The 57,671-nt window shown below is 50.0% G+C and carries 48 protein-coding genes (2 of these 48 only partly in view); 35 read left to right on the top strand and 13 right to left on the bottom strand.

All coding sequences use genetic code 11. The annotated features are described in order from the left end of the window. The 5 genes from L0Y31_RS19315 to L0Y31_RS19295 form a co-directional block, all read left to right on the top strand. Window positions 1-1,618 carry the 3' portion of a SusC/RagA family TonB-linked outer membrane protein gene (locus tag L0Y31_RS19315; RefSeq protein WP_234734727.1) on the top strand. The gene continues 1,562 nt to the left of window position 1, outside the view, so 1,618 of the gene's 3,180 nt are visible here — the last part of the coding sequence; its start codon lies off the left edge, out of view; it ends in the stop codon at window positions 1,616-1,618. A 23-nt stretch (window positions 1,619-1,641) separates the two neighbouring features. Then, window positions 1,642-3,552 (top strand): RagB/SusD family nutrient uptake outer membrane protein, encoded by a 1,911-nt coding sequence (locus tag L0Y31_RS19310; protein WP_234734726.1) that lies wholly within the window; start codon window positions 1,642-1,644, stop codon window positions 3,550-3,552. 199 nt (window positions 3,553-3,751) lie between these two features. After that, a complete protein-coding gene (locus tag L0Y31_RS19305) occupies window positions 3,752-4,189 on the top strand; it encodes a nuclear transport factor 2 family protein (RefSeq protein ID WP_310587117.1) in 438 nt (145 codons plus the stop codon). A gap of 117 nt (window positions 4,190-4,306) precedes the next feature. Next, a complete protein-coding gene (locus L0Y31_RS19300) occupies window positions 4,307-5,707 on the top strand; it encodes a glycoside hydrolase family 28 protein (protein ID WP_234734724.1) in 1,401 nt (466 codons plus the stop codon). Window positions 5,708-5,739: 32 nt separating this feature from the next. Continuing rightward, window positions 5,740-7,590, top strand: coding sequence for a rhamnogalacturonan lyase (locus L0Y31_RS19295; RefSeq protein ID WP_234734723.1), 1,851 nt, complete (start codon window positions 5,740-5,742; stop codon window positions 7,588-7,590). A 7-nt stretch (window positions 7,591-7,597) separates the two neighbouring features. On the opposite strand, the gene L0Y31_RS19290 is transcribed toward L0Y31_RS19295, so the two are convergent. After that, the gene (locus L0Y31_RS19290; protein ID WP_234734722.1) at window positions 7,598-8,878 is read right to left on the bottom strand and encodes a hypothetical protein; all 1,281 of its coding nucleotides are present in this window, start codon (window positions 8,876-8,878) and stop codon (window positions 7,598-7,600) included. A 123-nt stretch (window positions 8,879-9,001) separates the two neighbouring features. On the opposite strand from L0Y31_RS19290, the gene L0Y31_RS19285 reads away from it, so the two are divergent. Both L0Y31_RS19285 and L0Y31_RS19280 read left to right on the top strand, forming a co-directional pair. Continuing rightward, complete coding sequence (locus L0Y31_RS19285; protein ID WP_234734721.1) at window positions 9,002-9,688, top strand: DUF1080 domain-containing protein; 687 nt, start codon at window positions 9,002-9,004, stop codon at window positions 9,686-9,688. 84 nt (window positions 9,689-9,772) lie between these two features. Then, a complete protein-coding gene (locus tag L0Y31_RS19280) occupies window positions 9,773-10,306 on the top strand; it encodes a DUF2911 domain-containing protein (protein ID WP_234734720.1) in 534 nt (177 codons plus the stop codon). 103 nt (window positions 10,307-10,409) lie between these two features. Here the strand turns inward: L0Y31_RS19280 and L0Y31_RS19275 are convergent, their stop codons facing one another. Then, window positions 10,410-11,594: a redoxin family protein gene (locus L0Y31_RS19275; RefSeq protein ID WP_234734719.1), complete on the bottom strand. Its 1,185-nt coding sequence runs from the start codon at window positions 11,592-11,594 to the stop codon at window positions 10,410-10,412. A gap of 122 nt (window positions 11,595-11,716) precedes the next feature. Here L0Y31_RS19275 and L0Y31_RS19270 point away from each other — a divergent pair, with 122 nt between their 5' ends. Together L0Y31_RS19270 and L0Y31_RS19265 are read left to right on the top strand one after the other, a co-directional pair. After that, window positions 11,717-13,183, top strand: a complete 1,467-nt coding sequence (locus L0Y31_RS19270) for a sensor histidine kinase (protein WP_234734718.1) — start codon at window positions 11,717-11,719, stop codon at window positions 13,181-13,183. Beyond that, window positions 13,180-13,869, top strand: a complete 690-nt coding sequence (locus L0Y31_RS19265) for a response regulator transcription factor (RefSeq protein WP_234734717.1) — start codon at window positions 13,180-13,182, stop codon at window positions 13,867-13,869. The genes L0Y31_RS19270 and L0Y31_RS19265 overlap by 4 nt, the downstream gene beginning before the upstream one ends. A gap of 20 nt (window positions 13,870-13,889) precedes the next feature. Here L0Y31_RS19265 and rhaT read toward each other — a convergent pair whose 3' ends face one another. Further along, entirely contained in the window at window positions 13,890-14,927 is a 1,038-nt protein-coding gene (gene rhaT / locus L0Y31_RS19260; protein ID WP_234734716.1) for an L-rhamnose/proton symporter RhaT, read from the bottom strand. A gap of 553 nt (window positions 14,928-15,480) precedes the next feature. Between rhaT and L0Y31_RS19255 the strand changes: the two genes are divergently transcribed. From L0Y31_RS19255 to L0Y31_RS19220, 8 genes are all read left to right on the top strand, one after another. Then, a complete protein-coding gene (locus L0Y31_RS19255; RefSeq protein ID WP_234734715.1) occupies window positions 15,481-16,569 on the top strand; it encodes a GntR family transcriptional regulator in 1,089 nt (362 codons plus the stop codon). A 199-nt stretch (window positions 16,570-16,768) separates the two neighbouring features. Continuing rightward, entirely contained in the window at window positions 16,769-18,049 is a 1,281-nt protein-coding gene (locus tag L0Y31_RS19250; RefSeq protein ID WP_234734714.1) for a sugar isomerase, read from the top strand. Beyond that, entirely contained in the window at window positions 18,046-19,386 is a 1,341-nt protein-coding gene (locus L0Y31_RS19245; protein WP_234734713.1) for an FGGY-family carbohydrate kinase, read from the top strand. The genes L0Y31_RS19250 and L0Y31_RS19245 overlap by 4 nt, the downstream gene beginning before the upstream one ends. Before the next feature lie 21 nt (window positions 19,387-19,407). Continuing rightward, a complete protein-coding gene (locus L0Y31_RS19240; protein ID WP_234734712.1) occupies window positions 19,408-20,148 on the top strand; it encodes a (Fe-S)-binding protein in 741 nt (246 codons plus the stop codon). Continuing rightward, window positions 20,145-21,581 carry a lactate utilization protein B gene (locus L0Y31_RS19235; RefSeq protein ID WP_234734711.1) on the top strand — a complete coding sequence of 479 codons (1,437 nt, stop codon included), beginning with the start codon at window positions 20,145-20,147 and terminating at the stop codon, window positions 21,579-21,581. The genes L0Y31_RS19240 and L0Y31_RS19235 overlap by 4 nt, the downstream gene beginning before the upstream one ends. Further along, window positions 21,574-22,137, top strand: a complete 564-nt coding sequence (locus L0Y31_RS19230) for a LutC/YkgG family protein (protein ID WP_234734710.1) — start codon at window positions 21,574-21,576, stop codon at window positions 22,135-22,137. The genes L0Y31_RS19235 and L0Y31_RS19230 overlap by 8 nt, the downstream gene beginning before the upstream one ends. 37 nt (window positions 22,138-22,174) lie before the next feature. Next, on the top strand, window positions 22,175-24,328 hold the full coding sequence (locus L0Y31_RS19225; protein WP_234734709.1) for a hypothetical protein: 2,154 nt from the start codon (window positions 22,175-22,177) through the stop codon (window positions 24,326-24,328). 65 nt (window positions 24,329-24,393) lie between these two features. After that, a complete protein-coding gene (locus tag L0Y31_RS19220) occupies window positions 24,394-26,088 on the top strand; it encodes a carboxylesterase family protein (RefSeq protein WP_234734708.1) in 1,695 nt (564 codons plus the stop codon). 47 nt (window positions 26,089-26,135) lie between these two features. On the opposite strand, the gene L0Y31_RS19215 is transcribed toward L0Y31_RS19220, so the two are convergent. From L0Y31_RS19215 to L0Y31_RS19200, 4 genes are all read right to left on the bottom strand, one after another. Next, entirely contained in the window at window positions 26,136-27,227 is a 1,092-nt protein-coding gene (locus L0Y31_RS19215; protein WP_234734707.1) for a PKD domain-containing protein, read from the bottom strand. A 15-nt stretch (window positions 27,228-27,242) separates the two neighbouring features. Beyond that, entirely contained in the window at window positions 27,243-28,031 is a 789-nt protein-coding gene (locus L0Y31_RS19210) for a rhamnogalacturonan acetylesterase (RefSeq protein ID WP_234734706.1), read from the bottom strand. 36 nt (window positions 28,032-28,067) lie between these two features. Next, on the bottom strand, window positions 28,068-29,402 hold the full coding sequence (locus L0Y31_RS19205; protein ID WP_234734705.1) for a rhamnogalacturonan acetylesterase: 1,335 nt from the start codon (window positions 29,400-29,402) through the stop codon (window positions 28,068-28,070). A 182-nt stretch (window positions 29,403-29,584) separates the two neighbouring features. Further along, window positions 29,585-30,973 (bottom strand): glycoside hydrolase family 88/105 protein, encoded by a 1,389-nt coding sequence (locus L0Y31_RS19200; RefSeq protein WP_234734704.1) that lies wholly within the window; start codon window positions 30,971-30,973, stop codon window positions 29,585-29,587. A 231-nt stretch (window positions 30,974-31,204) separates the two neighbouring features. Here L0Y31_RS19200 and L0Y31_RS19195 point away from each other — a divergent pair, with 231 nt between their 5' ends. From L0Y31_RS19195 to L0Y31_RS19185, 3 genes are all read left to right on the top strand, one after another. Beyond that, window positions 31,205-31,783 (top strand): RNA polymerase sigma factor, encoded by a 579-nt coding sequence (locus L0Y31_RS19195; RefSeq protein WP_234734703.1) that lies wholly within the window; start codon window positions 31,205-31,207, stop codon window positions 31,781-31,783. A 3-nt stretch (window positions 31,784-31,786) separates the two neighbouring features. Continuing rightward, a complete protein-coding gene (locus L0Y31_RS19190) occupies window positions 31,787-32,119 on the top strand; it encodes a hypothetical protein (RefSeq protein WP_234734702.1) in 333 nt (110 codons plus the stop codon). Window positions 32,120-32,195: 76 nt separating this feature from the next. Then, a complete protein-coding gene (locus tag L0Y31_RS19185) occupies window positions 32,196-32,585 on the top strand; it encodes a Spy/CpxP family protein refolding chaperone (RefSeq protein WP_234734701.1) in 390 nt (129 codons plus the stop codon). Window positions 32,586-32,649: 64 nt separating this feature from the next. Here the strand turns inward: L0Y31_RS19185 and L0Y31_RS19180 are convergent, their stop codons facing one another. Then, on the bottom strand, window positions 32,650-33,126 hold the full coding sequence (locus tag L0Y31_RS19180) for a hypothetical protein (protein WP_234734700.1): 477 nt from the start codon (window positions 33,124-33,126) through the stop codon (window positions 32,650-32,652). A 27-nt stretch (window positions 33,127-33,153) separates the two neighbouring features. Beyond that, window positions 33,154-33,561: a Rieske (2Fe-2S) protein gene (locus L0Y31_RS19175; RefSeq protein WP_234734699.1), complete on the bottom strand. Its 408-nt coding sequence runs from the start codon at window positions 33,559-33,561 to the stop codon at window positions 33,154-33,156. A gap of 184 nt (window positions 33,562-33,745) precedes the next feature. On the opposite strand from L0Y31_RS19175, the gene L0Y31_RS19170 reads away from it, so the two are divergent. From L0Y31_RS19170 to L0Y31_RS19140, 7 genes are all read left to right on the top strand, one after another. Beyond that, the gene (locus tag L0Y31_RS19170) at window positions 33,746-34,354 is read left to right on the top strand and encodes an RNA polymerase sigma factor (RefSeq protein ID WP_234734698.1); all 609 of its coding nucleotides are present in this window, start codon (window positions 33,746-33,748) and stop codon (window positions 34,352-34,354) included. Further along, entirely contained in the window at window positions 34,344-35,834 is a 1,491-nt protein-coding gene (locus L0Y31_RS19165; protein WP_234734697.1) for a hypothetical protein, read from the top strand. Before L0Y31_RS19170 ends, L0Y31_RS19165 begins: the two co-directional genes overlap by 11 nt. Before the next feature lie 390 nt (window positions 35,835-36,224). Beyond that, entirely contained in the window at window positions 36,225-39,368 is a 3,144-nt protein-coding gene (locus tag L0Y31_RS19160) for a SusC/RagA family TonB-linked outer membrane protein (RefSeq protein ID WP_234737207.1), read from the top strand. Window positions 39,369-39,381: 13 nt separating this feature from the next. Next, window positions 39,382-41,244 (top strand): RagB/SusD family nutrient uptake outer membrane protein, encoded by a 1,863-nt coding sequence (locus L0Y31_RS19155; RefSeq protein ID WP_234734696.1) that lies wholly within the window; start codon window positions 39,382-39,384, stop codon window positions 41,242-41,244. Between the two features lie 72 nt (window positions 41,245-41,316). Continuing rightward, window positions 41,317-42,018: a hypothetical protein gene (locus tag L0Y31_RS19150; protein WP_234734695.1), complete on the top strand. Its 702-nt coding sequence runs from the start codon at window positions 41,317-41,319 to the stop codon at window positions 42,016-42,018. Window positions 42,019-42,056: 38 nt separating this feature from the next. Then, complete coding sequence (locus tag L0Y31_RS19145) at window positions 42,057-45,458, top strand: VCBS repeat-containing protein (protein WP_234734694.1); 3,402 nt, start codon at window positions 42,057-42,059, stop codon at window positions 45,456-45,458. Then, window positions 45,458-46,756 (top strand): vanadium-dependent haloperoxidase, encoded by a 1,299-nt coding sequence (locus L0Y31_RS19140; protein ID WP_234734693.1) that lies wholly within the window; start codon window positions 45,458-45,460, stop codon window positions 46,754-46,756. Before L0Y31_RS19145 ends, L0Y31_RS19140 begins: the two co-directional genes overlap by 1 nt. A gap of 157 nt (window positions 46,757-46,913) precedes the next feature. Here the strand turns inward: L0Y31_RS19140 and L0Y31_RS19135 are convergent, their stop codons facing one another. Continuing rightward, a complete protein-coding gene (locus L0Y31_RS19135) occupies window positions 46,914-48,074 on the bottom strand; it encodes a methionine aminotransferase (RefSeq protein WP_234734692.1) in 1,161 nt (386 codons plus the stop codon). Window positions 48,075-48,307: 233 nt separating this feature from the next. Between L0Y31_RS19135 and L0Y31_RS19130 the strand changes: the two genes are divergently transcribed. Further along, entirely contained in the window at window positions 48,308-49,195 is an 888-nt protein-coding gene (locus L0Y31_RS19130; RefSeq protein ID WP_234734691.1) for a DNA/RNA non-specific endonuclease, read from the top strand. A gap of 10 nt (window positions 49,196-49,205) precedes the next feature. Here the strand turns inward: L0Y31_RS19130 and L0Y31_RS19125 are convergent, their stop codons facing one another. After that, entirely contained in the window at window positions 49,206-50,015 is an 810-nt protein-coding gene (locus L0Y31_RS19125) for a hypothetical protein (RefSeq protein ID WP_234734690.1), read from the bottom strand. Between the two features lie 73 nt (window positions 50,016-50,088). Then, entirely contained in the window at window positions 50,089-51,348 is a 1,260-nt protein-coding gene (locus L0Y31_RS19120) for an NAD(P)/FAD-dependent oxidoreductase (protein ID WP_234734689.1), read from the bottom strand. A 46-nt stretch (window positions 51,349-51,394) separates the two neighbouring features. Between L0Y31_RS19120 and L0Y31_RS19115 the strand changes: the two genes are divergently transcribed. The 7 genes from L0Y31_RS19115 to L0Y31_RS19085 all read left to right on the top strand — a co-directional run bounded on the left by L0Y31_RS19115 (window position 51,395) and on the right by L0Y31_RS19085 (window position 57,447). Beyond that, a complete protein-coding gene (locus tag L0Y31_RS19115) occupies window positions 51,395-52,009 on the top strand; it encodes an anthranilate synthase component II (RefSeq protein WP_255772891.1) in 615 nt (204 codons plus the stop codon). Between the two features lie 52 nt (window positions 52,010-52,061). Continuing rightward, complete coding sequence (locus tag L0Y31_RS19110; protein ID WP_234734687.1) at window positions 52,062-52,859, top strand: alpha/beta fold hydrolase; 798 nt, start codon at window positions 52,062-52,064, stop codon at window positions 52,857-52,859. A gap of 139 nt (window positions 52,860-52,998) precedes the next feature. Continuing rightward, entirely contained in the window at window positions 52,999-53,667 is a 669-nt protein-coding gene (locus tag L0Y31_RS19105; protein ID WP_234734686.1) for a CBS domain-containing protein, read from the top strand. Between the two features lie 101 nt (window positions 53,668-53,768). Next, complete coding sequence (locus tag L0Y31_RS19100; protein WP_234734685.1) at window positions 53,769-54,644, top strand: NAD kinase; 876 nt, start codon at window positions 53,769-53,771, stop codon at window positions 54,642-54,644. Between the two features lie 201 nt (window positions 54,645-54,845). Next, the gene (locus tag L0Y31_RS19095) at window positions 54,846-55,844 is read left to right on the top strand and encodes a DUF6089 family protein (protein ID WP_234734684.1); all 999 of its coding nucleotides are present in this window, start codon (window positions 54,846-54,848) and stop codon (window positions 55,842-55,844) included. Window positions 55,845-55,877: 33 nt separating this feature from the next. After that, window positions 55,878-56,582, top strand: coding sequence for a type IX secretion system protein PorG (gene porG, locus L0Y31_RS19090; RefSeq protein ID WP_310587115.1), 705 nt, complete (start codon window positions 55,878-55,880; stop codon window positions 56,580-56,582). Window positions 56,583-56,655: 73 nt separating this feature from the next. Next, a complete protein-coding gene (locus L0Y31_RS19085) occupies window positions 56,656-57,447 on the top strand; it encodes a M23 family metallopeptidase (protein WP_234737206.1) in 792 nt (263 codons plus the stop codon). 57 nt (window positions 57,448-57,504) lie between these two features. Here the strand turns inward: L0Y31_RS19085 and L0Y31_RS19080 are convergent, their stop codons facing one another. Continuing rightward, on the bottom strand, window positions 57,505-57,671 hold the 3' portion of the coding sequence (locus L0Y31_RS19080) for an LEA type 2 family protein (protein WP_234734682.1). The gene runs 454 nt beyond the window's last position; only the last 167 of its 621 coding nucleotides appear in the window; its start codon lies off the right edge, out of view; it ends in the stop codon at window positions 57,505-57,507.

The raw sequence follows: 57,671 nt of genomic DNA, 5'->3' as shown, positions 1-57,671 counted from the left end.
CTTGCGTAGCAACCGAACTGGAAATTTCCAGGCAGGTCGCTCATCCTTCCGCCAGGGTGGTACGTCGTATGCGCGGTACCAGCAGGAACAACGCCTTGCTTACACGCTTGAAAACCTGCTTTATTACGACAAAAGTTTTGGGGCTAAGCACAGCATTGGCTTGACCTTGCTGCACAGCATTTCCAGCAACCGCTACGAAGGATCGGATATTACGGTTTCCAACTTACCGTACGACAGCCAGAAATTCTACAACGTTGGATCAACGTATAATGCCAACCCGGACGGATACAGCACGGGTTATTCGCTCACCAAACTGATGTCGTGGATGGGACGGGTTAATTATACCCTCCTGAACAAATACCTGTTCACGGCAACAGCTCGCTACGATGGAGCTTCCGTACTGGCTGAAGGCAACAAATGGGATTTGTTTCCCTCGTTTGCTTTTGCCTGGAAATTGCAGGAGGAAAGCTTCCTGAAAAACATCAGTGCCATCAATGAATTGAAAGTGCGGGTAGGCTACGGATCGACTGGTAACTCGGCGATTAACGCCTACCAAACGGGTGGCTTCCTGAACCGGACCGCTTACATCTGGGGCGACACACCGGCCTATGGATATGCCCCCGCTACGGACGGCCTTCCAAATCCTAATCTGAAATGGGAACGCACCAACAGCATTAACGCCGGGATTGATTTTGGAATACTCAATAATCGCATTTCCGGTAGCATCGATGCGTACCAGGCCAATACCCGCGACCTGATCATGTCGCGCCAAATCCCGACGGCTTCTGGTTTTAGCTCAATCCTGACCAACATTGGAGCGACGCGAAACAGCGGTATCGAGCTAACGCTTTCGACCGTGAATATTGAGCGGCCCGGTGGCTTCCAGTGGAAAACAGACTGGGTATTCATGACCAACAAAGAACAAATCGTGGAATTGTCGAGCGGCAAGAATGACCTGGTGGGGAACCGCTGGTTTATCGGTCAGCCTATCAATGTGTTCTACGATTACCAGTTTGATGGCATCTTCCAGAATAACGAAGCGGATCAGGCGTTGATCGCCCTGTACAAGGCGAAAGCCCCTAACTCCACGTTTGCACCCGGCAAAATCAAGGTTCGGGACATGAATGGAGACTCGCTGATTAACCTGAACGACATGACAATTCTGGGCTCTACGGTGCCTAAATGGTCAGGGAGCTTAACGAACACTTTCTCTTACAAAGGCTTCGAATTTTCATTCCTGGTATTTGCCCGGATCGGCCAGCTTATGCAAAGCAATGCCTATCGCCCCGGACTTTCTGGTCGTTATCCATTCATGAAGGTCAATTACTGGACCCCGACGAACCCGAGCAACGAATTCCCACGTCCCAACAAAAACTTTGACATCCAGGAATTTGCCACGTCGATGACGTATCCAAGTACTTCGTTTGTCCGGGTACGTAGCATTTCACTGAGCTACAGCGTTCCACGCGACATCCTGGGCCGGTACCGAATCAACAACATGAATGTATACGTTAACGCGGTCAATCCATTCCTGTTCACCAACTTCAAGGCGCTTGATCCTGAAGGCGGTGACCTCAGTACACGGAGTATTGTTTTGGGCTTACGCTTTGGCTTCTAATTATTGAGATTGAGACAATTATTATGAAAAAGATAATCACAACACTGGCGATTCTGACAGGTCTGTGCACTACCTCCTGCAAAGATTACCTGGAAGAAGAATTGGTATCGACGCTTACCTATCAATACTACGACACGGAACAGGGTGTGGAGGATTTGTTGAAAGCCTGTTACGAAACAAGTCGTCATAAGTTTGGCTACGAGCACGGCTACGCCCTGTTTAATTTCGGCGTGGATGAATTTGTGCAGGGCGATCAGTTGAATTTCAACTATTTCAACGTTTATGACAACCGCCTGAATGCTTCGGAAGGGTATTTCCACGATGTCTGGTCGGCTAATTACGAAGGAATCAACCGTTGTAATATTGCTATTCAGCGCGTTCCTGTCGTAACTCCTGTTCGAACACTGGTGACCGCCGCCGCCCGCAACCAGCGGCTCGGCGAAGCGCATTTTCTCAGAGCGTATTATTATTTTATGTTGGTGCAGCAATTTGGCGCTATTCCGCTGGTAACCGCTCCTTCTGAAGGGGTGCAGCTGGAATTTACCCGGGCTTCAGTACCAGACGTATACAACCAGATTATCGCAGACCTGCGCTTTGCCGTGGCTAATTTGCCCGCTACGCAGGGAGAATTTGGCCGGGCTACCCGGGGCGCTGCGCAGCATATTCTGGCAGACGTATACCTGACTCGCGGTAGTGCGGTTACGGACGTGCGTGGGCAGAAATCGACCGACATTGACAGTGCGGCATTCTACGCCGATGCAGTCATTAATTCAAACGTTTATGCCTTGGAAAACGATTTCGGTACGCTATGGGACTACCGAAACATCGCTGCCGGGAACGTAACCAACGCCATCGCTGCGGCAGAACGGAGCAAGGAAATCATCTTCTCAACTCAGTTCAACACCAACCTGACGTTGGCGGGCCGTTTTGGTAATCAGATGCACATGTACTTCCTCATGTCGTATGATTTGAACGAGCCGGGCCTCACGCGGGATATTGTCAATGGCCGTCCGTTCCGTCGTTTGCGTCCGTCGGATTATGCCATGGATATTTATGACCGTAAAAATGATTCCCGTTTTTACAAGAGCATGAAAGTGTCTTATCTGGCGAATAACGCGGCCAGCATTCCGAAATGGACCGCCACTGATGCACCAAGCCCGAACTTAGTAGGTCAAGCCAAATTTGCGTTGGGCGATACGGCACTACACGTCATTGTAAATTCGCGAGAAACGACACTGACCGAGAGAGATCTGACTAGAAACCGGTACAAAACCTACGCTCGCTACTACCGCAGAGCTAATGGTACATTGGTTGATGGTTTCGTCGCAGCGGGCGGTGGAAAATTCCCAAGTTTGCTGAAGTACATCGATCCGAACCGGACGACAGTGGCGCAGCAGCAGGGAACCCGCGATGGCATCATTGCTCGGTTGGGAGAAACTTACCTGATCGCTGCCGAAGCGTATGGCCGGAAAGGGGATTACGGCAAGGCTTTGACATACATCAATAAACTCCGCGAAAGAGCTGCTTATAAAGCGGGTGAAACGAAAGCCCCCCAGTTCTGGCAAACAGAAGGAGGCAGTAGAAATGATGTAAGCAGCACCTACGAAGCTGTTCGGGTGACGGAAGCAAAATTCAACACGAACGATCCGGCGGAGATGTATCCGGCATCGGCTACCAGCGCGGCCCAACGCTTCATCCATTTTATTCTCAACGAGCGCACGCGTGAATTGATGGGTGAACTTCACCGCTGGGAAGACCTGGCACGGACTGAAACACTTGTAGAACGTACTAAGCTTTTCAACAAGGAGGCCGTCAACATTCAGCCTTTCCACAAGCTGCGTCCGATCCCGCAAGCGCACCTGGAGCGTATCTTTACCCAGGGACGCCCGCTGACTTCTACAGAACGGCAGGCCCAGCAGAATCCGGGTTATTAATCCGTAGCAGGAACCATACACAGAGAGCACTTTTCACAAGTTGCTCTCTGTTTTTTTGTTGGGGACTATCGGCGTGAAAAGGGAGCAGGAAAAGATCAATTTTCTAAAATTTAGGCTGAAAAAGCATTATTTCTCCCCTCGTTGTTCATCTTTGCAAAAACCAGAAATTCAGTAACCTCAAACCTACTTTGCTATGAAAATGCTAAAGTGCCTAGTTTTTACACTGCTTGCTACGGTAACCCTTATGTCGGCTGTCGGGCCTAAAAAAGACGAGACAGATGCGGTGGCGCAGGCCGTGGAAAAACTCCGTAAAGCCATGATTGATCCCGACAAAAAAGCACTGGACGCCATCGCTTCCGATAAGCTGAGCTACGGTCACTCGAGCGGGAAAATTGAGGAGAAAGCCGCCTTTATGGAGGCCTTCCTGAGCGGAAATTCTGATTTTAAAGCCATAACCCTCACGGATCAAACCATCACGGTTGTGGACAATACGGCCACGGTGCGCCATACACTATCGGCCGAAACCAACGATAAAGGTGTCGCCGGGAAAGTAAAGCTGGCCGTATTGCTCGTTTGGGTAAAACAAAAAGGAGACTGGAAGCTGCTGGCGCGTCAGGCGGTGAAACTGGCCCAGTAGGGCGTAGAAAATTCCGGGAAGTCAGGAGAGTGCATGATAGAGCGGCAAAGACAAACCAGCATCTTGCGGTTACTAACCGTTGTTGTGGTTTTGATAACTTTTTGACCTTTTCGAAGCATGCTTCTCTTCCTTTCGATTATATCTTTCTGGCTAAACCTCGTCAACGCTCCTGATCCAGCTTGGGTAAAACAGGTAGGCGCGCGAACCATACCAACGAAAAAAACAGTTTACTTAACCGCTACTTATGGGGCGGTAGGGGATGGCAAAGCCCTGAATACCAAAGCCATTCAGAAAGCCATCGATGCCGCAGCTGCTAAAGGAGGCGGCCTTATTACATTTAAGCCGGGGCGTTACCTGACTGGCTCCCTGTTTCTGAAAAAAGGCGTTACGCTGCACCTGGACAAAGGCGTTGTGTTGCTGGGAAGCCAGACCCTGGCCGATTACCCCGAAATTGATACGCGGGTGGCCGGTATCGAAATGAAATGGCCTGCCGCGCTCATCAACATTCTGGATCAGGAGAACGTGGCGATAACCGGTGAGGGCACCGTCAATGCGCAGGGCAAACCGTTCTGGGATAGCTACTGGTCACTGCGGAAAGACTACGAGAAAAAAGGGCTGCGCTGGATTGTCGATTACGACGCCAAACGCCCGCGCACGCTGCTGGTTGCCAATTCAGTCAATATCACACTCAAAGGCATTACGTTGCAGGAAGCCGGTTTCTGGACGGTGCATATCCTGTATTCAAAGCACGTTACCGCCGACGGACTGGTGATCAGAAACAACATTGGTGGTCACGGCCCCAGTACCGATGGCATTGACATTGATTCTTCTTCCTACATTCTGGTTCAAAACTGCGACATTGATTGCAACGACGATAATTTCTGCCTGAAATCCGGTCGTGATTGGGATGGCCTGCGGGTCAATCGTCCGGCGGAATACATTGTAATTCGGGATTGCGTTTCGGGAGCGGGCGGCGGCTTGATCACGTTTGGCAGCGAAACGTCGGGCGGCATTCGGCATGTGCTGGCCCGTAATTTGAAAGCCAAAGGAACCAAGGTTGGCATTCGCCTGAAGTCGGCAACAACGCGGGGCGGCACCGTAGAAGACATTCACCTGGAAGATATTCAGATGGATGGCGTCGGAACCGCCGTTGAAGTGACCATGAACTGGAATCCGAGCTACAGCTATTCGACCCTGCCCGAAGGTTACACGGAAGCTACCTTGCCTGCGCACTGGAAAACCATGCTGGCAAAAGTAGAACCGGCCGAACGCGGAATCCCGCACTTCCGAAACGTATCCATCAAACGATTGACCGTGACGGATGCCAAACGGGCTATTCTGGCCGAAGGGCTGAAAGAGTCGTTGCTGGAAAATTTCCGCTTCGAAGACGTAACCATCACTACTGATAAAGCAGGACAAATCGATTTTGGCCAGAACTGGACGCTTCAGAATATGGCTATCAAAGCCAGAGATAATCAGCCGCTGACCGTAAAAAACAGCAGCGGAATAAGCCTGTAATTCCATCCCTATCCTAAGCTCAAATGAATGCAATGAAACGACTGTTCCTAGCGGCGGGGCTGCTGGTCTTTTCCGGTGAATTGATGGCCCAACGCCTGATGGAAGCCCTGAACCGGGGTATGGTAGCCATACAGCAGGAGGGGCACGTATACGTCGGCTGGCGGCTGCTGGGTACCGATCCCGATAACATCGCCTTCAATGTGTACCGTACCACAGGAAGTAAAAAAGCGGTTAAGCTCAATAAAATTCCCCTTACTGGGAGTACCAATTACGTGGACCAGGCGGTAGATACGAGCCAAACAAATGCGTATTTCGTTCGTCCGATCCTAAACGGGAAAGAGCAGGGGGCAAGTGAATCATTTGCGGCCATCCGTCAGCCTTATCTGAATATCCCACTCCAAACGCCAACTGGTTACACGCCTAATGACGCTTCGGTAGGAGATTTAGACGGCGATGGCGAATACGAAATTGTTCTGCATCAGACCGGCCGAAGCCGCGATACGGGCGCTAAAGGCTTGACCGATCCACCCGTTCTAGAAGCCTACAAACTGGACGGTACGTTACTTTGGCGTATCAATCTGGGCAAAAACATCCGGGAGGGAGCGCACTATACGCAGTTTATGGTGTACGATCTGGATGGCGACGGGCGGGCCGAAATAGCCTGTAAAACCGCCGACGGAACCGTAGATGGTCGCGGGAAAGTGATTGGTGATTCGACCAAAGACTGGCGCAGTACGCAGGATCAAACGCTCGGTAAAATTCTCGATGGCCCGGAATTCTTCACCATTTTCGACGGCAAAACCGGGGCTGAACTGGCCACGACCGATTACATGCCATCGCGCTATCCAACCGACGGTTGGGGCGGCATTGGCGGCAACGGTGGAACAGACAACAACGGCAACCGAGTGGATCGATTTCTGGCTTGCGTGGCTTACCTGGACGGAAAGCTGCCGAGTGTGGTGATGTGCCGGGGTTACTACGGACGCACGGTGCTGGCTGCCTGGGACTGGCGCGGCGGCAAGCTAACTTCCCGTTGGGTTTTTGATTCGGCGAAAGAAGCCGAAGGCTATTCGGGTATGGGCAATCACAACCTGACCGTGACGGACGTGGATGGCGACGGAAAAGACGAAATCGTTTACGGCTCCATGACGGTAGATGATAACGGAAAAGGCTTGTACACCACGCGTTTGCGGCACGGAGACGCCTTGCACGTTAGCGATCTGGACCCCACTCGGCCCGGTCTGGAAGCCTGGGGCATTCACGAAAATGAAGAACCTGTTCCGGGCTATGAGAAAGGCTACGGAGCGGCTTTGTTTGATGCGCGCACCGGCGAAGTTTTATGGGGTTCTTTTCCCGGTCAGGATGTGGGTCGGGGCGTAGCCGAAGATATTGATCCGTCTAATCCGGGGGCGGAACTCTGGTGGTCGGGTTCGGAAGGCATTTACAGTACCAAAGGAAAACGAATTGGAAATAGTCCTAAATCGTGCAATTTCGTGATCTGGTGGGATGGCGACCTGACCCGCGAATTACTGGACGGAAACCACATCGACAAATACGTCAACGGTGGAACGGAAACACGGTTGTTGACCGCCGAAGGGTGTTCTTCCAACAACGGCACCAAAGCGACGCCGACGCTCAGTGCTGATCTGTTCGGCGACTGGCGCGAGGAAGTCATTTTTCGGACCAACGATAATAAAAACCTCAGGATTTACACAACTACTCTTCCAACCACGCATCGCCTGCCTACACTCATGCACGACCCGCAGTACCGGCTGAGCATTGCCTGGCAGAACGTGGGGTATAACCAACCACCGCACCCGAGCTTTTTTCTGGGTACGGGCATGCAGAAAGCCCCGAAGCCGAAGATTGTTGTGAAAAAATAGAACTCGCTTAGAAAGCTTGGTAAACAACCCTATCAGCTGATTTTAGCCGGATTTTGCGCACTGAACCGGTGCCTTGGAAGTGGTAAACAAGACCAACAAGATCCGATGCTTTTGAGTCAGAAGACAGTTGGTAGGCCAGTTTATCGTTCACAAAAAAGCGAAGGTATTGTCCGTCACCCTCGCAACGAACTTTTACCCAATCCGAAAAGTCCACGCCGAACGCGGATAAGTCCGTGGTTTTACCAGACACCATTTTGTCCAGCGCCATCAAACCCAGTTCCGAAACGCAGCCCTTGGCCGAGAGCGGAATGACGATGGCGTTGCCTTCGGTCAACAACGTAATCCGGGTCTGTTGGCAGGCGGCTGATCCTTCGGCGTATTCATTTTTTACGTCCGATTCAAACTCAAACTGATCGCTACGGACGCCTTTAAACTGTTGCACGTTGAAAAAAGACACCCAGGGGGTTTTAGGCTGTAAATCAACGTGATAAGCCGCGAGCTTTTCCAGCGGAAGCCCCATTTTGTCCGGCTGGATAACGTCGGAAGGCTTGAGATAAACCGGAACGGGTTGCACATCAATTAAAGGAAGCCAACCAGCCGAGGTGATTAGCAAATTATGTTCTTTAACAACCTGATTACCAACAACAAGTTTGGCCTGAAAGAAGCCTGGCTTGTAGTACATGGACGTATGTTTGTGACCTTCTTTAGCAACCTGGGTGCGGCGGCTGGGGTCCCAGGACTGTTGGATAAAAACCGAGTCGGTTGGGGCGGCAGTGGCCTCATAATCAAAAATAACCGAGTTAGGTACCCCCTCCGATATGACCTTCTGACTGCTAAACTGGTAGGGTTTGATGGGAGCAGAAGGAAGCGGACGGTTATGATTGCTCCAGAAATATCCCATGAGTAGCAAGGGCGTAATTACTAAAGCGGCCAGACCATATCTCCGAAAGGGTTGAGGCTTTTTCGGAGCCGGGCGGTTTTCGGGCGTAGGCTGAGGAAGTTGCGTGGCAGCAAAATGGTGTTGACGAAAAGCCCGCCAGTTGTCATAACCGCTAAAGCGCGCTAGTGTGTCGAGCGTTGTTTGGGTCGGTGCCGATTCGTACTTGACCTTACCCCAGACCCGTTTGAGCGTGGTGACGCTTAAGGTGACATTGGTTTGCTCAGCAATGTGTTCACTCAAAAGCTCAAAATCGCGACTTGACCAGCCAGAGCTATTGCCCCAACCTAGTTTTTCTTCGATCAAAGCCAGACAATGTGCTAAAGCCACGTCTTTACTTTCTGTAATCATTGGGCTGGGGATCAATTAGTTATTTGTTTGAATTAATTTGCACAAACTTGAACGCGGCTTGGTTTGGCTAATTATCTATTGCCGATCAACTTTGCGTCATTCTTTTTTAATTCTGTTTACGTAATGCAAATCTACAGCAAAAATCGAATGGCGGGAATTTGCTTATTGGCGGCTTTCCTCGCATTAACAACGACAGCAAAGGGCCAGCCAGAAAAAATTATTCAGCCCAGACTGGCCGATATGGTCGAAGGAAAAGGATTGCGCGTCGTGAATCGAGCGGTGAGTCCTTTGCGGGAAAAAAACCGGCAGGGCCTGCGCTTCGACGAACGAAAAGAGCACGGAATTGCCTGGCTCGAAGGCGTTCGGTTCGGAAACGGCACCATCGAACTGGATATTCGGGGACGTGATGAGTTGCAGAAAAGTTTTGTTGGAATAGCCTTTCATGGCGTTGATGACCAAACGTTTGAAACCATCTATTTTCGGCCCTTTAACTTTCAGGCGTTAGATTCCATCCGGCGGATTCATGCCGTGCAATACACCTTTGAGCCGGGTGCATCCTGGGAGAAGCTGCGTAAAGAGCACCCCGGACAGTATGAAAAAAGCGTTAATCCCGCCCCCGGGCCAACCGACTGGTTTCATGCGCGCATCGAAATCAACATGCCTACCATTCGCGTTTTCGTGAATAATGCACCCCAGCCCAGTCTGGTCGTTGAGAGCCTTAGTAGTCACCGGGAAGGCGCTTTGGGGTTGATGGTAGGCAACCAGTCCAACGGCGATTTTGCTAATTTAAAGATCATGCCCGCTCGGTAACCGAAGCGTAATTGTGTAGGTAACTTCCCTGCCAAATCATACCTTTGAGTGTTTACTATTTCTTCCTTTCAATTTAATTGGTTTATGAAAAATTACAGTAAAAATCTAATGACCTTAACGCTTACGCTGTTGATGGGTCTTTTCTGCATTCAATCCATGGCCCAGGAGAAAGCGCCACCGGCCAGCCCTCCGGCAACGGCGAAGCAAACCGTTGGTAGCAAGACCATTACGATTGATTACAGCCAGCCATCCGTCAAAGGACGCGACATCTGGAACGCTGAAGGCAAACTGGCCCCTTACGGACAGGTATGGCGTACAGGTGCGAACGCCACGACAACCATCGACTTTTCGGACGATGTGAAGGTTGAAGGCAAAAGCGTGCCTAAAGGCAAATACGGTTTGTTTACCATTCCAGGCCAGAAAGAATGGGTAATCATCATTAACAAAGGAATCAAGTGGGGCGCGTATACATACAAGCAGGAAGAAGACGTAGTACGTGTAACGGTTCCGGCTAAAAAGGCGAAAAGCTTCCAGGAAAAATTCACCATCGATATTTCCAAAAAAGGAGTTGTTTCGTTGATGTGGGCTGACGCTCAGGCGGATTTTACGGTGAAGTAAGGTCGCGCCACGGTGGCCGCTTCACGCAGCAATGCCAGACTAGTATGGATTTACCAGATAACTCCTTACTAGTCTGGCATTTTTATAAGGCTTCCGGGCTACTTTACTCCTTGTAAAGCACCAGCATAGCTACCTCTCGTTGCTCGTTGACCAGCGCTAAACCCATCCCCGCTAAAATATCCACCAGGCTCTGCGGATTTTCGGGCTGGAACGAGAATTTAACATCCAGTTTCTCGCTGTTTTGAGTTCCGTTGATAACCAGTCGCTTTCCAGTCCCGAAGCTTTCCAAAAACTCAGCGAACTCGTTCATCGTAATTCCCTGCTGATCGATTTCGCCGTGCCGGGCGTAATAGGTGCGTTGGCCCGACTTGTTCCGGGGAATCCGCTTGAATTTTTCAGGGTCCATTATTTTTAAGACGCTCACATCCTTCAACTGCGGTTCCACTTTCGTCTGCATATCAAACCGCTTGGCTAGCTCGGTTTGCAATGTTGGCAGTAATTCGTCTTTACCCCTCACAATCAAATCCAGGCAATACACGGGCGCGTTGTTCCCCTCGCCGGTTTTGTCAATCGTCCGGCTGTACGGAAAATCGCCGTGGGCCAATCTATACAGCGACGTTAATGGTAGATTCAGGCACGTGATCCGACGTTGTTTAAACGTTGAATCATTCAGATAGGTCGTACTCAGGCCCGGACTTCCTTTTATCTCACCCTGCATCCTGAACCGGCTTTGTACTGTATCCGCCGCGTAGAAGTAAGTTTTAAGCACTTCAGCAGGAGGGAGTGGATTGTCTATTTTTTGGGGCAAATGCACTTCTTTTCGATTCCAGATGGCTTCGATCACCTGATCCGTAACGGCTTCGGGGTTCGTGCTGGCAATCAGTTTTCCTTCCGTATCGATCAATACCGTATGCGGAATCAGTTGATGCGGAAACAGTTTGGCAATAGCACCCGCCGTATCGACGGCAAACCACAGATTGGAAGGGCGGGCTGCCAGATACTGATTAGTTCGCTTGACGGTTTCGTTGGTTACCGCGATGACCTGCAACTGTGACCCGTATTTCTGCTGCAACTGCTTGAGGTGCGGCATGGCTTCGAGGCAAGAGCCACACCAAGTGGCCCAAAACTCAATCAGCACAATTTTGCCCTTTAACTGGCTTAATGCAGTCGCTTTGACGGGCGCGTTGAGGATTGTCTCGAATTGGAGGTCGGGTACTGCCTGCCCTTTTTTTTGCTGGGCTAAGCCTGCGTGAGCTAAAAATAGGAGAACGAAAGTTAACTGTTTCATGGTTTCTTGATTTGCCTCAAAAGACGGAGAAAAAGCCACGTGCACCGGTTAACCATCGTTAAGCTTCCTTAATTAGTGTTAACGCCGATTCGAATAAGGCTTGCTCAGCCTATTTTAGGGGTATGAAAAAGCACATCAATCTGATCCTGGTTCTGATGGCGCTGTGCGTAGCCGGCATTATTGGTTTGCAGTTGTTTTGGAACTACCAGAACTACAAAAGCACAGTCGATACGTTTCAGCGTGACAGCAACGAGGCCCTGAATACGGCGGTCGATCAGGAAATGGCCCAGCGTCACCAGCAATTGGTCAATCGGTTCAAAGGGTGGCTAGCGGATACGTCATTCATCACCATCACCTGCGACACCAACAACCGGGAGGGAAACACGGTTTTTCACATCAAGGACCGTTATCCCAAATACGCCGACAGTAAAGGATTCTCGTTTGGAATAAGTGACTTTAAGGAGAAGTTGCCCCAGATTACGCCACGAGCGAAAACAATTTTGATTAAGCACTTCGGCCAAAAAATGCTCTGGGGCGATTTGAAAAAAGGCTTCGTTTATTACTACACGCCGCGTCTGGGGGATAGCTTAGATACAGCCTATAAAAATAGCTCGGTGAATCGGGCCGCCCTGACCAAACTCTATCAAAAACTGCTGGCTGAAAAGGGCATCCGAACCTCGTTTGTGCTTAATCAAGACACAATCCAAGCCAACCATTATAGCACTAAGCCGGTTAACACCTCGTTGCGGCGGCCCTACAAAAAAGACCTGGTCTGGGCCGGTTTCGAAAGCCCGGATACGTATTTTTTAAAAAGCATGAAGTGGGTGATTATCAGCACGCTACTGCTCATTACCATTGCCCTGGTTTGCTTTGGTTATACGGCCAAAACGCTGCTCTCACAACACAAATTAGCGGAGCTGAAAGACAACTTCATTAACAATATGACGCATGAACTGAACACCCCATTGGCATCGATTAAGATCACGGCGGAAGCTTTGAGAACGTTCGCGTACCCGCCCGAAACCCAGAATGAGTATTTAAATATTATTAGCCACCAGACGGACAAACTAACGGCCCTGACCACCCAAATTTTAAATACCAATCGCCTCGTCCGAAGCTCCGAAGAAACATGGCAAGGGCTGGATCTCAATGCGTTGATGACTAAAGCAATCCACGACCTTGCCGTTCGGCTCGATCAGCAACAGGCCGAGGTTAACTACGAACCACTCTCCGAAGCTGCTCTGGTGCGCGGCGAAGCGGCCAGCCTGACTAACGTATTTACTAATATCATCGACAACGCGCTGAAGTACGCCCCCCGACACGCAAAGCTCGACATTCGTTTATCGGCCCGGGACAAGCAGGTCGAAATTGCGTTTGCCGACAACGGCATCGGTATTCCCGTTGAATACCACGACAAGGTGTTTGAGCGATTCTTTCGGGTTCCTCAAGGAAATGTACACGACGTAAAGGGCTACGGGCTGGGGTTAAGCTACGTCCGTCAGGTGATTCAACAGCATCGGGGGGCGGTGCATGTGCGGGCTAACCAGCCGTGCGGAAGTGTTTTCATCGTTCAACTGCCCTTGTTATGAGCGCCCAACCGCACATTTTGCTGGTGGAGGATGAGCCTTTCCTGGCTAAAGTGATCAAAGACAGCCTGGAACAGCGAAATTATGCCGTAACTCATACCGACGATGGCCGAAGAGCGTACAGCCTGTTTCAGCACCACCCATTTTCGCTTTGCATCGTGGATGTCATGCTGCCTCAAACGGATGGGTTTACGCTGGTTCGGCAGATTCGGGCTACCAACGTGCACGTTCCCATCTTATTTCTGACGGCCCGAACCGCGACAAAAGACGTCATTGAAGGCTACGAAAGTGGGGGCAATGATTACCTGAAGAAACCATTTAGCCTGGAAGAACTCTTTCTGCGGGTTCACGAACTCTTGAAACGGAACACGGCTCCGGTCCAGGCTCAGGAAACAGAGGTTTTGCTTGGCCAGTTTACCTTCAATCCCCACAAGCAGACGTTACAATTCCCAAACCAGCCCGAAACCCGGCTATCCCACCGGGAAACCCAGTTGTTGAATATGCTGTATCAGCACCGAAATACCCTACTGGATCGTAAGCAGGTGCTGATCACGTTGTGGGGAGACGACAGCTTTTTTCATACTAGGACAATGGATGTCTTCATCACCAAGCTCCGCAAACAGTTGAAACCCGACCCGTCCGTCGAAATTCTCAACATCCGGGGAATGGGTTACAAGCTGATTTGCTGATCGCGCCGGTGCGGGCTGGCTTATTCGGCCAGATAGTTGCCGTACCCGACCACCATAGTCGAGAAAATAACGGTAGCGATTCCCAGGATAATGGTCCGCATGGTTTGGGGATTAGAACCGCGCCACTCGCGCAGATACAGACCCCAGAAGCTACTGAAGGCGATGATAAAGGCCATGTGCAGCGTCCAGCCTGAGAAGCGGTATTCGCCCATTTTGCTGTCGCCCATGCCGTAGAAGAAAAATTGCAGGTACCACGTAACACCAGCCAGCGCGCAGAAAATGATGTTCCGCACAATTGGCGTCGAAATGTTGGTGTAATCGGTGTAAGTTTTGTTTTTAATGTTCAGATAAATGGTCCAAATCGCATTGGTTGTCAGGCCACCTAGGAGAATAAACACCAGGGGCGCGTTATTCATGTACAACGGATCAGCCCCGTTCTGAACAGCTAATTCGGCAATGGGTTGCCCCGCCGTCAGCCCGAAGGACATACAGGCACTCATGACGCCGGAAAATACGGCTACCATTAACCCTTTGTTCAGGTCAAATTCGGCGATGGCTTCTTTTTTCTGCGCGGGAGTAAGGGTTCTTTCTTTCATCATGCCGGCGATCCCGCAAATGGAAATTCCCAGTACACAAACCCCTAAGCCGAGGAGAATCACTTGCCCCGACGTGGTGGCGAGCAGTTTATCAAAGGTGCCTTCGTAGAGGGGCGGAACAATCGTGCCAAAAACGGCGCATAAGCCGAGCGTTACGGCCATGCCCAGCGACAAGCCCAGATAACGCATCGCCAGACCGAACGTCAGGCCACCGAAGCCCCAGAGTACGCCCCAGAAATAAGTCCACCATTTCGTTTCGGTTGGCGTTTGAGCCAGAATGTCAAACAGGTTAGGCACTGTTAACGCCCCAAAGATCAGGGGAGCGGCTACCCAGGAGAACAAACCGCCCACTAGCCAGTAACTTTCCCACGACCATTCTTTAACTTTTTTGTACGGTAGATAAAAACTGCCGGAAGCAAATCCTCCCAGCGCATGCAAGACAACTCCCCAGATAACAGCCATTTCTTCTTTTTTTATACAAATCTGATTTTAGGCAGACCACTAACTCTCCTGCTCTCTCCTGAAAAGTGAGACATAACCAAGTTTTAATTGTCTTTAGACGAAAAATTTTGTCTGAAAGCCAACATACAGCCTATTTGGCCTGGGCATAGAGGGGCCGTTCTGGGCCTAAGTTGCCTAATTTATTACTTAATCAGTGCATGAGGCTCCGACAGGCCATACGAAATTCTTTTTACGAAACGTACCGGACCAAGTGACCCCAAGCAGAGAGTAAAGCGTTGAAAAAGCTATTTTGTAAAGTACAATTTTTGTGCTTATCCCGGATTAGCAGGTTTGTTTCAGCAACCAGATAGTGAAAATAGGCTGACTTCGTTTTGGAGAACTCCATCTTGAAAGAATACTTTTCGGGAACGTTCCCGGCAACGATTGCATTAATATTCTGCTCACATCCTTTTTAGTTGACCTAAATCAGTAGTAAACTTAAGATCAAGGGGCAATCTATCGATAAGCCCTTAAGGAGTGTTTCTTCTTTAAATAGTACTATTTTTGCTGACCTATGATAGCTAGACAAACTCCCGTTCACCGTAGCCGCTCTGCTTCCAGCTTTGTCGATATTTACCGTACTCCGTCGGTTTGTCCTTACCAGCTTCAGTTCAATGCAAACGACAAAACACCTAAGTACAAGCAGATTGTGCAGTCGATCATCACAGACATTGAGCGCGGAGTGCTGAAGAAGAATGACCAGCTGCCATCCATCAGTGAATTGAGTGTCGAGTACTACCTGGCGCGGGATACCGTCGAAAAAGCCTATCGTGAACTGCGGGAGCGCGGTTACATCACATCCGTGCAGGGGAAAGGATATTATGTGCAGTCAAACAACACAACGAAGCTGAAAATACTGCTCATTTTCAATAAGTTGAGTTCTTATAAAAAAATCATCTATTACTCTTTTTTACAGGCGCTGGGCGACCGGGCAACGGTCGATTTGCAGATTCATCATTATAGCGCCCGTAATTTTGAAGAAATTATCGATAAAAATCTGGGCAAATACAATTATTACGTAGTAATGCCCCACTTTGCTACGGATCTGGACAAAGCGGATTACCGCAAGGTGCTGGATCGGATTCCGTCAGATGAACTGGTTCTGCTGGATAAAGACATTCCGGAAATGGTGAACCAGCTCAGCGTTTACCAGAATTTTGATAAAGACATTTTTGGCGCTTTAGAGGAGGCTAATGACCTCTTAGCCAAGTATAACCGGTTGGTGCTTATTTTCCCGAGCGAAGGCAACTATCCGGTAGAAATCGCCCGGGGATTTCGTTCGTTCTGCGCCGTGTATGACAAAGAGTTTGCCGTGAAAGAAAACGCGGTGGATGAACGCCTGGAATCAGGCACGGCCTACGTAGTTGTTGAAGAGACTAATTTGGCCGAAATTGTTAAAAAAGTTCGTCAATCGAGTTTTCTGCTGGGGCGCGAAATAGGAATCATTTCCTTTAATGAAACAACCCTCAAAGAATTGCTGGGCATTACGGTTGTCACGACTGATTTTGAAACCATGGGTCGGACCACGGCTGCTTTGCTGCTCGACAAGAAACAGATCAAGGTCAAAAATCCATTTTATATGATTCGGCGGGCCTCGCTGTAGCCGTTTTTTCTTAAAATACTTGCCTGTTAGAAAGACCTGATAAGCTGGTCCCAAAGCAGGAGAGTTCAGAAGAGTTAAGCCGTGAAAAAAGGCTTAATTTGTGGTTAGAAGCATTGTTTACATCATAGGTAAGGGGTTAAGCCCATTAGGTTCCTAATGGGCTTATTTGTACCTTAATTGCCTGGCTGAACCCAACAAAATGACTACTGACCAACAAATTCATGATTTGAACCAACCGCTTCTGAACGAACACCAGAGCCGGTTTGCCTACGTCGCTGAACTTTTGTCGCGCCGGGGCGTAGATGTAGAAAAGCTCCTGAAACAAATCGCTGATTTTCAGATTGCCATACCAAGCTGGGCGTTGGGAACGGGAGGAACGCGTTTTGGTCGTTTTCCGCTGGGGGGTGAACCGCGCACACTGGAAGAAAAAATTGCCGATATTGGTTTATTAAACCGCCTGAATCGCTCGTCGAACTCCATCTCACTGCATATTCCCTGGGATGTTCCCGGCGATGTGGCGGCCGTGAAACAACGGCTGGTCGAGCAAAACCTTACTATTGATTCGGTTAATTCCAATACCTTTCAGGATCAGGCTGATCAGCTTCACTCTTATAAATTTGGTTCGTTGTCGCATACCGAAAACGCTGTCCGCGACCAGGCTATCCAGCATAACCTCGAATGCGTTCGCTACGGGCGGGAACTGGACGCGAAAACCCTGACGGTCTGGTTGGCCGACGGCGCCAATTTCCCCGGTCAGCAGCATTTTCGGCGCGCTTACCAACGCACGGCGGACTCACTGGCGACGATTTATGAAGGCATGCCGAGCGATTGGACGATGTTGATAGAGTATAAACCGTACGAGCCTTTCTTTTATTCTATGGCGATCCCTGACTGGGGAACTTCGTATTCCCTGTGTCAGTATGTCGGAAAAAATGCGCAGGTGCTGGTCGATCTCGGTCACCATTTGCCCAATACCAACATTGAACAGATTGTAGGTCGACTGATGCATTTTGGCCGATTGGGTGGTTTCCACTTCAATGGCTCGATGTACGGCGACGATGACCTGACGACCGGGAGCATCAAGCCTTATCAACTGTTCTTGATATTCAATGAATTAGTAGATGGAATTCAGGATGAAACGGTGAAAAATCCGCCGCTCGCCTGGATGATTGATGCCAGTCACAATACCAAAGATCCGCTGGAAGATCTGTTACAGTCTGTACAGAATATTCTGGTTACGTACACCAAAGCACTGATTATTGACCGCCCAACGCTGGAAGAAGCGCAAGAGGCCAATGATGTCGTTGGGGCGGAAGAAACCCTACGGGATTCGTTTCAGATTGATGTACGTCCGCTCGTCGCCGAAGCCAGTCTTCGCACGGGTGGAGCCCTGGACCCAATTGCTGCCTTTCGAAAAGGGGGCATTCGGGAACAGTTGATTCAACAACGTGGAAAAAAGAGCATTGCAACGGGATTATGAAAACACCGGGCCGCCGGGCGGTTGTTTACGCCGTCTTTGATGTTGGCAAAACCAACAAAAAGCTTATTCTTTTTGACGAGAATCGGCAGGTTGTCGAAGAACGGCAGGACTTCTTCCCCGAAATCGAGGATGAAGATGGCTTTCCCTGCGACGACATCGACCGCCTGACCCGCTGGGTTCGAAGCACCTGGATGGATCTGCGCCGAGATAGCCAATACATCGTTAAAGGCGTTAATTTTACGGCCTACGGGGCTAGTTTTGTGCACCTCGATGCAGAGGGTCGCCCCGTTTTGCCGTTATACAATTATTTGAAACCAATTCCGGAAGAGCTGAGTGATCGTTTTTACGCATCGCTTGAAGAAGACCCGGAAGCCTTTGCCGCCTGCACCTGCTCGCCCCGGCTTGGTTTGTTGAACTCCGGCTTGCAGCTCTATTGGCTAAAATACGCGAAACCAGAGCAATACAAACGCATTCATACGTCGCTTCATTTACCGCAGTATCTTTCGTATTTGATTACCGGCGAGAAATTTAGCGATTTTACATCCGTTGGCTGCCACACGGCGCTTTGGAATTTCAATCGCCAGACCTACCACGACTGGGTTTTTCGGGAAGGAATCGACGAGAAACTGGCTCCGCTAACCAAAGATTCGGTGGCTTCGGTGGTTGATGGCATTCTGGTTGGGGTCGGGCTGCACGATAGCTCCTCGGCGGTGGTGCCGTATCTGCTGCAAAGCAACGAACCGTTTCTGCTTGTCTCCACCGGAACATGGTGTATAAACCTGAATCCGTTTAACAATGAGCCACTTACTCCTGAATTATTGCGCCGTGACTGCCTAAGCTACCTGTCGCCCAAAGGCCAGATGACCAAAGCATCGCGGGTATTTTTTGGGCGGGAGCACGACTACCAGGTTGAGCGGATTGCGGCGCATTTTAACGTTAGCCCGGATTTTTATAAATCACTGGTCTTCACAGTGTCTAACTCGCAGAATGGCAGCTTCCGGGCGGCCCACATGGCGGGCACCGGACCTTTTCCCGAAGAACCAGCCGGTACCTGGGATTTATCCGGGTATGGATCAGCCCGTGAGGCGTATCACCACCTCATGCATGGGCTGATGGATGTGCTGCAAGCGTCCATTGAGCTGGTTCAGAAAGGCGAGCGCACGTTTTACGTTGATGGTGGCTTTGCCAGAAATCCACTGTTTATGCAGATGCTGGCCCAGCGTTTCCCCGGGCGGAAAATTCGGACGCTGGAGGTTCCGCAGGCAACAGCCCTGGGTGCCCTGATGCACCTGGAACAAGGGGAAGCGCGCAAACAAACTCATTTGTTATTTACCTGAATCGGTACGAAATTCGCCTGAATGAAAGTTGGATTATTTGTTCCCTGCTATGTTGACCAGTTTTATCCGCAGGTGGCTATTGCGTCGCTGCAATTGCTTCGGAAACTGGGCGTACAAGTAGAATTTCCGACGAAACAGACCTGCTGTGGTCAGCCAATGGCCAACAGCGGCTGCGAACAGGAAGCTCTCCCCGTCTATCATCATTTTGTCGATACATTTGAGAATTACGATTATATCGTATGTCCCTCAGGTAGTTGTGTCTACCACGTTCAAAAACATTATAACGTTATTGAGCAGACTTCGAGCGTTCAACACGTGCGTGCCAAGACGGTTGAACTGGTTGATTTCATTTCGACAGTACTGGGCGTTGATACCTTGCCAGGTAAATTTCCGTATAAGGTAGGGCTGCACCAGAGCTGCCACGGACAACGTGGATTGCGACTGGCTACAGCCTCGGAATTTACGCCCAAGCAAGAGAGCGCAACCCGGCAATTACTGCTTTCCAAGGAAGGATTAGAACTAACCGAACTCGACCGGAAAGACGAGTGTTGTGGATTTGGTGGGACGTTCTGTGTGGTTGAAGAAGCAGTATCTGGTCGAATGGGGCAGGATCGCATCGCCGATCACCAGAAGAACGGAACCCAAGTATTAACCGGTGGTGACATGTCCTGCCTAATGCACCTCGAAGGCATTGTTCGCCGCCAGCAACTGGCGATGCGGGTGATGCATGTCGCCGAAATTCTCAACGGAAACGAACCATGAGTAGCCATCCCGAATTAGCCGAAAAGTTCACCCGCGATGTGGCCCGCACAACCTGGCACGACGAAACGCTTTGGTTTGTCCGGCAGAAGCGCGACCGAATTGCGTATACCATTCCTGAGTTTCAGCAGCTTCGTGACCTGGCTTCCCAGGTAAAGAATCACATGCTGAGTCGGATAGATGAATACCTGATTCAGTTTGAGGAAAATGCCAAAAAAAATGGGGTGCATGTTCATTGGGCGGCTGATGCGGAAGAACATAATCGCATTGTGCTGAGCATTTTGCAGAAGCACGGCGCGAAGCGGATGGTGAAAAGTAAGTCCATGTTAACCGAGGAATGTCACCTGAATCCTTTCTTGCAGGCCAACGGCATTCAGGTCGTGGATACCGATTTGGGAGAACGGATTGTGCAGCTTCGTAATGAACCGCCCAGCCACATTGTTTTGCCCGCTATTCACCTGAAAAAAGAAGATGTCGGCGAAACGTTTCACCAGCATCTGGGAACACCAAAAGGCGAAAAAGACCCGCAGGCCCTGACCGAAGCAGCGCGCCAGCACCTGCGTGAGCAGTTTATCGCGGCGGATGTAGCATTGACGGGGGTTAACTTTGCCATTGCCGAAACGGGTGGCTTTGTCGTCTGTACCAACGAAGGCAACGCCGATCTGGGTGTCAACATGGCACCGGTGCATATTGCCTGCATGGGCATCGAGAAACTACTTCCCAAACTAAAACACCTGGGAATTTTTACGCGTCTGCTGGCCCGCAGCGCAACCGGTCAGCCGGTGACAACCTATACGTCCCATTTCACCCGTCCGGCTGAAGGAAGGGAGATGCACATTGTTATTGTCGATAATGGACGTACGCAACAGTTGGGTCGTCCGGATTTCCGGAACTCGCTGAAGTGCATTCGGTGCGGAGCCTGCATGAACACGTGTCCGATCTACCGGCGCAGCGGGGGACATAGCTATGATGCAACCGTTCCAGGGCCAATTGGGGCCATTCTCTCGCCTAATATTGATCTAAAAAAATACAGTTCCTTGCCGTTTGCTTCTACGCTTTGCGGCTCCTGCTCGGATGTTTGCCCCGTCAAAATCGATATTCATAACCAGTTGTATAAATGGCGACAGGTGATTTCGGAAGAAGGAGCCATGTCAAAGTCGAAAAAGTGGAGCATGAAAGCCATGACTACCTTGCTGGCCAGTCCAACGCTTTTTGCGCTGGGTGGTAAGTTTGGTCGGATGATGTTGAAAATACTGCCGCATAGCCTTACGCACGCCAAATCCATTAATCCCTGGGCTAAAACGCGCGAATTACCGGCTCCGCCCGCCAAAAGCTTCCGGGAATGGTACGCCGAAAACAACAATGAAGAGCAAGTGAACGGGAAAACGGAGAGTGTTACCGGCCCATCAATCAAGCAAATTGCCAAGCATGAGTAGTCGCGAACAAATTCTGGCCGCTGCCCGGGCCAACCGCCCCGATCTTGCACCTGAGCCGGAAATTCCTGATTTTGGAGGTGAATCGACGCTGGAGAAGTTTCAGACCATTCTGGAAAGCATCGGTGGACGCGTTGTCCGCTTAGAAAATAACGAGACTCTGGAGGAGGCCATTCGGCGGCTTTTTCCGGCTGCGCAGAAAATAGCTTCCAACCTGATAAAACCAACGGAAACGATTGAGGCAACCTCGCCCAAAGCAGCGCTCGAAGCGATTGATCTGGCCGTTCTGAACGGCGAGTTTGGCGTGGCTGAAAATGGTGCGGTCTGGATGCCGGAGAAAAACATGCTGCATCGATCGCTGCCGTTTATTACGCAACATTTAGTGCTTGTTATACCCGAAACGGCCATTGTGGCTACCATGCACGACGCCTATGCGCGCATGGGTGGAACCGGCGGTTACGGCGTATTTATTGCCGGCCCTTCCAAAACGGCGGATATTGAACAATCGCTGGTAATCGGTGCCCATGGAGCGCGTAGTATGACGTTGTTACTTATCTGATAGACAGATAATAGACCTATTCCTCAATCTTCTTTTTATGAAAAAACGGAGCCTGCCACTCATGCTGGCCGTGTTGGTTATTGCCATCAGTGCCTTTGTTGCCCCTCAGACCCCGCCTAAAATTGACCGTGTTGCATTGGTAAAACGGCATAATGTGCTCAATACATCATTTGATTCACTAAGTTCGCTGTCGGTGGGTAATGGCGAATTTGCGTTTACGGTTGACCCAACGGGCTTGCAGACTTTCCCGGAGTTCTACCATCACGGCGTCCCGCTCGGGACCCAGACACAATGGGGTTGGCATAGCTTGCCCAATGACCAGAATTTTAAGCTGGAAGAAGTTTCCAAAGACTACGAATCGCACGGGCGAAAAGTGCCGTATACCTATAATTTTTCGGGAAACGACCGCAAAGGACAGGCCACGAAATGGCTCCGGGAAAACCCGCATCGGTTGCATTTGGGCATGATTGGCTTTCAGATTAAGAAAGCCGACGGTTCACTGGCGAAGCAGACCGATATCAAAAATATTCGTCAGGAATTAAATCTCTGGACGGGTGAAATTAAGAGCCATTTCGAGGTAGATAAAGTGCCGGTCGATGTGGTAACGCTGGCGCACCAGCAGCAGGACGCCCTTGCTGTGCAGGTGAAATCGCCGCTGCTCGATCAGGGCCGCTTGCAGGTTCGGTTCCGGTTTCCGAATGGGTCGACGGACTGGGAAGCCACCTACGATTGGACCCATCCCGAAAAACACACGACCAAACTGGAGCAGCGCGGTAAGAACGAAGCCGTATTCAAGCGTCAACTCGACACTACGCGCTACGTAGCGGCCCTGCGGTGGAACGGAACCGCGACGGTACAGGAAAAAGAGGCCCATACGTTTGACCTGACACCAACGGGTAAAAATGCGTCGCTGTCTTTTACCTGCCGGTTTACAAACGGTCCGAAAGCCGACTACGCTGTACTCACTTTTGATGAAGCACAGAAAACGAACCAGACGGCCTGGAATACCTTCTGGACTACCGGCGGGGCCGTGGATTTGTCGGGCAGCACCGATCCACGCGCCAAGGAACTCGAACGGCGGATTGTTTTATCGCAATACCTGACTAAAATTCAATGCTCCGGCTCCGCGCCGCCGCAGGAAACAGGTCTGACCTATAACAGTTGGTATGGCAAACCGCACCTGGAAATGCACTGGTGGCACGCGGCGCACTTTGCCCTGTGGAACCGGACGCCGTTGATGGAACGCAGCTTGGGCTGGTACGAAAAAATCCGTCCGGTGGCTGAGGACTTGGCTAAACGGCAGGGCTTTGAAGGCGTGCGCTGGCCTAAAATGGTCGATCAGGCGGGGAATGACAGCCCTTCGCCCATCGCTTCGTTTCTGATCTGGCAGCAGCCGCATTTTATCTACATGGCTGAACTGGCGTATCGTGATAACCAGAGTAAAGCCGTACTGGATAAATACAAAAATCTGGTGGAAGAAACGGCTAAGTTCATGGCTTCCTACGCTTATTTTGACAAAGAAAAAGGCAAATATATTCTGGGGAAAGGCCTGATTCCGGCGCAGGAACGCTTCAAACCGGAATTGACGTTTAACCCGCCGTTTGAGCTGGCGTACTGGCACTGGGGCTTGAGTGTCGCCCAGAAATGGCGCGAGCGGACCGGGCAGGCGCGTAACCCGGAATGGGATAAAGTGATCAAGGAGCTTTCGCCGCTGGCCGTCAAAGATGGCTTGTACCTGGCTGCTGAAAGCTTCCCGGATTCCTACACAAATCCGGCTTACATGACCGATCACCCCGTAGTGCTGGGGGCGTATGGCTATTTGCCCGGCGATGGCCAGGTTGATGTGGCCACCATGAACCGCACGTTTGACCACGTCATGAAAGTATGGAGCTGGGAACAAACCTGGGGCTGGGATTATCCGATGGTGGCCATGTCGGCGGCCCGGCTGGGAAAACCCGATAAAGCCGTTGACGCCCTGATGATGAAAGTTACCAAAAACACCTACCTGCCTAACGGACACAATTACCAGCGGGATAACCTCCGAATTTACCTGCCCGGTAATGGCGGTTTGCTGATGGCCGTGGCTATGATGTGCGCGGGTTGGGATGGTTATCAGGGGGCTCCGACGCCCGGCTTTCCGAAAGATGGCACCTGGACCGTGCGCTGGGAAAATTTGGACAAGATGCCTTGATTTGCTAGCGGGATAAAGGAATTTGTGTTATCTCTGTATCTAAATTCCTTTAACGCTTAGCCCCAATGATCAACTATTTACGGACGTTGTTGCCAGTCCTCTTTCTGCTGGCAATGAGCCATTTTTCGTACGCCCAAAAGTTACAGCCGGGGCCGCAGGTACTGACGTTTTTTTCGGACGTCGATGATACCGAGCAGCCCTATGGCTTGTATCTGCCCAAAAATTACAATCCTAAAAAGAAGTACCCGCTGGTGATTATGCTGCACGGCGCCGGTTCTAACCACCGGTTATCGTTGCGGCGGGTCTTTGGGAAAAGCAATGCCAATGGGGAAAATGACGTGGAATCAACGCGGTATTTCCCGGAATGGGCGGATGTGAACTACATCGTTGCGTCGCCTTTCGCACGGGGAACGGCGGGCTATCAGGGTGTTCCTGAAAAAGATGTGTACGATGTACTGGCCGATGTGAAGCGGCGGTTCAATGTCGATGAAGATCGTACCTACCTGACTGGCCTGTCGATGGGCGGTGGTGGAACGCTCTGGATTGGTACGAGTCGGCCCGACATCTGGGCGGCCATTGCACCGGTTTGTCCGGCTCCGCCTAAAGGCACGGATGCGCTGGCTCCAAATCTGCTCAATGTGCCTGCTCACTTCTTTCACGGAGACAAAGACCCCTCGGTGCCTGTAGCTGTGTCGCGAGACTGGACCAAACGACTCAAAGAGCTTGGATCAACGGTGGAATACATCGAATATCCGGGCGTGGAGCATAACAGTTGGGAGAACGCCTATAAAGATGAATTTATTTTTTCGTGGTTTAAGCAATTTAAGCGGAATCGCTTCCCGGATCGGGTGCGTTATTCGTCCGCTAATTACAAATATAATCAGGCGTACTGGGTTCAATTTGACCAGCTAACGCCCGGTACACTGGCGAGCATCGACGCTAAATTTACCGGCAAAAATCGCCTCGAAATCACGTCCAACAATCTGGATGGCTTGACGCTGAATCTGGCTGGGCATTCGCAGTACAAAGCCGGTAAGCCGCTGGATGTGGTGGTGGATGGAAAATCGATTCAACTGACTGGCAAAGATGCGTTATCGCTCGTTCGGCAGGCGGGGGTTTGGAGTGAGACCAATGCTGCGATGGCCAAGGGGAAACGCAAAGGCGCAGAAGGTCCGTTGAGCGAAGCCTTTGCCAGCCGCCACGTGTATGTATACGGGACGGGCGGAAATCCAACGCCGGAAGAACTGAAAACACGGGCTGAACTGGCTACCCAGGCCGCCAACTGGTCTGTTGACCGGGGTGCTTTTCTGGGCCGGGTTATGGTATTCCCGCGCGTGATGGCCGATAAAGATGTGCGGCCCAGCGATCTGGAAAACGCCAACCTGGTTTTATTTGGGACCAAAGAAACCAACAGCTTAATCAATCAATACAGTGACCGTTTGCCCATCCACCTAGCCAGTACGGCAACGGATTATGGGCTGTTTTACATCATGCCCGTCAATAATCATTATGTGGCGGTCAGTTCGGGTTTGCCCTGGTGGACGGAGAACGGTGGGCAGGTTGTTGGCCGCCCGATGCCAAAGCCGCTTTCCAATCCGGCAGCAGCACAGGATTACTTTCTGTTCAAAGGAACGCCAAAAGACGTCATTGCCGAAGGGAAATTCGATACAAACTGGCACTTGCCCGAAAGCGAAGCCAGCAAGATGACCGCAACCGGGGTCGTCACGGTGGCAACCGGAGCCGTTTCATCGACTCGTTAACTCAAGACTCGTAGCTGTGTTCTTAAGCGAATTACGGCTACGAGTTTCTATTTTACCGTTACATCCCAGACTTTGGCGCGTCGGGCTTTGCCGTCTGGTCCTTCGACATAAAGCACCACAACATATTGCCCTTCTTTCTGGTATTGATGAATCGGGTGCTGTTCGGTGGAGGTGGTGCCATCGCCAAAATCCCATTTCCAGGACGTAATTTTTCCGGCGGATAAATCCTGAAAAGCCACCAGTCGCCGAGCCATATCCAATATCTTAAACGACCATTGAGCGTCTAGCGCTTTTCTGAAGGCTGGTTCTAGCGGCATTAGCTTGAACGGCAGCAGGTAAGACGCGTTGCCGTACATCGTATGTTCGCGGGAAAGATTCCAGAAGCCATTATTGCTATTGGAGCTAACATCATCGTAGTCAATGATCGCCCAGGCCAGACCAACGTTCTTGTTTTCCGTCAGCACAGATTCAACGGCGCGCTGCGGCCCTTCCGAACCGGCGTAATCAAAGGGCGTAATCCAGAATTCCAGCGTTAGTTTTCCGGCCTCACCGGGTTTGAAATGGTAAGTTGTCGCTGAATTGGCGTACGGCAAATCCTTAATCCAGGGTTGGCTGCCCCAGGCCAGCGTCCAGTCCTTACCCTCGGCGGGCGTGAAGATGTGGTAATTCTGCGCGTGAACGCCGTGGAAGGAGAAATAAGCGTCCATGCTGCTCAGTTCTTTGTTCGGGTGGAAGCGGTTAATGAGCGGCCCACCCGATTGGTCGCCATCTACAACCACCTCGAACGTATCGTTGTGAAGGTCGGGGCGGGCAAAATCCCAGTAATCGTCGTAGGCTTCGTACAGAAAATACAACCGGTTTAGGCCTTTTACCCAGCCCACTTTAACGCTCACGTCCAGGTTTTTAGGGTCAGCCTTCGCGTGTTTGCCGCTGTCTTCAATCAACTGATCGGTTCCAACGGCGTAATTGGCTGGAACCATCGCCCAGTCGTCAGCCTTCCCATCGATGCGGGGAATCCTATCAGCCGGAAACTGAAAGATTTTAAAAGAACGCTTGTCTGGTGGCGGTGTCGGAGGCGTCTGGGCAAGGCTAGCTGTTCCGAGCAGGCAAGCCATCAACAGGGTAAAAAGCAATTTCATGGACAATTTTGAGCGCTACTTTTTCTTGAGGTACTTCGTCAGCGGGCATTTTTTTAGATCTTTTAGCCCCTCGACCACGGCCTGGGCGTTGAATTTGGCACCAGCGTAGTTAGTGTGCGTGTGATCACCGGGGAAAAACTCACTTTTTAGCTTTGCTTCCGAGTAGTCGGCCTCGTATTTTTTGGCAATAATTTCGTTCAGGTCAATAAAGAACGCCTTCTCCGAACGGGCCACTTCCGACGCCCATTTGCCATAATCGCTGGATGCCCGCTGAACTTTACCCTCTTTCCAGACATTGCGCGGAACGAGCGAACAAACGATGGCCGTAGCGCCCTTGCTCTTCGTATCATTGATGTACTTTTTCATGTACCAGCCGTACGAATGAACGATCTCATGTTTCTTCGTCAGTAAATTGTCAATTTCATCGGTTTCGTCACCAATTCCTTTGATGGAGCCTCGGGCGCGTGAGGTGTCGTTGATGGCACCTCCGTCGTTATGTCCAAATTGCATCATCACAAAATCACCCGGTTTCAGGCTGGCCATAATCTTGTCCCAGCGCCCTTCGGTCAGGAAGGTTCGGCTGCTTCGACCACCGATGGCGTGGTTTTCCAGATGAATACGGGTCGTGTCAAAATGCGCACCCACGAGGCTGCCCCAGCCCCACAAGCCGTCGGAACCTTTACCGGAGCCATTCCGAACGGTTGAGTCACCGATGATGTAAAGCGTCGGACGTTGCTGCTGAATGGCGGCGAAAACACAAAAGCTGAAGAGGACAAGAAAGCTGAAGAGTAGTTTATTTTTCATGGCAAATACAAATCTTGATTACAGTAAAAATAAGGCTCAGTTTCCATCCGGCTTGATGGCTGACATCATCGGACTCAGGGGCCAATTCCAGTTTTCGATAGGGTCGGGTTTGGCCGGGTCGAAGGCCGGAATATCGGCCTTCAGGTACTTCGCCAGGTCCAGATCACTTTTTCGGATGCCTTCGGCAATGCAACGCGCGATCTCGTAAGCGCCGTAGGTACTAAAATGGGTGTTGTCCTTGATTTCTTTATCCTGACCGGGAAATGTGTTGGCGGGATAATGCACAAAAGCCTTAAGCGACGGCTCGACGCCCCAGGCTTCGTACAACACCTTGCTCATGGCATTGAGGTCAATGAGCGCAACGCCTTCTTCTTTGGCCGTCTGGCGCATGGCTTCGGGGTAGTCGCCGAGCGTGTTGACAATGTGACCCGTACTGTCAAAATTCCGACGGTGCATGGACGTTACCAGGACCGGAATGCCGCCTTTCTGACGTGCGCCATTGATGTACGTTTTTAATGCTTCTTTGTAGGTCGTGAATGGTTCGACGTGGGCGGAACCGGGCTTCTGATCGTTGTGCGCAAATTCGATGAACAGGTAATCGCCTTTTTTCATCAGACTCAAAATTTTGTCCAGCCGTTTCTCCGACAAAAAACTTTTGAGCGCCTCGCCCGATTCCGCGTGGTTGGCAACGGCCACTTTGCCCGACTGAAAAAACGCCGGGATCATTTGCCCCCAGGCTGCCCAGGGCTCCCGGTCCTGATCGACCACGGTTGAATTTCCGGCTAGAAAAACAGTTGCCGCTTTGTCATTCTTCGCGATTTCTAGGGCCGAAATTTTCGGTTCCGTGCCGTTAAATTCCAGCGTCAGTTGGTGGTCCCAGTTCAGGTAACCCAACTCGCGCGGCTTTAACCGAACCTTCTCCGTGGCGCTGATTTCGGGATAACGGACATTGACTGTAAACGTTTTCTGCACCATTTCCCCTTTTTGGGTAACCACGGATGGAAGCATCAACCGGCGCGACTCGGCCCGTACCGTCTGGTTGGACGTGCCCGCCGGGTCGCCAAACGTAACGGTTACCTCATAATTCCCTTCGGGCACATCAACCGTGAAATAAAAGGGCTGGTCGCTGGTGCAAAAATCCCGTTTGAGTGCCTGTTTACCAGCTCGATCAACAGCGGAAATCTTGGCGTTGCCGTAAAAACCATAGCCGAGCTCTTTGGTATACCGCGTTTCTGGCAGCACCTGTGTATAGCCTTTTTCTACTTTTCCGGGGCCAAAATCAAATTTGTAAGACTGGGTCTGCGCGGATATTGGCAGCGATAACAAGCTGACAAAAGCGGCGGTAACGGCCGGGAGAATGTTTCGATGCATGCTGTTTAGGTTAATGAGCGAATGATAGAATGAGTGAATGAGCGAATAGCTGGCCAATTCTCAACGTGTTGATCCTAGGAACTGAATTTTGCACCGTTACTTAAGTGATCAGACAGAATGAGCTTAGATCAGTACATTACAGGTCGACTAGTTATTCGCTCAATCGCTCATTCACTCTTTCGTTATTTCTTCTGCGTCAGTTGAAGCGAGCTGTCGTTGATTTCGAATGCCTTATTTTTCAGCAAGTTAATGACTTCTGCGCCCGCTAATAACACCGGACCGTACCCATGCGCCGCGTACACATTGATGGGGCGGTAGTAATAGAACGCCGGATCAAAGCCCATGCCGGTACCCACGCAAACGCCTTCCACTTGACCGCCAGCCGTCACTTTGGTCGAAACGGCGTTCCAGGCCAGCAGCGTGGCCGGGGCGTAGGCCAGTCCGTCAATCCAGCCTTTGTTGATGGCCCGGGCCATCGCATAAGCATAAATGGCGGTGGCTGAGGTTTCCAGGTAAGAATCGGAGCGGTCGATGAGCTGGTGCCAGAAACCCTCTCCCGACTGGTAGGCCGTTAAGCCGCGTACGTGGTCGCGCAGGAGTTGAAGAATGGCCGGACGACCGGGGTGATTTTCGGGCAATACATCCAGCAATTCAACCTTGGTGAGCAAGGCCCAGCCATTGGCGCGTGCCCAGCGAAATTCCGGATGCACCTGCATACCTTCCACCCAACCGTGCATGTAGAGCCCTTTTTCCTTGTTGAACATGCGGGCCGAAAACTGCTGAATCTGGCGCACCGCTTCGTCGTAATAGCGTGCTTCGCCGGTTAGTTTGCCCATCTGCGCCAGCGCCGGAATGCTCATAAACAAATCGTCCAGCCAAAGCGTGTTGGGTTGCGGTCGGTTGCGGGCCAGCGTACCGTCGGACAGCCGATACTCTTTGTTCAGAATATAATTAATGTAATTGTCGATGGAAGGGCGCAGATTGGCTTTGATGCCGCCCGCGCGGGAAGCTTTAATCATGGCCGCACACATGGCACCCGCATCATCCAGCGCATGGGGAGCCAGCACTGACCGAAGCGGGGTGTTGGCTTGCGGATTGGCCTCAACCTGCTTCTGGAAATAAGGCACCAGGCTGGAAATAAAAGCCAGGCGCTGATTGGTATAGGCGGCGTAACGCGGATCGCCGGTAGCTTCGGAAGCCAGCAGCATACCTGCGTAAGTAACCCCCCATTCATAGCTAATTAACCGAAAATCCCCTTGTTTAAAAACGGCATTGGAATTAAATTTCGATAAATCAGTAATGGGTTGAGACGTTTGACGGTCAACCAGTTGGGCGGGAGTAGCTGCGTCTAGGTAGCGATGCACGCGGTCCAGAACGGCGGTGACGTCTTTTACAGAGGGTTGCCCGTACGGAATTTTATAGTCGGGCTTCAGGAGATGAAGCGGCGTGGTCGAGTCGTTGGCTTTGGGCGCTGGCTGCTGGGCATTCGCCGATTGGCTTAGCAAAAAAGCACCTAACAACAGGATGGGGGCGGCTTGACCGAACCGATACTTTGGAGAAATAACTGGCATATGGTTTTCAGGAAAAGGGAGATATAACGTTTTCAATGTAAAAATGGATGACTAACCAAGGCTTCCTTTCATGTACTCTCCTGTACTCGCTAACTTTTATGAACGAGCCAGGTATATTTGTGGGAATCCCTGAGTGTGAGAGCCGAAAATGAAAAATAGTTAACAGAACTCCGCAGGTTTTCAAAAGAATTAGTACCTAAGCTATTAACCACGTCCATCGACCGGAGCTGTTTGCAGGATATAGAATTCATAACCGCCCTAAAATCCGGCAACGAATCGGCTTTCCGTTGGTTGGTGGAGACGTATCAGGACCGCATTTATCGGTTGGTGCTGGTGCTGGTTCCGCAGCCCGATGAGGCTGAAGACGTGACGCAGGAGGTTTTTATTGAAGTTTATGAAACCATCCACCAGTTTCGCGGGGAGGCGAGTCTTTTTACGTGGCTGTACCGATTGGCCACTTCGCGAGCTTTGGCGCACCACCGGCACCGAAAAGCAAAAAAACGGTTCGCCTTTCTGACCAGCCTGTTTGGGGAAGATGACGAGTTGGTGCACCAGCCCGTCACGGTTGATCATCCCGGACGGATACTGGAAAATGAAGAACGCAGGCAATTATTAATAAATGCCATTGGCCGATTGGCTGATCAGCAAAAAGTAGCCTTTACCCTGCATTATCTGGAAGGTATTGACTACCAGAACATTGCCAGCGTTATGCAAACGTCTGTTTCGGCGGTCGAATCGCTGCTGCATCGGGCAAAGCAAAATTTGCGTAAGTATTTAGGAACGTATTATAACGATACCAAACATCAATAAGCTATGCTACCGAACCACTCTGACGAAGAATGGGAAGCCTGGTTTAGCGAACTCCGAGCGAATGAATCGGAGCAAACGCGGCCATTCTTTTACCAGCGTTTAAGAGCCAAATTGGAGGCTCGCCAGATCGATGACTTGAAAAAACTGCCTTTCTGGATTCGTCGGCCAAGTTATGCCCTGGCTGGACTAAGTTTGCTGGTTCTGCTCAATGTTGTGATTGGCGGGCTGTACTACGAATATGCCAGTGTGCCAAAGCCAACTGCTCTGGCTACGACGCAGGAAGAATTTGTTGTTGATTACCAGTTAGACCGTTCTCCGATTGACCTTGATGAATAATCCGCTCAGGTATCGAATCTTAATAGGTATAATTATTGCCCTTGTTCTGTTGAATGCAGGGTTATTATTCTGGATTATGTGGCCGCGCTTCAACCGCTCGCATCAGCCCCATTCGTTCCTGACCGAAAAACTTGATTTTACGCAGGAGCAGCAGAAAGAATATAAAAGGTTAAAAGAAGCGCATTTTAAGCAGATTCGTCCAATGATGGATAAGATGCAGCGCGATAAACAGGCGTTCTTCGGGCAGGTCGGAAAAACTACCGTGAGTGATTCGGCACTGTTGAAGCAGGCCCGGAAGATCGAAGAGCAGATTGCGCAGGTCGATGTGCGGACATATCGACACTTCGAGAAAATCAGCGCCCTTTGTACGCCGGAGCAGCGAAAAAAATTGCAGCAGGTTCTGAAAGAGCGGCGGACACGATGGGCCCGGCGCGGGCACGGTCCCGGGCAAAAGCCTGATCAGTAATCAGCAAAAACCGGACAGCTAGCTGTCCGGTTTTTGCTTTTAGATTTAAGCAATCTCGATGCACTTATTTCCGGGGCTTTTTACCGGGTTTAGGGTGGCCCAGGCTATCCGGATGCGGTTTTGGGTGGTGCAAGCTGTCCCGACGCAAGCTATCGCGTTTGCCTTCGCCCCGTCCGGGTCCTTTGCCCCGGAATTTCAAATCGGCTTTGAAAGTACCGTCTGCGTTGAAGGCCAGAACGTTCGATTGATTGTTTGCCGAAATCCGAACTACAAAAATACCCTGGCTATCCCTACCGGCTTCGAGAATGGTGGCTCCCGCGTAGTTCGCAGCGATGTACGTGGTAATCGAAGCGGGTAAGGTTGCGATGTCGACTTTGGTCAAAGGGACGCGACAGGTCGTTGTGTCGGAAGCGGAGGTACCGAGCCGGGCAGCGCTAAAAATGGATTCAGATTCGGGTGGTGTGACCGACGAATTGTTGTCACAGCTGTAAATACCCAGACCGGTCAGGCAAAGCAGGCCCATTACAATCATCTTTTTCATAGAGGTATTGCGATTAGTATAAAGAAATTAAGCGTATACGCGTAAAATAGACCCCGACTGCTCGGTTCGGTAGGTGGTGAGTCCTCGCTTGCCATTCGTGTTCAGACCCTTTCCGGTGGTGTCATAGCGGGCACCGTGGGCGGTACAATAGAATTCATCATTTTTAAAAACGACCTGCTGTTGGCCCTTGTGGCTACAAGTCTGGGTGACAGCTACAAAGGTTTCCTGCACGGTGCGAGCCACCACAACGCCGTACTGGATAACATAGCCGCCCGCTTGGTGCAAGGCAAAGTAGGCCGGGTCGGTCAAATCAAGATCAAAGTCTACTGGGCCGAGGGGCAGAACGGCCTCGCTATCCGGTTGGCAGGAAGTCAGGGCAGCTAACAGGGCAGCACCAGTCAGACCCATGGATTTTAAAAACTCAAGACGATTCATTCGTATTTTGTGAAGGCTTCCCTAATTCAATCGTCTTGACGCGAAGAGGGTGGATATTCGTTGCGGTGATCAAAAAAATAATTTGGAGAAAAAGATGAAAAACTTTTTGAGGTGCTGCAACGGTTTACGGTTAGCAAGCGTATTGCGTTATAGAGTTAATTAATAGACCTAACCGCCGTGGGCTTTGTTATTCCGAAAACAATCCTCGTTTGACGAGCGTGACCTGGGAAGTGTCATAGCTGCCTGCCGTCTTGGCAATACCCGTGCTCAGCAGGTGCTGTTTAAGCAGTTTTTTGGGTATGCCAAGAGTATTTGCCTGCGGTATACATCTTCAACCGAGGAAGCCGAAGATGTGCTCAGTGAAAGCTTCCTGAAAGTGTTTCAGCGCCTGGATCAATACGATGGTGTGCATCCGTTCCGTGCCTGGCTGCGTAGTATTCTCATCAATACCGCCCTAAGTTATTATCGGAAATATCATAAGCTGGATACAGAGGCGGGGCTGGATCCAAATATGACTATTCCATTTAATGATGACGTTATAGAGCGACTAACTGCCGAAGAAATTCTGGATTTGGTACAAAAATTACCTCCTGTTCAACGTGCGGTTTTCTCACTGCACGTTGTAGATGGCTATACGTTACACGAAGTAGCAGAAATGATGGAAATGAATGAAGTAACCGTACGTTCTCATTTTTACCGGTCGCGGTTGCGTTTGCAGCAGGCCATTCGCGTAGCTTACCCTCATTTTTTTTCAACTGATCCTTCGATTCCGATACGATATTATGAAAACTGATAAATTTTCTGACTCGATTCGCCGGAAGCTGGAAAGTCTACAGCCGACCTACCGCGATCAGGATTGGGCTCGGATGGAAAAATACATGCAGCAACATGCGGGCGGGGGAGGAATGCCCAGCGGAACGTCCATTAGCCGTTGGCTAGTGCCTACCGCCGGGGTGATGACCATGATGGCGCTGGTAGCAACCGTTTTCTGGCAGCATGGTTCCAACCAGGAGTTGCAGCAAAAAGTGCAGACGCTTAGTCAGAAGGTAACTCAATTGCAACAAACGACCGACCAGGTTGCCAGCCGCGTCGATACAGTTTATATTACTCAATACATAGCCGAGAAAAGTACTCAAAAAGAAGCTATATCGGCTGCCAATGGCTCTTCTGCTCAACCGCAAGAGCGGCTTGCTGCATCTGAAAATAAAGAAAATAGAAGCCCAATTAAGAAGCCTACGACCGAAAACGGCTATGAAATAAACGCTACGACTACTAAAAACGAGTTAGAAATAAAGCCAGCAGGTCAATGGGCAGATCGATCCAAGATGCGGGAAACTGCTTTTAGTAAAGATCAGAAAGTCTCAGAATCGGCTGATCATCAGGCAAAAATAAATCTGAAGGGACCGGATCAGTTGGCTGGAGGCCAGGCAGGACGTACAGAATTGCCGACCAAGATAGAAAGTACCTCTGGCAATGGAGGATCTAATGATCGTTGGGCAGCCACCCAGAAAAATTTTCAGTTGAACACCCTCGCGCCCCGTGCCGCAATGCGACTGGATTCGGCTTACTTTACCGAGCAGTTTGAACGTCGTGTGCGACGCATCCGGGTAGCATCGCTAATGCCTAAAACGGCGGTTGCTCTGTCCGGGTTGGCTCCGGCAATCGAGGAGCCGCAGCCGCTCATCCGTTTTCGTTTAGGAGCTGGGGGAGAGTTGGGTTTACAGCAATGGGGCTTGGGGCTATACGGCGAAGCCATTATTGGCAATCATCTGACCTTAGGCGTTGGCTTGAACCGGCAAACCAAGTCAGAAGAGCAATTTATGACTGATAATCAGTTTGATGAAAAGACCCGCCTCAATTTCCGTAAAAAATATGCCAACGGCCTCGGACCACAGCACGAAATTCTAAATATTGAGCGCAGCAACAAGATATGGCAACTGCCAGTTAGTCTAGGCTATCGGATTGCGGTTACAGATCAACTGGCGATTGTGCCCACTGTTGGGGCTAATATTGGCCTACAGGTGAAAGAGCAGGTTGATTTTATGTATCGGCGTGATCCCCGCGACCCGCGTGGTTTTCTGCCGGTTGACCTCAAGCGCGTTTGTCCGCCTGAATTGCACAGCGGTTGGTTTTTGGCCTTAGCCGTTGAAAAGCAGTGGGATCATTGGGCCGTGCAGGGAAGCCCATATATTTCAAGAGCGTGGCAGACAGACCCAAATGGGATGAAAAGCAATTCGATTGGTGCGCGCATGCGCGTATTGTACCAATTCTAAGTAACGATTGATTAAAGCAAGGCCAATACAAAATTTTATAGGTAATAATACGAACCCCGCTCGAATTAGCTCGAGCGGGGTTTTTGTTATTGTATTTTTTTTATAGTGTATACTGGATGGTTATTAATAAAATTTAAAAATAGTCCATTTTCTATCTAGTTACTATAGTTATATATATCATCTATTTGTTTATATATTTTTGTCATTAAAGGCTTGCGGTGCTGTACAATTACTATATTTGTCATTGTCAATTAAAGAAAACCTAACATTCCCTAACTCATGATGACAAAGTTTACCAGACAGGTAGGCGGATCTCCCGGGGGCAAATTGCCCACAAAGGACGTATCCCAGTGGAAAAAAATAGGCAGTTTATTTTTGCTGCTGCAATTTATGTCGTTAAGTATTTTTGCTCAGGTAAGGGTTAGCGGTACTATTACTAGCGAGCAGGGAGAGACGTTACCGGGGGTAAGTATTGTGGTAAAAGGCACCACACAGGGTACTACCTCCAATGCAGATGGTGTGTATTCAGTTAATGTTCCCAATCAAAACAGTGTACTTATTTTCTCTTTTATTGGGTATGTTAACCAAGAAGTTACGGTTGGGAGCCGAACTACAATCAACATAAAAATGGGGGTTGACAATAAGACCCTGAGTGAAGTTGTTGTTGTTGGTTACGGTACGCAGAAGAAAGAAACGGTAACAGGATCGGTTGTTTCGGTAAAAGGAAGCGATCTGGTGAAGTCGCCAACGACTAACCTGTCAAATTCCATTGCGGGTCGGCTACCGGGCGTTGTGGCTGTAAACCGCAGTGGGGAGCCGGGTTATGACGGTTCGACTATTCGGATTCGTGGAACAAACACGCTAGGTAACAACAGTGCCTTAATCGTTGTCGACGGTGTTCCGGCTCGTTCAGGAGGTCTGGAGCGGATCAACCCAAATGATATTGAAAACATTTCGGTCTTGAAAGATGCCTCAGCCGCTATCTATGGTTCACGGGCTGCCAACGGGGTTATTCTAATCACTACCAAGCGGGGTAAGACTGGTAAACCGCAATTGTCGTACTCATTCAACCAGGGTTTTTCGCAGCCGACGATTGTGCCAAAACTGGCTAACGCGGCTGAGTACGCTAAAATGCTGAATGACCTGAACGTTTATGAACTACCAGTGGCAGAATGGGGCGCGGCTACGCAAGCTTACACAGCCACAGGTTCTTACACTCGCCCGGACGGAACGGTTCGGAAGGCACCTTACTCACCAGACGATATTACTAAGTACAACGATGGTTCAGATCCTTGGGGTCACCCAAATACCGACTGGTATAAATCTACGCTGAAAACTTGGTCTCCGCAGCAGCAGCACAACCTGCAAATTACGGGTGGTACGGAAGATGTCAAATACTTGGCTTCGCTGGGTTACCAAGACCAGGATGCCTACTACAAAAGATCAGCAACGGGTTACAAACAGTATGACCTGCGCGTGAACCTGGACGCTAACATCAACAAATACATCCACTTAGCCGTTGGTTTGCTGGGCCGTGAAGAATTCCGGTTCTATCCAACGCGCGGTGCTGGTGCCATCTTCCGGATGCAGATGCGTGGTAAGCCAAACCAACCGGCTTTCTGGCCCGATGGTCGTCCGGGTCCTGACATCGAAAATGGTGAAAACCCCGTCGTAATTACTACCAATGATACGGGCTACGACAAAGACAAGCAGGATTATTTCCAGACGAACGGCCAGTTGGACATCAAAATCCCCGGCATTGAAGGACTGAAATTTTCGGGTACCGCGGCTATTGACAAGCGGTTACGCAGCCGTCGGTTGTGGCAGACGCCCTGGACGTTGTACGAACGTGGTACGGGCGTTGATGCGAATGGTAATCCAAACCTGATTGCTAGCAAGCGCGGACCGGCTGAACCCCGGTTGAACCTCTACAGCGAAAACCAGTTGAACATCCTGTTAGGCGGTATTGTCAACTACGAACGGAAATTCGGTGCAGATCATGGTTTGACTGTGCTGGCCGGGGTTAACCGTGAAACCATCACTGGTGAAGGATTTGATGCTTACCGCCGGTTCTTCATTTCTCCGGCCATTGACCAGCTTTTTGCCGGTGGTGACCTGGAGAAAAACAACAATGGTAGCGCTTACGAACGCGCCCGGATCAACTATTTTGGTCGGGTAGCCTACAACTACAAGGAGAAATACTTGGCGGAATTCCTCTGGCGTTACGATGGCTCTGACATCTTCCCGCAAGCTACTCGCTACGGTTTCTTCCCAGGCTTCCTGGCAGGCTGGGTTATTTCGGAAGAAAGCTTCCTGAAAAACTCTATTCCGGCCATCAACTACCTGAAATTGCGCGGTTCGTGGGGCCAGTTAGGTAATGACCAGATTTACTTGCCTAACACAACTAACCTAGCTACCTACCAGTACCTGGCAACTTACGGCTTCAACACCTACATCATCAACAACCAGCAGCAGAAGACGCTGACGGAGGCCCGGATTCCAAACCCATCGATTACTTGGGAAGTAGCCAACAATGCTGATATCGGTTTGGAAGGTCAGTTGTTCAACGGTAAGATCAATTTTGAATTTGACTACTTCAACAACCTGCGGACGTCAATCCTTTACCCGCGTAACGCATCCATTCCCCGCACCACGGGTCTGGTCCTGCCTCCAGAAAATATCGGAAAGGTACGGAACAGCGGTTTCGATGGTCAGATTGGCTACAACGGTCAGGCAAGAGATCTGAAATTTACGGTTAGCATAAACGGTGGTTATGCACAAAACAAAATCCTTTTCTGGGACGAGGCGCCGGGCGCTCCTGACTGGCAACGGACGACGGGTATGCCAATCAACTCGTACCTGGCTTATCAGTATGATGGTGTTTTTAAAGATCAGGCTGATATCGACGCTAACGGGCTTGATTATTCGGCCATCGTTAAAACCCTGCGCCCTGGCGACATGAAGTACAAGGATATTGGGGGTCGTGATGCCAACGGAAACTTCGTCAACCAGCCTGACGGTAAAATTACGCCGGATGACCGGATTCGTAACAAACGGACAAACTTGCCACTTTTCCAAGGTGGGATGAACATCACGGCTGCTTACAAAAACTTTGACTTGACCATCCTGTTCCAAGGGTCGGCAGGTGCGCAGCAGTACATCAGCTTGGGTGAGTCTGGAAACATCGGTAACTTCCTGAAGGAAATCTACACAGACCGCTGGACTGTTGAAAACCCGAGCAGCGTTCACCCACGGATTGCCAACCGGAGCGACCAGTATTATTCCAACAACAATACCTACTGGCTGCGTTCAGCAGATTACATCCGTCTGAAAAACCTCGAAATTGGCTATACCATTCCAGAGAAGTTTGGAAAAAAAGTGGGTATGAGCAGTTTCCGTCTATATGCTAATGGATTAAACTTGGCAACCCTCTTTAACAAGTTGGGCTCATTTGACCCGGAAGCGGACAATGCAACAGGCCAATACTATCCACAGGCACGAGTAATCAACTTTGGTGCGTCGATTCGTTTTTAATTTTTTATTCGATATGCTACGAAAATTTAAAACCATAACATTAGCCGTTGGTATTGCCGCCTTTTCCGTAACAGGTTGTAACGACGATTTTGTGAATACCCAGCCACTTGATCAAGTTGCCGGTTCGGCTGTCTGGTCAGATGCGGCTTTGGCCGAAGCCTTTGTCACCGGAATTTACGCCGGCCTAGGGCAGGGCGGACTTTACGAAGAGCAACTTTCGTCATTCACCGACGAAGCGATTTTTACGCACCCTGGTCGGAATATTACTACCATCACCGAGGGTCGATCAAACCCAGCTGATCCAGGTTCGATCAACGAAACGCGCGAATGGAACAATATGTACCTGCGTATCCGGGCGGCCAACCTAGCTCTTGCCAACTTGGCGGAGCCAAAGTTTGCCAATACCAACAAAATTGTTGAGCGGTTGCGGGGCGAAGCCAGGTTCCTACGCGCCTACTATTACCATCAGTTGGTACGGTATTACGGTGGGGTTCCCCTCATCGACCGGCCCTACGAACTGGGTGAAGCAGATTACTTGGTCACTCGGAACACGATGGAAGAATGTATCAACTTCATTGTGAAAGACTGCGAGGAAGCTGCAACTCTGCTGAAAGGCATGTCAATGGCGAAAGGCCGGGCTAACGAAGTATCGGCGCTAGCACTGAAAGCCCGTATTTTAACGTATGCGGCCAGTGATCTTTATGACGTGGCTACGGCAAAATCAAAGTCGACCGTTCATGCTGCGTATACCAACTCGGCGCTGCTTGGTTACACAACAGGCACCCGGACTGAACGCTGGACCAAAGCACAAGCCGCTGCTAAAGCTGTTCTCGATCAAACCAGCTACGGATTTATGTTGAACATGACGGCCCCGGCTTCGAAAGAAGATGGAACCGCCAACTACATGAATATCGCTCTGTCGCGCAACGGTGGTGATCGGGATGTGCTTTTGTCTCGTTCGTTCATCAATGAAAAGCAGGAAGCGGGCGGTCAGGTAGGCTTGCACAACGGCCCCAACGGCTACCACAACTGGGCGGGTAATACGCCGGTTTCGCTGCTGGTGGATGACTTCGAAATGATGGACGGTAGCAAGTTCAGCTGGAGTGACCCGGCCAAAGCCGCCACGCCGTATGCTAACCGCGACCCTCGTCTATACGCTACGATTCTATACGATGGTGCTACCTGGAAACCCCGGACGGCAGACGTTGCGGCTAAAGATCCAGTTAACCAGATTCAGACGGGAACGTACGAAGTGGTGAACGCATCCGGTGCCAAAACGATGATTGCCGGTCTGGATACTCGTAAGAGTTCAGTGGAAGACTGGAACGGTAGCTACACAGGATATTACCAACGCAAGTTCACCGATCCGAACCCAGCTATTGTTGATCAGAACACCTACCAGCAAATTCCTTGGCCGTTCTTCCGCTACACGGAAGCCGCGCTGAACTACGTAGAAGCTTGTATCGAACTGGGTCAGGATGCTGAAGCAAAACTGTGGCTAAACCGTATCCGCTTCCGGGCCGGTATGCCGGCCATTACTGAAACTGGTACTGCATTGCGGGATCGGTACCGGAATGAGCGCCGGATTGAGCTGGTCTTTGAAGAGCATCGCTATCACGATGCCCGTCGCTGGATGATTGCTCCTACTACGCTGGGTCGCAAAGCCAATACCATCAGCATTACAGGGATGCTAAAGGCGGGTAAAACGGTATCACTCTACAAATATGATCCGACCAGCTATGATTATACGTACAAAGTTGTCGAGATCGATCCGGGTAAAGAAAACCGCTCTTGGGCAGATAAGTTATATTACCTGCCGATTCACCGCGATGAGATGAACCGAAATAATAAGCTGATACAAAACCCAGGTTATTAGAATTTGTCATAAGTAAATAGACTAAATAACCTATGCCAGTTCACTGTGAGCTGGCATAGGTTTTTAATAGCGATGAAAGCGATTTTGTTGACCATCGGCATTGGATTAATGAGTGCGGCTAATTTGTGGGCGCAGCAGATCATTCGGGTTAAAGGCGGACAAAACTGGCAAAAATCAATTCCCCTGGAAGAACGGTATCGCTATCGCCAATTTCTACCGGGAAAAATAACGTACCTAAAAGGAGAACCAGCAACCGGGCGCCTCAACTTCAATATTCTATTGGGTGAAATGCAATTTATTGACGCCAGGGGAGATACCCTATCCCTGGCCAATGAGCAGGCCATCAAGGAAATCCAGGTAGGAGAAAATGCCTTTGCCTACGATTCCAAAAATGGCTATGTAGAGATTATTGCGGCGCATAAGACCGTAAAAATGGGGGTAAAACCTGTTTTTAAAACCGTACGCGGCGAAAAGAATGGGGGCTATGGACAATCATCGGGCACCTCATCCATTACTCAATATAAATCATTTGCAGGGAGCAACGGACAGCTTGCCCGACTGGAACAGCCCGGCGATTTGCTTCTGGAGAAAGACGTTATCTACCTACTGATTGATCAAAACAATCGCTTCTATAAATTCACCAAGGCCAGTCTTTTAAAGATCTATGCCAAGTATAAATCAGAGTTGGAAGCCTATTTAAAAGCGCAGAATCCTGATTTCAAAAAAGAAGAAGATTTGAAAAAATTGCTTCTTTTTTGTGCTGATTTAACTTGAGTAACTTGTACCTCCATAAACTTGTTAGTTTCCGTTCTATGAAATGGCCATTGCCCACTATTCTTCCCTTAGTACTCTCACTACTGATTTTAACCGAAACGGGTTGCCAAAATTCATCATCAACAGAAGAGTCTATTCCTGAACAGGAAGCCCCTTTATTTACGGCATTGCCCGCAGAGAAAACAGGGGTAGATTTCCAGAATACATTAACAGAAGGGCTGAATACCAACGTTTTAATCTACCAGTACTTTTACAATGGCGGCGGTGTAGCCGTTGGTGATGTCAATGGCGATGGCTTCGACGACCTCTATTTCACCGGCAACATGACCGCGAATAAACTGTACCTCAACAAAGGGGCCAACGCCGCCACGCGCATGCAGTTTGCCGATATTACCGACGCGGCTGGCGTAGCGGGACGGGAAGGCCCCTGGAAAACCGGCGTCACGATGGCAGATGTAAACGGCGACGGAAGGCTTGATATATATATCTGTTATTCAGGTAAATTAACCCCGGAAAAGCGGGAAAACCAGCTCTTCATCAACGAAGGAGCGGACGCCAAAGGCATTCCCCATTTCAGTGAGCAAGCGAAAAAATACGGTCTGGCAAGTCCGGCCAATAGCACCCAGGCCACCTTTTTTGATTACGATAAGGACGGTGATCTGGATATGTTTCTACTGAACCATAATCCGAAATCCTTACCAATTCTGGATGAGGCCAGCACCGCCGATTTGTTAAAAAAAGAAGATGCCGAGAGTGGCGTGCGGCTGTTTCGGAATGACAAAGAGCCAAACGGGGCGATGTTTTTTCGGGATGTTACCCAGAAAGCGGGCCTGAGCAGTTCCGCGTTGACCTACGGGCTGGGCGCTGGCATTGCCGACATCAATGGCGATGGCTGGCCGGATATCTACGTGGCAAACGACTATGCTGTTCCCGATTACCTATACATCAACCGGAAGAACGGCACTTTTTCGGATCGGTTGAAAACCAGTTTGGGCCATACCTCGCACTTTTCGATGGGAACCGAAGTGGCCGATGTCAACAACGATGCGTTGCCGGATATTTTCACGCTAGACATGCTGCCGGAAGACAACCGGCGGCAAAAGCTTCTTTTTGCGCCGGATAACTACGAAAAGTTTGATTTGAACATCAAGTCCGGATTTCACCACCAGTACATGCGGAACATGCTGCAATTAAATGCGGGCAACAATGCTCAGGGCGAGCCAAACTTTAGCGAGGTAGGCCAACTGGCGGGCATTTCCAACACGGACTGGAGCTGGGCGCCTCTTTTTGCCGATTATGACAACGATGGCTGGAAAGACCTATTTGTGACCAATGGCTTTTTGCGGGATTATACCAACATGGATTTTATCAAATACATGGGCGATTTTCTGCAAAATCGGCAGGTGATGCGGCAGGATTTGCTGGAAATGGTTTACAAAATTCCGTCGTCCGATGTCAGCAATTACGTGTTTAAAAACAACGGCGGGCAGTCCGGTGGAAATGCGGTATTTAGTAACGTCAGTAAGAGTTGGGGCGTGGCGCAGGCGGCGAACAGCAACGGCGCGGCCTACGCCGATCTGGACAACGACGGTGATTTGGATTTGATAGTCAACAACATCAATAAACCCGCTTTTATTTACCAAAACGAAGCCGATAAAGCCCTGAAAAACGACTATTTGAAGGTAAAACTTGAAGGGCTTGGACAAAATACGCAGGGTGTAGGTGCCAAAGTGACGCTCTACAGCAAAGGGAAACCGCAGTATCTGGAGCAGATGCCTACCCGGGGTTACCAGTCCAGCGTTTCGCCCATTTTGCATTTTGGCTTGGGGAAAAAGGTCACCATCGACTCGCTACGGGTTGTCTGGCCAAGCGGAAAACAGCAGGTTTTGCGGGGCGTAAAAGCCAATCAATTGCTTATTGTGCAGGAAAAACTGGCTACCGACGCTTACCGAAATCCTAAAGAAGTTGCTCCCCTTTTCCGGGAGGTGGCCTCGCCGATTATCTTTCAAAGTCTTAAAACAACGACCAACGACTTTAAACGGCAGCCGTTGATGATCAATCCGCTTTCGTTTTCAGGCCCTTGTCTGGTCAAGGCTGATGTGAACGGGGATGGGCTGGAAGACGTGTATGTGGGCGGAGGCAGCGGCAAAGCGGGGATGATTTACGTGCAGCAAAAAGAAGGAAACTTCATGGCTCGAACTCAGCCTGATTTCGAACGCGATAAAGAAAGTGAAGATACCGACGCTGTATTCTTTGATGCCAATGGCGATGGCGCGGCTGATCTGTATGTTTGCAGCGGCGGTTACGGAAATTTTTTACCCGACGATGTGCGCTTGCAGGATCGCTTATACATCAATGACGGCAAGGGGTCGTTCACCAAAAAAGTTGATGCGTTGCCACCAATGCGGGTGAGTAAAAGTTGCGTGCGGGTGGCGGATGTGAATGGCGATGGCCGGCCTGACTTATTCGTTGGGGGTCGCGTTGTGCCCGGAAGATACCCCGAAACGCCACCAAGTTTTCTACTTGTTAACGACGGAAAAGGAGTTTTTAAAGACCAGATTGCGAATCTGGCGCCGGAACTACAGCGGATGGGTATGGTGAGCGATGCCGCTTGGGTGGATCTGAACGGGGATAAAAAACCTGAGTTGGTGGTAGTAGGCGAGTGGATGCCCGTAACCGTATGGGCAAATACAAACGGTAAATGGGCCAACAAAACCACTGATTATTTTGCCAAAGAATACCGGGGTTGGTGGAATAAGTTGCTGGTTGATGATTTCAATGGAGATGGCAAACCGGACTTGGTGATTGGGAATTTGGGCCTGAATACGCAGTGCAAAGCCAGCGATAAAGAACCCGCCGAAATGTATTACAAAGACTTCGACGATAACGGTTCGGTTGATCCTATTTTCTGTTTTTACATGCAGGGCAAATCGTATCCGTATGTCACGCGGGATGAATTATTGGACCAGATGAGTATCATGCGGACTCGTTTCCCCGATTACAAAAGCTACGCCGATGCGACGCTAAAGGAGATTTTTTCCGCCGAAGAGTTGGAGGGAGCGGCTCGTTTAGAGGCCAATTACCTGAAAACGGCTTATTTTGAACAGAACAACAACGGGCGCTTTGACGAAAAAACCTTGCCGACCGAGGTTCAGGTAGCTCCTGTCTACGCGCTGTCGAGCCTGGACTATGATCAGGATGGAAAAAAAGACCTGCTGGTTTGCGGGAATGTCAATCGGGGCCGTTTGCGGTTCGGAAAGTACGACGCCAACTTTGGGGTGCTTCTTAAGGGTAATGGTAAGGGCGGTTTTGTTCCAGTTCCGCAGCAACAATCGGGCTTTCAACTAACGGGCGATGTGCGAAGTATTTTGCCCGTTGGAAATACGTTGCTTTTCGGTATTAATCAGGGAGCCGTGCGGGCTTACCAAGTGAAAAAATAATGAAACGAGTCGCAATCCTACTTTTATTGCTAATCGGAGGCTGTGGTAAATCAGGGGAAAAGCAGCCCGAAATGGACCGGCAGGAAATGACCAAGATCCTGGATCAGATGACGGATGTTATGGTGCATGATGTAACCAATCCGCCGCTGGCAGCGCGTTTTTTTTCCTATGCTTTGTTAGCTGGTTACGAAATTACGGCACAACACGATAGCACCTGCCGGAGCATGAAAGGGGCGCTAAACGATTTTCCAGTAATTGACAAAGCGCATTATTCGGGCTATTCTTACCAGCTGAGTTCGCTGCTGGCCATGCTGGCCGTTGCTAAAAAAATGCAGCCTTCTGGCAAACGCCTGGAAACACACGAAAAGCAGTTGCTGGAAAAATGCCGTCAGTTGGGATTTGCGGAGGAAGCCATTGAAAGTTCGCAACACTATGCCAATCAGGTAAGTAAGCAGATTTTAGGGTATGCCAAAGCGGATAAATACAACCAGATTAGCAATTATCCGCGTTATACGCCGTCGGAGCAGGAGGGTAGCTGGTACCCAACGCCGCCGGGCTTCTTTGCGCCAGTTGAACCGTATTTCAACACTATTCGGTCGTTCACCCTGGATTCGTGTGCCCAATTTAAACCAGCACCACCCGTTGCTTTTTCAACCGATAAAAAATCGGCTTTCTATCAATTACTACAGCAAAACTATAAGGCCGAATTATCTACTGAAAACAAGCAGGTTGCCGCTTTCTGGGACTGTAACCCGTTTGCGCTGGAAGATAACGGGCATTTGATGGTAGGTATGAAAAAGATTTCGCCGGGTGCGCATTGGCTGGGTATTACCAGTATTGCGTGCGAAAAAGCAAACCTGAATTTTGCCAAAGCGCTGAAAATTCATACCGTGGTAGCTATCGGACTCATGGATGGGTTCATCTGCTGCTGGGACGAAAAATACCGCAGCAACCGCATCCGCCCGGAAACGGCCATTCGCAAGTACGTGGATGCAAGCTGGAAGCCTTTTTTGCAAACGCCCCCCTTCCCGGAATATTTGAGCGGACACTCTACTATTTCGGCGACATCAGCCGTGATTTTAACTCATTATTTTGGGGAGAATTTTCAGTATACCGACACCGTTGAAGAGCGGTTTGGCTTGCCCGCACGCTCGTTCAAGTCGTTTCACCAGGCGTCGGACGAGGCCGGTATTTCGCGCTTTTACGGCGGTATTCACTTCATGGACGCTATCACGAATGGCCAGCAGCAAGGCCTGAAAGTCGGGCAGTGGATTATAAAATCAATAGAGAGGAATTAGAGCTTATTTTTTGTTGAATTGACCTATACAGCCATTGACTGTGTTTTTATTGAGTCTGCTAAAGCGCGGGAAATAAGTCAGCAAACCGACGATCTCGCTTCTACCAATAAAGGCTGAAACCAGGTTAGGATTTTAGCGCTGCCCCGACTTTTTAAAGTTATAACTGGCAAAGCCGTTCGCCCGCCCTCAGGAGGGTTTCATCGTCTTTGGCAAAGCAGAATCGCAGCCTTTTGTAGTCGTTTTTCTGCTGGTAAAATACCGATACGGGAATGGATGCCACGCCAATTTCGCGGGTCAGACGAATAGCCAATTCATGATCTGGTTCATCGGTGATTGTCTGGTAATCTACTGTCTGAAAAAAGCTTCCCTCGGTTGGCTGGAATTGAAACCGGGAGCTACGGATGCTCTCAAGGAACAGGTCGCGTTTGCGTTCGTAAAAGTTAGGTAAGCTCAGATAATGCTCTGGAGAACGCAGATAATCGGCCAGCGCATGTTGAATCGGTGTTACGGTACTGAACGTCAGATACTGGTGGATTTTTCGAAACTCGGCGGATAAGTCTTTTGGCGCCAGGCAATACCCAACCTTCCAGCCCGTAACATGAAACGTTTTTCCGAATGAGCCGCAAACAAACGTGCGCTCCCGCAAAACCGGATGCATGGGCAGCGATTGGTGCGCTCGCCCATCAAACAGAATGTGTTCGTAAACCTCATCGCTGACCACCCAGATATCCCGATCTTTCACCAGCGCGGCCAGTTGAGCAATATCGTGGGCTGTCCAGACGTAGCCGGTTGGATTGTGCGGCGTATTGATAATGATCAGCCGGGTTTTGTCCGTTATTTTCTGCTGAACCGCCAACCAGTCAATGGCATAGGTGGGAGGCGTTAGGGTAACGTAAACCGGCACGCCTCCATTCAAGGCAATGGCGGGTACATAACTATCATAAGCTGGTTCAAAAACGATAACCTCGTCTCCGGGTCGGACTACGGTAGAAATGGCGGCAAACAAGGCTTCCGTCGCACCCGATGTGACGGTTACTTCTGTTTCAGGATGGTAAATAAGTCCGTATAGTTCTTCGGTCTTTTGGGCCAAGGCTTCGCGCAACGCCGCCACACCCGTCATCGGCGCGTATTGGTTGAAACCTTTGCGCAGGTATTTTTCGACCAAAGCAGTCAAATCAGGCGAACAGTCAAAGCCGGGGAAACCCTGAGAAAGGTTGATGGCGTTGGTTTCGGTGGCTAGTTTAGACATAACCGTAAAAATGGTGGTGCCTACCCAGGGTAATTTTGACACTAATGGATTGGTGGTTGCCGCATTCATTCCAGATCGAGAATCCGCCTCCGGTCTGCCAAACAGGTCGGACCGTCGCGCTTTGTTGTTCGCAAAGAAATAAGATAAAAGTGGATATAAAACAAATTCCTATAAAAATTGTAGACTAGTTTGATTAGCGGAAACGCTTAGGCTCTTTAGTTACCAGAGGAAAGAAAAAATAAACATTCAACTAAAAGCTCATTCGTTTTAGTTACTGTTGTAGTTATTTTGGTTACAACAGTATGAGAAACGTTCTGCTTGCTTGTCTTTTTATTACGTATTGGCTGAGTGGTTGTAAATCGACAGTCGATAAGTCTGGCCCTAACACGGAAGCGGGCCGCCGGGACCACCTGGCGCTGGGAAACCCCAGCGGAGCAACTGCCAACCCCGCGCAGGAAACAAACTACCTGATTCAACGACCGGAATATACACTTAGCTACAATCGCCAGACTGGCATTGCCAACTGGTGCTCCTGGCATCTCAGTGCGGCCTGGAAAGGTTCAGCAAGTCGATACGCTGGCAACTTTATCACCGACCAAACACTGCCTGCCGACTGGTACAAAGTCAAACACAGCGACTACACAAACACGGGATTTGATCGGGGGCATCTTTGCCCTTCGGATGACCGCGATAGCACCGCCAAAGAAAACCGCAACACGTTTTTAATGACAAACATTGTCCCGCAGGCACCGCAGCAAAACCGACAATCCTGGCGTTTGCTCGAGGAATATAGCCGCTCGTTCATTCGGGAGGGCAGCGAACTCTATATCATTGCCGGGACCTATGGACAAGGTGGCGAGGGCGACAACGGCAAGGCGGTGAGTATTGCGGGCAACAAAGTCACGGTTCCAGCCGCCTTGTGGAAAGTGATAGTCGTTTTGCCGCTTGGAGCAGGCACGCCAGCCGAGCGAATCAATGCGCAAACACGGATTATCGCGGTTTGGATGCCGAATACCAACGCCGTGGGCGAGCAATCGTGGGCTACTTACCGCACAAGTGTGGATGAGATTGAGCGCCGAACGGGGCTGAACCTTTTGTCGAATGTGTCGGAGAGTGTGCAACGAACGGTAGAAGGAAGCACCGACCGGGTAGCTATTCAGGCAATTTATCAGGAGCCAACCATTGAATAATCGGCAGCAACTAAGTTTTTTTCTGCGACCTGGCTTGCCGCTCCAGGCGTTGGTAGGCGGCAGAAAAGTCTTCTCCATCAGCGACCGCCTGCGTCAGGGCCAGAAGTCCACTTCGCCCGACCAGAATTAGCCAGCGTGAAACCTCCCGGCCCGCCGTCATGTAGGCCAGCATAACCCGCCTTTCGCCACCATCAAAAAAATCCTGGGTAGACTCCAGATTTTTCAGGGCCAAAGGTTGCTGTCCCCGCACAGCCCGACGCCATTGGTTGTTGTAGTCCTGAAAACGCTGCAAACTATCAGGCTGATTATCCGGGCGGCTACTAAGGAAGCGTCCGTCGAGCATTAACGCCAGCCCTTCGTTGAACCACTGCGGAATCTGGCGCTGCGTCGTCAGCCAGCCAAGGCGCTTATACAGTTCGTTGTGGCACATTTCGTGCGCTAGTACATCCGGGTTGCGGCCATACGGATTGATAATGATCCAGGAGTCGCCCCAGGGTGTTCCGAGGCTGCAACCCGCGCCTTCGCCACTGCGGCAATACTGCTCGTATTCGCGTAGAGTACGGCAAAAAATAACGGTAGCCCGCCCTTGCTGAGGACTCATCCAAAGGTTGTTTACGCGTTTTCTGGCCTGCTTGATTTCGTCTAACAAGAATAGTCGCTGCCGGACAGGCGTATCCCGACTAACGAAAACCGCGGGTGCTATGGGTTGAAAATCCGTGGACGACTCGATGAAAAAACAGCGAATAATTTCAGAAAAAACCAGAAGACAGACAAGCGGTATAATGAGCAAAAAAGCCAAAAAACGAACCAGTCGTTTCATAGAGTTACAAAAGCGCGGCGAACCGTCATGAATAATTAACAATGAAAATAGAAGTTATACTTTTCATTATTAGCTATTCCGCCAAATGTTCCGCCACTAAACGACCTGTTTGCATAGCGGCGTTGAGCGATGGATAAGCCGTTTGATCGCCACATTGATAAAGTCGTTCGGATAACTTGAGTTGCGCCATTGACACGCCTGACTGACCCGGATTAAACTGGGGAAGGGCTTCGGGTAAGTGATACGTTCTGAGCCATTTCCAGGTTTTCACTTCTTCGCCAAACCAGTCGATTAGTTCTTTGCGAATGCGTTCGGCCAGTGCCACTTCATTCACGGCTTCCAGTCCTTGCGTACTTACCGAGATGAGTGCCTGTCCGGCGGGCGCATAAGCCGGAGCCACGTCGCTGATAACACACATATTATGCACCGCCGATTGACGATTTGTATTGAGCATCAGCAGCTTTTCGGGCCGAGGCGATTGCGGAGCAGAAAAATAAGTGCAGGTAGTTTGGTTGAAGGCGGGCGCGGGGCCAGACTGATTCAAAAGGCGGGCAGCGGCCTGGGCATCAACGGCCAGCACAAGCGAATCGGCCCGCAGGCTTTCGCCGCTTTTTAGAAAAACGGTGTTGTCGCTGATGCGTTCAACCGGTGTGTTCAGGCGTATTTGCGTGGGCGAAAGCTGGGCGGCCAACTGCTGCGGAATGGCTTCGATACCCAGCGCAGGAACGGCAGCATCGCCGCTGTAGAAGTTCTGAAAGCAAAACTCAAAGAAATTACTCGACGTACGGAGTTCATCTTCGAGAAAAATACCTCCGAAGAAAGGCCGGAAAAAGCGGTCAATAAACTGGGCCGAGTAGCCAAAAGACTCTAGGAACGATTCCGTATCGGTTGCTTGTTGAAGGAAGAAGTCAGTGGTCGAAACACCGGAAACACGGCGCATCAATTCAACAATACGCAGTTTGTCACTTAGTGTTCCCACGGGGGAAGCCAGTGTCTGCGCAATGGCCGTTGGTTCGCGCAAGGGATTGATAAACGACATCCATTGCGCTGGGCCCTGGTGATCATCGTGGTGGATCAGCGCGCCGGAACGGAATGGTTTTAGGTCAAGAGCAGCGTAATCCAGTAAGCGGCGCGCTTCCGGATAAGCCGTCAGAAGAATCTGAAAGCCCCGGTCGAGCCGAAACCCATTGACCACATCGGTGCGAACTCGTCCGCCAACGCCATCGGAAGCCTCCAGGAGCAGCGCATTAATGCCTCGTTGTTTCAGGTATGCGGCGCAGGTTAATCCGGCCATTCCGGCACCCACTATGATTACAGACGGTTGAGACGACATACGATTTTGGTGTAGATTTTTGCAAAAATAGGATTAGTGACAACAGGTGAAAATTTTAGTTTTAGATAATATCGATTCATTCACCTATATGCTCGTTGATTACCTCAAACAAGCGGGGGCTACGTGCCGGGTGATTCGGAATACGGCGTCGATGGAAGAGATTGCTGCTGAACACTATGACGCAGTTGTCTTATCTCCTGGCCCCGGAACGCCCCGGCAGGCGGGTGTGCTGATGAATGTGATTACCCAGTATTATCAACAATTGCCGATGCTGGGTGTTTGCCTGGGACACCAAGCGCTGGGTGAATTTTTTGGTGCCCGTCTGACGAAAGCGGGGCGGCCGATGCACGGAAAGTGCTCAATCGTACGGAAAATAAGCACTGACCCACTGCTGGAAAATTTGCCGGATTCCTTTACCGTAACGCGTTACCATTCGCTGGTGCTGGACGAATTGCCGGAGGTGTTGGTGCCTACTCTGGAAACGCAGCCTGAGCCGACTGTAGAGAGGGGACTTCCGCGCAATAGTCAGACGGAAAATATGGCTTTTCGGCATGCTCAGCTGCCTATCTGGGGCGTGCAGTTTCATCCGGAAGCGGCATTAACACAATTTGGACTAGAAATATTGAAAAATTGGATTACCTTTGTAAAAAGAGCAATATAAGGACTAAAGTATTGCACTTTTCCGTTTTTTCTACGACAAAACCAAGACAGATATGAACTATCGTGTTCGGGAAGAAGGAGAGTTTCGGTTTATTGATGAAGGCCAGGGAGAAACCCTGCTTTTGTTGCACGGACTTTTTGGCGCGCTTAGTAACTGGGATGGGGTTATCAACGGATTTGCCAGCCAATATCGGGTTGTAATTCCTGTAATGCCCATCTACGAAATGCCTATCAGAGAAGCTGGTCTGGAAGGGCTGGTTCAGTTTATTGAACGTTTTATTGCTTTCAAAAAATTATCCAATCTGACTTTACTGGGCAATTCGCTGGGAGGTCATGTTGGATTGCTTTATACGCTAAAACACCAGGATATGGTGAAGCGGTTGGTGCTGACCGGCAGCTCTGGTTTGTTTGAAAACTCAATGGGTGGCTCTTACCCGAAACGCGGCAGCTACAACTACATTGCAGAACGCGTAGCGTATACCTTCTACGATCCTAAAGTGGCAACCAAAGAGCTGATCGACGAGGTATTCGAGATTACAAACAGCATTCCAAAGTGCATGCGCATTGTAGCCATCGCCAAGTCGGCGCAGCGTAACAACGTCGCCAAAGATCTTTATAAAATAAAAGTGCCAACGTTGCTTATCTGGGGGTTGAATGATACCATCACGCCGCCGGAAGTAGCCTACGAATTTAATCGCTTGATTGCGGATTCGGAGTTGCATTTTATCGACAAGTGCTGCCATGCCCCCATGATGGAGCATTCAGAACGATTCAATGAATTGTTGATTGACTGGCTAGACCGGCAAATCAACCACGAGCAGGTAGCTACAGGGAATCTGGCGATTGCATAAGCAGCGCCAGGGCCGTTTCTGAATTTTTCCGAAAGATTTGGAAACTTCAGGATAAAATTGTTAGTTTTCTGACATACAAGCCTTCCACAATAAGGTTGGTTATATTTCGTGTTACTACAATAGAATACTCCTGACGAACATGCTGGCATCTGAACTGATTGATCCTATGATACCCGCCCTGAAACCGGTCGATACGGTGGGTCAGGCGCTTGACTGGATGCAGGAACATCGGGTCGGACAACTAGCCGTGGTTGATCAGGGCGAATACAAGGGCCTGGTCAACGAAGACATGTTGATGGACGTGCCCGACGATGAGCGCCCGCTAAGCGAGGTAATGCGTATGTTTGAGCACATTTTTGTGCACGACAAACAGCATCTATACGAACTGCTTACCCTGATTCTGGAACACCGGATGCAAGTTCTGGCGGTGGTTAGTGAAGGCCACGAATTTCTGGGAACCGTGTCGACCAGCGAACTGCTGAAACAATTTGCGCAGTTGCTGGGCGTGCAGGAAGCCGGGGCTATTCTGGTTCTGAGTATTAATGAAAGAGATTATTCAATGGCCGAAATTAGCCGGCTGATTGAATCGAACAACATCCGCATCATTGGTAGTCATTTCTCAGGCGCTACGTATGGCACGCCCGACCGTTCTCACCTGACGCTGAAATTGAATCGAAAAGACATCACAGCTGTCGTAGCCACCCTGGAACGCTTTGGCTACACCGTAGAAGCGGCCTTTGCCAACACGCCCATTGAAAGCATCGACCAGGAACGTCTTGACTTGTTGCTTCGGTATTTAGATACCTAATTAATTAAGGTTTAAGGGTTTATGCGTAAAGCCGGATAAATTGTCGCCTAGTTTTAGATAATTGGCTTTAAACTTTAACGGATAAGCTTTAAACTTGCTGCATGAAAATCGCCATCCACGGACGCAATTTTACCGATCAGACGAAGCCTTTCATCGAATCCATGTTTGAGGAACTGGCCGAGCGGCAAGTGGAGGTCCAACTATCAGACATATACCGTACTTTCCTGGACAAATCAGGTGTCCAGCATCATACTACCCAAATCTATACGTCTCATTTTGACGTTTTCAACGCCGATTTTGCCATTAGCTTAGGCGGCGACGGAACGCTACTGGAAGTGGTCACGCACGTTGGACCGCGCAACATTCCTATCATTGGCATCAATACCGGGCGATTAGGTTTTTTAGCAACCGTTTCGCCGAAAGCGATTTCGGCCATGCTGGATGCTTTAACGTCGGGTAACTATACCCTCGATGAACGCTCGTTGATTTCCCTCGTCTCAGATGATGACTTGTTTGGAAGTGTTCCCTTTGGGCTGAACGATGTGACAATTACGAAAACCGAAATTTCATCGATGATCACGGTGCATACCTATATCGATGGAGAGTTTTTAAACTCGTACTGGTCCGACGGTTTGATTGTGTCAACTCCTTCTGGATCAACAGGTTATTCGCTTAGTTGCGGTGGTCCAGTCTTGCTACCTCATAACGAAAACTTCATCATAACTCCCATTAGTCCGCATAACCTGAACGTGCGGCCCATGGTCGTGCCCGATAGCAGTCATTTATCTTTTGAAGTGCAAAGTCGAAGCAATACGTTTCTGGTGTCGGTCGATTCCCGGTTCCGTACAGTCGATGTTTCAACGCGTTTGAGCGTTCGGAAAGAACAGTTTAATGCCCGTTTAGTTAAGATGAGTGATGATAATTTCCTAAATACGCTGCGGAGTAAACTAAACTGGGGCTGGGATATCAGGAATTAATAAAATTAGGCGGTAGATAAGGAAATAAAAAGGGTCTAAAGCAAAAATTTAGCCGTTTAGAGCCTTCAAATTCAGGTCCCGTTGCTCATTCATTTATTTCCTGATCCAATAAAAGTTTCCTGTAGCCGTTTGTCAAAAAGAGCCTTTCCTTTTGGGAAAAGGTAACATGCACAGGAAACAGTAGTACGTATTAAGCAAGTCATGAAGAATAACCTACTGATTGCAAGCGCCCTAATGACGGCCGCTATGGTGGCGACAGGAACGACCGAAAGCGCTGCGCAGAGCCGTCGAACAGATTTTATACCTTACTCGGAAGTGGGCATAGGCGTTGGCACCTCCAGTTATTACGGAGAACTGTCTGGGTATCGAAAACCCATTCGTTCCACATTTCAGCTAATACGCTGGAATGCGGGGTTGATGTACACACGCCATTTTACGCCACACTTCGCCGCGCGGGCAGGGTTTACGTATGCACGTATCGTAGGGGACGATTATACGTATAACCGTAAAAATGCTGCTGAGGACATTGCTCTTTATGTCCGAAACCTGCACTTCCGGAATGATCTGAAAGAATTCGCCCTGACAGGGATCTATAAGTTCGTGGGCGATGGACGAAATACAAATTATCGCGCAAAATTTACGCCGTACATCTTTGCGGGTATTGCTTTGGCGGCTCACAGCCCGGAAGCGAAAACGCCCGTTAATTTTGAGCCGGATCAGGAGCAGCGTTGGGTGAAACTTCAGCCACTCGGAACCGAGGGGCAGGGGCAACCTGGTTACGCGAAGCCATACTCGCTTGTAGCGGTGGCTATTCCGGTTGGCTTTGGCTTTCGGTATATGCTCAATGAACGTTTTAACGTAGCAGCGGAAATTAGTTACCGATTTACCGGAACCGATTACCTGGACGATGTAGGTGCGCCAGGACCGGCTGACCCAAGTGTGCTAAAAGATGATTTGGCGCGCGCTATGTCGAACCGCTCCCTGGAGCCAACGGCAGCGCGTAAAGGAGGCGATCGGGAGCAGCAACTGCGGGATTTCTTGACCGGACAAGATCCATTTGCCAATAATGGAGCCCTTTTGCCAGGTGTTCCAGAGCGTACACGGGGCGCAAAAGGCGTGTTGAATGACGGTTACATGACCACGAGTATTCAACTGCATTACGTTTTGCTGCCTAAAATAAAGTGTCCTCCGGTAAAATAAGTAGGTATTTGATGCACTGTTTCTGAATCTGAGTTGGAAAATATAGGCAAAATTATCCGAAAGTGTCTTTTGCTGGTAGGCGGAATACTACCACTGGCTAACACGGCTTTCGCTCAGGCGCAAATGCCTAGCTGGGAAGTTGGGGGCGGGCTGGGCGCAATGGTGTACAAAGGTGATTTGGCACCGGGTATTGCGCCCCGGAATCTCCGTCCGGCTGCTAATTTGCTGGTTCGCTATAATGTGAGCCAGCCTTTTACGGTGCGCGCCAATTTCGGATTGGGGCGCATCGCGGCGGATGATGCCTCGACCAACGATCCGTTTCAGCAAGCCCGAAATTTGTCGTTCAAAACCAACATCAGCGAAGCTAATTTACTGTTTGAATACAACTTCCTGGACTTTGCCAACCGCCGGCGAGTGCTGAACTGGACACCTTATGTAATGGGTGGGCTTGGCGTTTTTTCGATGAAGCCGAACCCCAATAGTGGGGGCTATAAAACCAAAATGCTGATGAATTTCCCGCTGGGGATAGGAATAAAATATGAATTCAAACGCCCCTGGATAATTGGTCTGGAAATGGGAACGCGGTTTACCCGATCCGATTATCTGGATAATTTTGGTCCCAATACTTTTGGGGGGACTGATAAGCTCCGCAACGGAAATCCCAATAGCAAAGACAGTTATACCTATGTTGGGCTACTATTGAGCTACCGCTTCTACAAAATTGATTGTCCGCAATAGTTTTTTTGAACAGATTGCCTAACAATCTATTCATAATACCAAAGAATTAGTGAAATCAGGTGTTTACAAAATGATGCGATGGGGAAGCCTTCTTATTGCTGCATGGCTTGTGCTGGTTAATACAGCTTCTTCACAAACTGTCGTCTGGACAGGTACTTCGGCCCCATCGGTTGACTCTCTTTGCCTTCGCTTTCAGCAATTGTACATTCAGATTCGGGAGGAAAGCATTGATCCCGATTCTGCGCGCCAAACGTTTCAGGACATTATGCTGGGACTGCGGGGGCGTTTTCAGTCGGGTCGGTCTTTCCGGATCGATAGCGTACTTCGTGATAGCCTGACCCGGCAATTTGGTTATTTTGCATTCCCGGTTCGTGGCTACGAGCCCAACGCCATCGGTGGAAGTCGGGGAAGCGGTTACCGGGGCAAAGGATTCGATTTATTTGACTACCAAGTTCGGGGCAGCCATCCCGCCCACGATATTTTTATTGCCGACCGGAATCAAGACAGTGTTGATGATAACAGTGATTTGCCTACTGATGTGCTTTCGATGTCGAATGGGGTGGTTATTGGCATTGAAACCGATTGGAATCCAGGGCAGGAATACCGGGGGGGGAACTGGGTTTGGGTATACGATCCTATCCTCGACGGACTTTTCTACTACGCTCATAACAATGCGGTATTGGTTAGACCGGGCCAATGGGTTCAGGCGGGTGATAAGCTAGCCGAAGTTGGCCGGACGGGGTACAATGCGTACCAAACCCGTTCACCGACGCATTTGCACCTCATGTACCTTCAATTGATGCCGGACGGCCTTCCCGAACCACGAAATACATACCGCTGGTTGTTAGGCGCTAAAACACAATAAAAAAGCGCTGTGAAGGGCTTTTATTTCCTCACAGCGCTTTTTCATCAATCACTTCCTCTATTTCCCCAGTAAAAGCTTACTCGTCATTTCCTGATCAATGGTAATGAATCCTGGGTAATTGACTTTTTTGCCACCCAGCGCCAGGGTTGGTTTGATTTTGATTGTCAGTTTAGAAGGCTGGGCATTGTTCCCTCCCGACAGACTCTGAATAAAATTAGCAAAGG

This window comes from Tellurirhabdus bombi (genome assembly GCF_021484805.1).
Taxonomy (GTDB): Bacteria; Bacteroidota; Bacteroidia; order Cytophagales; family Spirosomataceae; genus Tellurirhabdus; species Tellurirhabdus bombi.
The sequence above is the reverse complement of the archived record's forward strand: the minus strand, read 5'-3'. Positions and strand labels throughout refer to the sequence as shown.

Coding starts and splice junctions, on each gene's coding strand:
- L0Y31_RS19185 (WP_234734701.1), top strand. CDS start 32,196: ATGTGGCCGCGCTTCAACCGCTCGCATCAGCCCCATTCGTTCCTGACC.
- L0Y31_RS19140 (WP_234734693.1), top strand. CDS start 45,458: ATGAAACGAGTCGCAATCCTACTTTTATTGCTAATCGGAGGCTGTGGT.
- L0Y31_RS19130 (WP_234734691.1), top strand. CDS start 48,308: ATGAGAAACGTTCTGCTTGCTTGTCTTTTTATTACGTATTGGCTGAGT.
- L0Y31_RS19210 (WP_234734706.1), bottom strand. CDS start 28,031: ATGAAAAATAAACTACTCTTCAGCTTTCTTGTCCTCTTCAGCTTTTGT.
- L0Y31_RS19095 (WP_234734684.1), top strand. CDS start 54,846: ATGAAGAATAACCTACTGATTGCAAGCGCCCTAATGACGGCCGCTATG.
- L0Y31_RS19135 (WP_234734692.1), bottom strand. CDS start 48,074: ATGAATGCGGCAACCACCAATCCATTAGTGTCAAAATTACCCTGGGTA.
- L0Y31_RS19165 (WP_234734697.1), top strand. CDS start 34,344: ATGAAAACTGATAAATTTTCTGACTCGATTCGCCGGAAGCTGGAAAGT.
- L0Y31_RS19265 (WP_234734717.1), top strand. CDS start 13,180: ATGAGCGCCCAACCGCACATTTTGCTGGTGGAGGATGAGCCTTTCCTG.
- L0Y31_RS19125 (WP_234734690.1), bottom strand. CDS start 50,015: ATGAAACGACTGGTTCGTTTTTTGGCTTTTTTGCTCATTATACCGCTT.
- L0Y31_RS19300 (WP_234734724.1), top strand. CDS start 4,307: ATGCTTCTCTTCCTTTCGATTATATCTTTCTGGCTAAACCTCGTCAAC.
- L0Y31_RS19255 (WP_234734715.1), top strand. CDS start 15,481: ATGATAGCTAGACAAACTCCCGTTCACCGTAGCCGCTCTGCTTCCAGC.
- L0Y31_RS19215 (WP_234734707.1), bottom strand. CDS start 27,227: ATGAAATTGCTTTTTACCCTGTTGATGGCTTGCCTGCTCGGAACAGCT.
- L0Y31_RS19295 (WP_234734723.1), top strand. CDS start 5,740: ATGAAACGACTGTTCCTAGCGGCGGGGCTGCTGGTCTTTTCCGGTGAA.
- L0Y31_RS19205 (WP_234734705.1), bottom strand. CDS start 29,402: ATGCATCGAAACATTCTCCCGGCCGTTACCGCCGCTTTTGTCAGCTTG.
- L0Y31_RS19285 (WP_234734721.1), top strand. CDS start 9,002: ATGCAAATCTACAGCAAAAATCGAATGGCGGGAATTTGCTTATTGGCG.
- L0Y31_RS19270 (WP_234734718.1), top strand. CDS start 11,717: ATGAAAAAGCACATCAATCTGATCCTGGTTCTGATGGCGCTGTGCGTA.
- L0Y31_RS19200 (WP_234734704.1), bottom strand. CDS start 30,973: ATGCCAGTTATTTCTCCAAAGTATCGGTTCGGTCAAGCCGCCCCCATC.
- L0Y31_RS19225 (WP_234734709.1), top strand. CDS start 22,175: ATGAAAAAACGGAGCCTGCCACTCATGCTGGCCGTGTTGGTTATTGCC.
- L0Y31_RS19175 (WP_234734699.1), bottom strand. CDS start 33,561: ATGAATCGTCTTGAGTTTTTAAAATCCATGGGTCTGACTGGTGCTGCC.
- L0Y31_RS19105 (WP_234734686.1), top strand. CDS start 52,999: ATGCTGGCATCTGAACTGATTGATCCTATGATACCCGCCCTGAAACCG.
- L0Y31_RS19310 (WP_234734726.1), top strand. CDS start 1,642: ATGAAAAAGATAATCACAACACTGGCGATTCTGACAGGTCTGTGCACT.
- L0Y31_RS19240 (WP_234734712.1), top strand. CDS start 19,408: ATGAAAGTTGGATTATTTGTTCCCTGCTATGTTGACCAGTTTTATCCG.
- L0Y31_RS19190 (WP_234734702.1), top strand. CDS start 31,787: ATGCTACCGAACCACTCTGACGAAGAATGGGAAGCCTGGTTTAGCGAA.
- L0Y31_RS19110 (WP_234734687.1), top strand. CDS start 52,062: ATGAACTATCGTGTTCGGGAAGAAGGAGAGTTTCGGTTTATTGATGAA.
- L0Y31_RS19180 (WP_234734700.1), bottom strand. CDS start 33,126: ATGAAAAAGATGATTGTAATGGGCCTGCTTTGCCTGACCGGTCTGGGT.
- L0Y31_RS19275 (WP_234734719.1), bottom strand. CDS start 11,594: ATGAAACAGTTAACTTTCGTTCTCCTATTTTTAGCTCACGCAGGCTTA.
- L0Y31_RS19220 (WP_234734708.1), top strand. CDS start 24,394: ATGATCAACTATTTACGGACGTTGTTGCCAGTCCTCTTTCTGCTGGCA.
- L0Y31_RS19290 (WP_234734722.1), bottom strand. CDS start 8,878: ATGATTACAGAAAGTAAAGACGTGGCTTTAGCACATTGTCTGGCTTTG.
- L0Y31_RS19120 (WP_234734689.1), bottom strand. CDS start 51,348: ATGTCGTCTCAACCGTCTGTAATCATAGTGGGTGCCGGAATGGCCGGA.
- L0Y31_RS19305 (WP_310587117.1), top strand. CDS start 3,752: ATGCTAAAGTGCCTAGTTTTTACACTGCTTGCTACGGTAACCCTTATG.
- L0Y31_RS19100 (WP_234734685.1), top strand. CDS start 53,769: ATGAAAATCGCCATCCACGGACGCAATTTTACCGATCAGACGAAGCCT.
- rhaT (WP_234734716.1), bottom strand. CDS start 14,927: ATGGCTGTTATCTGGGGAGTTGTCTTGCATGCGCTGGGAGGATTTGCT.
- L0Y31_RS19250 (WP_234734714.1), top strand. CDS start 16,769: ATGACTACTGACCAACAAATTCATGATTTGAACCAACCGCTTCTGAAC.
- L0Y31_RS19235 (WP_234734711.1), top strand. CDS start 20,145: ATGAGTAGCCATCCCGAATTAGCCGAAAAGTTCACCCGCGATGTGGCC.
- L0Y31_RS19160 (WP_234737207.1), top strand. CDS start 36,225: ATGTCGTTAAGTATTTTTGCTCAGGTAAGGGTTAGCGGTACTATTACT.
- L0Y31_RS19150 (WP_234734695.1), top strand. CDS start 41,317: ATGAAAGCGATTTTGTTGACCATCGGCATTGGATTAATGAGTGCGGCT.
- L0Y31_RS19245 (WP_234734713.1), top strand. CDS start 18,046: ATGAAAACACCGGGCCGCCGGGCGGTTGTTTACGCCGTCTTTGATGTT.
- L0Y31_RS19280 (WP_234734720.1), top strand. CDS start 9,773: ATGAAAAATTACAGTAAAAATCTAATGACCTTAACGCTTACGCTGTTG.
- L0Y31_RS19085 (WP_234737206.1), top strand. CDS start 56,656: ATGCGATGGGGAAGCCTTCTTATTGCTGCATGGCTTGTGCTGGTTAAT.
- L0Y31_RS19155 (WP_234734696.1), top strand. CDS start 39,382: ATGCTACGAAAATTTAAAACCATAACATTAGCCGTTGGTATTGCCGCC.
- L0Y31_RS19145 (WP_234734694.1), top strand. CDS start 42,057: ATGAAATGGCCATTGCCCACTATTCTTCCCTTAGTACTCTCACTACTG.
- L0Y31_RS19230 (WP_234734710.1), top strand. CDS start 21,574: ATGAGTAGTCGCGAACAAATTCTGGCCGCTGCCCGGGCCAACCGCCCC.